Raw genomic sequence first — 57671 nt, forward strand, 5'->3', positions numbered from 1 at the left:
AATATACTCAAATTGTCCTATAGTAATTGTCCAACTTATAGAAATGGGAGTAAATTACTACCCTAGTTCCCAACCGCAACAATTTGGCTATTTTAACTATTATTTTAATATAGATATAGCTAATATGTGGGCTAATGTTGCTACTACCATAATGAATGTAAAATCTGACACTATTATCATACTAGATGATGGTAGTAAATGTACAACAAATATTCCAAAGTTACTAAGTAATAATTACAAAGTCTTTGCTGTAGAGCAAACATCATCCGGTGTTGTTAATATTACTAAAAAGAATAATACCACGTTACCTTTTATTGACGTTGCTTATTCTGCTACAAAGCAGATATTAGAACCTCCAATGATTGCTCAGGCCGTCATACAAAAACTTGATAAAATTTTGCCTTTACAATCTCATAGCCTTATTTGTGGAGTAGTAGGTCTTGGAGCTATAGGAAGGGCTGTCGCCCGGAAACTATTATCTTTAAATCATAAAGTAATAATATATGATAAATCTGACAGTAAGTATAATCTTATGAAGAAGATTAAAACTGCAAATAATATTCTATCTTTATTTCAGAAATCTGAATATATTTTTGGTTGTACAGGAGAAGATATTACTTTATCTCTTGACGTCAATAAAATACGAGGAACAAAGAATCTAATTAGTTGCTCATCACAAGATATAGAATTTCAGTCATTATTGCATATTATTCAAGATAATTCTTCTATTAATACCTCTAACGTATTGGATAATATAGAATATTCTACAGATAGTGCAACGTTCAATATTTTTAGAGGAGGATACCCTGTAAATTTGGATAATTCTGGAGAATCTGTGCCAGCCAATGATATACAACTTACTCGAGGATTATTACTTGGTGGAATCGTGCAAGCAGTATTTCATTTAGTTCAAGAGGTTAATCAAAAGCCACAACAATATATGTTACATCCTAAAATACAAAAATTAATAGTGAAAGAATTAGTATATAATCAAAAGTACAAATTTTCTAATGATTTAGTAGTTATGAATTTTTTAGATGAAGAGTGGATTAAAAATAATTCTAGCGGAGAATATGTAAGTAATGATATTATCTCACGATATTTTCTATAAACCTAAATTTCCGATTAAGAGTAAATAAAAAGTTGATGGAAATGAGGTTTAGTTTTCCCACACGCCGCATGATAATCCACTTCTATAGCATAATTTTTGCTCATATTTATCTCGAAGATGAGGAGCGAAGCCTATAGATAATAGGCGAGCGACGACGTCACCAAATTCTCCTGAATTGACTATATACTCAATTAACCTGAAGAGTTGCAGAAATGGTTAACGGTAATAGTTTGGAAATTATCGTTTATTAAGGTACGTAACCTATCTTTATAATCGGCGATGTTGCTGAAAAATTTGTTTATTGCTTCCGAAAATTGTTCAAAATTATGATAAAATTTATTATTAGTTGTAATACTGTGCATAAACTTCCATAATCTCTCAATTGGGTTAAGATTTGGACTATATGGTGGCAAAAATACTAGCTCTATTTTACTATTTACTAGGTATTCTTTAACTTTCTTGGATTTGTGGTAACTAGCATTGTCACAGATTAAATATATTCTTTCCTTGTCACTATTCTCCTCTTCCAATCTCTGTAGAAAATTAACTATCTGCTCCCCATTTATTTTGGGGTTCTCTGTCCTTACTAACTGTAAATCAGCTAGATTAATAGCACCAATCATGTGCTTTCTTCTCCAGCCACTGAATGTTGGTAAGGTCTTATCTTGCTTCTTTCTTATCCAACCGCACCTTGCCCTTGCTTGATACTGAGGATGAACACCATCCATAAAATATATGGCTTCCTTATCTCTGAGATTCCCTTTTAGTAAACTGTAGTTTAACTTAAATAATTCTTGCTTGTCAAAATCCAGCTTAGCCGGTACTATTTTCGCCTTCTTGTAAACAAAACCCAATTTGTATAGTAATTTTGTTACTCCCGTTATCGTATATGTTACCCCATATTTGTTCTAAATGTGATGCATGATATCTTTAGCATAAACATAATTATTTGCTTCTAGGTGACTCGCTAATTCTTCCCTCTCACCATCACTTAATTTGCTTGTGCTACCTCCATTGTTGGTATCAAGCTTATTGGCTTTTTGATAATCAACAATATGTTTTCTTATCGATTCGTGGCTCAAGAGTAGTACCTTAGCAATCTCTACATTACTATACCCATCGTCATACATCAAAACTGCCTTAATACGATCACGTATGCGTCCGTCTCGTTCTGTCTTATGACGTTCCTTCAACTTTTCTCTTTGTTCTTCTGTCAATACATTCTTACTCATAATCTCCTAAACTCTACAATATCTCTCCTATCTTTGCAACCCTTCATTTACGAGCAGTATACCAGCCGCTTCAAGAATGCATTTTTCTGATATTCTAGCCAGTTTTGGATTAAAATTTTTAATTTTAATCCAAAACTGAGGTTAGCAGCTCAGTACACGACATAAAGATTAACAAAAAATTAATAGCCAAGAAAAAGTGTATAATAGTAGAAAGTGCGTAGTATAAAACATATCATTAATTGAACTATCGCAACTTAATAGTTAAATATTACTCAGTTATTTTCTATTTTTGTATTATAATTATTACGTTTTGTAAGACATTAATTTTTTGTTAATCTTTATGTCGTGTACTGAGGGAATTCTTATACTATCCCCCTAAATCATCGTAAGTACTTCCTGTTATTTCTACTGTTTCTATCTGGTCATAAAATTTTGCGGTCACAGGAAAAGCCTGATACTCAGGTTTTTCATAAAAATGGAAGACTTGTCGGTGTAATATTTCTTCGCTCTTACTAAGTATACCTGAGCAATAGAGAACACTAAAATAATAAGGATTGATTGTTTCGGGCAATATTTTACTCACAGTAGACACAGTAGAAGCTCCAGGCAGTACTGTATCAATTAACGGTATTTTTTTAAGCACGTCAACAGAATCCAGCCCAATCTGAGATGTTTCAGGGCTAGGAGGGGGCAATAGGTAAGTATTTCTATGCTCCTTGATATAATTAGACCAACTTTTTGGTTTAGATTTTAGCTCTACTTCTTTTGCTAGTACTGACTCTAACATTCTAATATTAGGTGTTGCATTTTCTGAACATAACCCATGTTTAGATTCGCTGTTAATATAACACCATCCCTTTTTATGAGACGCAAGAAAATCTTTAATTGGTTCAAAATGTACAAATTCATCTTTAGATGACCCATTCTCAGTGTAACTATCAGAACTAGATCTTTCTATAGCTTGCTTTATCAATGTTTTTCCTGCTTTTTCATTTGCACTCTTCATGCTTCTTTTCATAAATAGAGCAGTACTAGATTGTTTTAGAACATGCTTAGCATGCTCAATAGTTATTATCCGCTCGGGATTCCTCTCTTCACTCTTCATAGTTCCTCGTATCAATATATCAATAGTGTCTTAGTAGTGAACATTATGTTGCTTACAGATTTAGTGATCAGGTTGATTTAATCATCAAACACCATTAGTGAGTAGTACACAAGAAGATTTTGAAAATCAACTAAAAATTCTCAGTACATGACATAAAGGTTAACAAAAAATTAATAGCCAAAAAAAGTATACGATAGTAGAAAATACGTAGTATGAAATATATCATTAATTGAACTATCGCAACTTAATAGTTAAATATTACCCAGCAATTTTCTATTTTTGTATTATAATTATTACGTTTTGCAAGACATTAATTTTTTGTTAACCTTTATGTCGTGTACTGAGGGTTAGCAGGGTTTTTTACAAAAATACAACAACGCTAACTCTGAAATGCGTTAAGTATATTTGTTCTATATCAAAATGCTTGCAAGAATCATCAATTCAATAGAGACTCTTTTGCAATAGGGATTATATGTCTTCCAATTTTGTGGTTAATATACTACTCGTAAATGAAGAGTTGATAGACGATAGAATCAAAATCAACAAGTGCTAGGAGTGTCCAAGCCGAGGAGCACAGCGTACATTAGTACGTGAGCACCGCAGGTCTTGGACAATGACAACGCAATTGTTGATTTTCATCGAGTATATAATGAAAGGTTTTTATGTCAGACAATAGAGCAACTATAGAATCCAGTAATTTAAATATATCTAATTTTGAGAGTGATAAGGAGTCTATTCATTCTGAATATAGTACGAATCAAGATGATAATATATCGGTAAGATCTGTTGATTCTGGGTACGAAAGTGATAGCCATTTAGCAGATAAAAAAGATGATATTATTAGAGTTAACACTAAAAACGAGATTGAAAATATAAATAAATTAATAGGAAGGGCATACACATATAAACTTAAATTTCTAAAACAACCAACTCCACAATTATCAAAAGAATTTATAGCTAATGGAGTACTCATTGGTACTAACGAATCATTTATGAGTGCAATGACTGGATTAGCAACAGAAAGTTTTTACTGTAATTTATCTGATAAAAAGACAGAAGAACTTCTTGATAATTTTAGTTTAAATATAGAACGTTCTAAAAGGCTTATGAACGACAATGACAAGGCAAAAGCAGATAGGCAATTTGCAAACTTAGAAGCTAGTTTAAAGGGATTTGTATTAAATGATATTAAAAGTAACAATGATGAGGATAAGATCGCTCTTGAAGCTGTTAAAAAAGTAATATTAGAGTTAAAAGGTCAAGCAATTCCTAAATCAGATTATGCCAGTACAGTAATTAACAAAACTATGGAAAGTTTACAAGCAGATACAAGACATTTTAGTACCGAGCAACTTAATATTTTTAATAAAACTATTAGCCAAGGAAATAAAACTGTTAAATTTGCTAAAGAATTCACAAAACTTAATAAGACAGAACGTACAGCTCTTTCTAATGCAGTTAATGAATCTGCTAATTCTTTTATAAAAGAATTAGTAGATAGTAGGAATAATGGGTTAAGTCCAGAGTTTGTTAATTATAGAGCAAATGAAACCAAAAGGCTTTTATTGACTCTTAGTATAAAGATACAGGATACTGGTTCTATGGAAGAACAAAAGAGTAGACAAGAGGCTTTTTGTAAACAGCTGCTACCTTATGTCCATATGCCGAGTGAATTAGCAACTGAGTTATTTGAAGAGTGGAAACCAACAGAATTACATAGCTTAATTGGCAAGGAAGCTCAGAAATTTTTTAGTGTAGATAATGCTCAAAAAAATTCTTCGTTTCTAACCTTAGATGAGAGAAAAATTACAGAAGAAAATATCAAACGATTTGCCGATTCTATTAATCCAATTATTAAAGATAAAGATGCAGAATTAGTCTCAAAACCAATCATTAAAGAATCTATTAACAGAATTCAAAATAAAACAGATATAAAGATTACAGAACAACAAAATAACAAAATCTCGGAACAATTATCTCCAACTTTAATAGAACTTGGTTCTGAGCAACTAAGAAATCATAAAGACGAGATAATATCTGACATAACAAATAAAATTGCAGCAGATAAATCTTGGTATTCTTCTGTGATTCAAAAATTACCTATTTCTACAAATAATTTACAGGATATTGCTACACACCTTACAGACAAATATAGCAATCAAACTGCACCAACCATGTCAACTTCAGTGTCCACACCACCACCTCCTCTTACTCAACATTCTAGCATAGAAACAAAACAAATACCCGAACCTAGTAGTTCTAATTTTGTGGTATCAACACCAACAGAAGCTAAGTTAGAAAATATAGAAGCACACAGATTAAATGAGTTAACTACGGATCAACTAGATAACAGAGTCTTGGTGGATAAGTTACAGAGCAATTCGATAGCTCAGATGGACAAATCTATATCTCAAGAGCTAGCTGAAGATACTGCTGGTCTGCCCAACCCAAAGGTAGAAGCAATGCCTACAAAAGCCTCCATAGTTCAGGAAACTCAAACAGATAAATTATCATCAATGAAGCCACAAAATAATCCAAGCATGTCTAGTATTATTAGTACTAATGTTAAAATAGAAATTCAACAAGTAAAAAAAACGTTAAGGCATGTAGAAACAATTAAAAGAGAACTAACAACATCTACTAAACCTACTAAACCTGCTCTTAAAGCAGTAAATAAAGGAAGGTTATGGTAAATTGGTCAATTTTGTCGTATAGAAGCTAGTATAGCACCCTTCCTGTCTATTTTTTTCGATACCAGCTTTCGCTGGGATGACATCGTAAAATTGTATTTAGATTTCGCTACCTACGCGAGACATCAAGGCTTCACCATTACTATACCTAAAACCTTTTCGGGTTAGTTATAAATTACCCTACCATGTGTAATTTGTTTGACAACCGCAAAATAATTTGATAAATATAAATAATTAAGTTAGTATTAATACCAATTCCCAAATTAAGTTAGTTACTCGGAAATACGAATGCTCTCTAGGTCCACATAGTCTAGCTGAGCTGTCAAAATTTTGTGATGCTAATTTCAATAAATTTCTTGCAGAGTTCGCTTATGTGCAAGGATTTAAGGAAGCCACGAAATCTCGACTTGCAGCACACTCAAATTCCGTTACGGATTTGAGCCTAGGCACGACGAATAAATTACCAACAAAAGTAGAATTATGCAAGAAGTCTAATCATTCGAGTAGTAGTCTAACCTTAATCTTTAAGTAACTTGACTTTCGTAGGTTTCGTGATTCTCCCAGTTTTTAAAGCAATAGACCTATTTCAAAACTAGCTATGAAAGGAATTTTTACTAAAAAATTAATCAAAAAATCGTAAGTAGTACTAGTGTACATGAGAATTCCTTCGATTGATTCTAACAACAAAATGACCTAGAAAGAATAAAGTTTCTAGAAAAGTCTGATCTTAACTAATCTAAAAAAAATAGGTATGACCCAAAATACAGTTACTAACAATAAGGAATCACCTGATATTTATTATAATAATAGTACCAAGTATGATAATCCTAATAAAGATGGTATTGTTATCATCAACCTTAAACAATTAAAACGTAAGTCACCTGAAGAATTGCAAATACAGGCAGAAAATCTTAATATTGAAAATTCTGGTGCTTTGCTAAAACAAGAGCTAGTCTTTGCTATACTCAAGAAATCTGTTGAGCAGGGTGATTTGATTTCAGGAGAAGGCGTACTTGAAATTTTACCTGATGGGTTTGGCTTCCTTAGATCTCCAGAAGTAAATTACTTAGCCGGTCCTGATGATATTTATATTTCCCCAAGTCAGATTCGTCGTTTTGGACTACGTACAGGGGACACGGTAGAAGGGCAAATTAGAGCTCCAAAACCAGGAGAACGTTATTTTGCCTTGTTAAAAGTAAACAAAGTTAATTTTGAAGACCCTTCTAAGGCCTATCATAGAGTACATTTCGATAATTTAACGCCACTTTATCCTGAAGAAAAATTATCCCTAGAGCTAGAAGATAATAGTAAGGATTTTAGTACAAGAATAATTGAATTGGTTGCTCCTATGGGTAAAGGACAACGTGCGTTGATTGTTGCTCCACCAAGAACGGGAAAAACTGTTCTATTGCAAAATATAGCTCATGCTATTACCACCAATAACCCCGAAGTATTTTTAATTGTTTTGTTAATTGATGAACGCCCAGAAGAAGTTACTGATATGCAACGTTCAGTGCGTGGTGAAGTAGTTAGCTCAACTTTTGATGAACCCGCTATTAGACACGTTCAACTTGCTGAAATGGTTATTGAGAAAGCCAAAAGGTTGGTCGAGCATAAAAGAGATGTAGTAATATTGGTTGACGCAATAACAAGACTTGCAAGAGCTTATAACACTGTTGTACCCTCGTCTGGTAAGGTTCTTACTGGGGGAGTTGATGCAAATGCCCTGCAACGTCCAAAAAGATTCTTTGGAGCGGCAAGAAATATTGAGAGTGGTGGTTCATTGACTATAATAGGAACTGCTTTAATTGAAACCGGTTCTCGTATGGACGAGGTAATCTTTGAAGAATTTAAAGGTACTGGCAATTCTGAAATAGTCCTCGATCGCAAAATAGCTGATAAGCGCGTTTACCCTGCGATTGATATTACTAAATCTGGTACACGTAAAGAGGAGCTATTGGTTGATAAAGCCATTTTAACCAAAATGTGGATTCTTCGTAGAATCATTAACCCAATGGGAACTATCGATGCAGCAGAATTTTTAATTGATAAACTTAAAAACACTAAAACTAACACAGAATTTTTTGATTCAATGAATTCATAAAATGTTTTTCAGGAGGAAGTATGGCTAAAAGAACAAAAATTGCTTTAATTGGTGGAGGAAAGATTGGCGGAACACTTGCACATTTGATAGCCTTTAAAGAACTTGCTGATATAGTTATGTTTGATTTATCTGAAGGTCCTTCGCAGGGTAAGACTTTAGATATATCACAAGCTGGGACAATTACCGGATCAGATATAATTGCCAAAGGTACTAACGATTATAAAGACATAGAAGGTTCAGATGCTATAATTGTTACAGCTGGAGTACCACGCTCACCCGGAATGAGTCGGGATGATTTAATTAATGTTAATACTACTGTTATAAAAACTGTGGCTAGCAACATTAAGCAATATGCACCGAACGCTTTTGTCATTGTTATAACCAATCCACTTGACGCTATGGTTTACGTAATGTTAAAGGAAAGTGGACTAGCTAGCAATATGGTGGTTGGTATGGCTGGGGTACTTGACTCATCAAGATTTAACTTTTTCTTAGCCAATGAATTTAATGTTTCCGTAGAAAATGTTAGTAGTTTTGTACTTGGAGGTCATGGTGACTCAATGGTTCCTTTGGTTAGATATTCGACAATTAACGGTATACCAGTTTTAGATTTAGTAGAAATGGGGTGGTCAACGAAAGAACGTATTAATGCGATAATAGATCGCACAAAAAATGGTGGTGGAGAAATTGTTTCACTACTTAAAAATGGTTCTGCCTATTATGCTCCGGCAACTTCTGCTATTGAAATGTTAGAGAGTTATCTAAAAGATAAACGTAAAATATTAAGTTGTGCTGCTTATCTTCAAGGGGAATATGGAGTAAAAGATATGTATGTCGGAGTACCAGTTATTATTGGTAAAAATGGTGTAGAAAAAATAGTGGAAATAAAATTAAATGATGAAGAACAATATCTATTTAATAAATCAGTAGATGGAGTTAGAAAATTAATTGAATCAGTTAAGTTGTAAATTTCTTATTAGATTACAGATATGCTAAGTATAATTTCACCAGCTAAGACTCAGGATTTCATCTCGGAAATACCGGATTTACCATGTACGCAGCCACATTTCCTTACTAAAATGCAGTATCTCTTACAGATATGTAAAAGTCTATCGCAAAATCAGATCAAGCAGGTAATGAATGTAAGTAGCAAACTGGCTGAGCTTAATTATCATAGATTTCAAGATTTCGATAACCATCCCCAAAAGCAAGCGATATTTGCCTATGATGGGGATGTTTATGATAATATTGATAGACGAAGTTTCTCTAAAGAGCAATGGGATTTCTTGCAGGGACACACGTTAATTATATCAGGTTTATATGGACCACTAAGAGTTTTAGATAAAATAAAACCCTATAGGCTAGAAATGTCAACAAAATTGCCAAATTTAGAAAAATTATCCAATTTTTGGCAAATTGATATTACCAATTATCTAAATCAAATATTAGCAACTCATCAAAATAAATATCTAATCAACCTAGCCTCTAATGAATATTCCTCTGCCATAAATCAAAATGATCTTAAATATCCAATAATTAATATATATTTTAAAGAAAAAAGAAATAATAAATTACAAATAATAGCTATAAACGCCAAGAAAGCTAGGGGCAGCATGCTTAACTTTATTGCAGAAAATCTTATAGACGTACCTGAAAAATTAAAACAGTTCTCTAAACAAAACTATTATTATAGTGAAACTGAGTCTTCCGATAAAGATTGGGTATTTGTTAAAAATGAATAAGTTGTAATATTACAACTACATTTAAATTTAAAGATAATAACTTGGAATTATATATTAGTGTTCTTTAAATTCTTTACTATTCTGATTATTATTTATTAGTAGTTTATAAAATAGTAGTATCTATGCAATTTAACCGTAACAGAGCAATTATTAGTTTCCTTAAAGCCAATGAAGGTCAGAAATTTACTTCTAGAGAAATAGCTGCATGGCTAGTAAAAACTTATCCTGAGGAAGTCAAGAGAAAAGCGGAGAACAGTAAATGCAAATCAATACTCAATGTAACTGATCCAGCAAAAATAGCTCAAATTATTATAGTACTCTTTAGTGGAGAAATGACTAAAGAACGTAATGAAGCTATACAAAAACAAGAACCTGGTATTAAAATAACACAAGAGTGTCCACGTAAATACTATTTTACTAAAAAAACTGATCAAGCGGAGATAGAAGAAGCTGAAAAATTGTCAAACATAAAAGAAAAAGAGGTGTATCTAAAGCTTTCAGAATTTCTTTGGGATGAGCTTAGTATTTATAACATGACTATTAATGATAAACTTTCTTCAAATCGTAGTGGTACTAATGCTAATAAATGGTTATATCCCGACCTAGTGGGAATGGAGGCTATGACGAAAGGTTGGGCAGAGCCGATCAAAGATTGCGTCAAACAATATGCGGATATAAAAGCTAAACTTTGGTCTTTTGAGGTGAAAGTAAAAATTAATCACTCCAATGTACGAGAATCTTTTTTTCAAGCACTATCAAATTCTTCATGGGCTCACTATGGATATTTAGTAGCTTTCTCTCTAGTAGAAAGCAAGGATAGTAACACTTCTCGTGAACTGGAAATTCTTTCTGCTAGGCACGGTATAGGATTTATTTTATTAAACATAAACGAATCCGAAAAAGGTCGAATACTAATTCCTGCTAAAGAAAGATTAGAGATTGATTGGAATATGGCTAATAGGCTAGTTAAAGAAAATTCGGATTTTGAACATTTTATCAAAGAAGTAACTTCTTTTTATAAAACCGGAGAAACTAAACGCTCCGACTGGAAAAATGTGAATTATTAAGGCTCTAGGCTCTGTCCAACTGATTGTGTGTGCGTCAAGATAAGGTGCATTAATCTTACGGCTGAAAGTCCTGTTATGGAAGGAGTAGCTAGCTCCACCATATAGCGAGTCTTGTGCAGCTGAAGGTAACGACACAGTAGTAAAGTGTAGACAGCGAAACATCCGAGCCGAAACCAAATCTAACAGTTAGCCTTAAGTTTTAGTTGCAAGGATTAAAAAGAAATAAGATAATATTAAATTTTATTTTTTAAGATTTGAGGTAAACAATTGGGTAGTTTGGGACTAGGAGAAGGAAGTAATAAGTTATTTTTTGAATCAGAATTTGAAAGTTTAGTTTTAAAAGATCAACGTCTTAAATCAAAAGCTTTAAAGATTTTTACAGCCCTAATGGCAAAATTTACAATCTGTATTAAGAATCTTTTTGATAATCCACAAGATCAAAGACAAGCTTATGATTTTTTTGTTAATAGCAAAGTTAACAATGATCATTTAATAGAGTCGCATTTTAGGCAAACTACTGATAGAATTAATAACAATAATGATAATTTATTGCTAGTGATACAAGACAGTACTTATCTTAACTTTACTAACCACAAAGCCAAGATTGACATTGGTATACTGCTCGTAAATGAAGGGTTGCAAAGATAGGAGAGATATTGTAGAGTTTAGGAGATTATGAGTAAGAATGTATTGACAGAAGAACAAAGAGAAAAGTTGAAGGAACGTCATAAGACAGAACGAGACGGACGCATACGTGATCGTATTAAGGCAGTTTTGATGTATGACGATGGGTATAGTAATGTAGAGATTGCTAAGGTACTACTCTTGAGCCACGAATCGATAAGAAAACATATTGTTGATTATCAAAAAGCCAATAAGCTTGATACCAACAATGGAGGTAGCACAAGCAAATTAAGTGATGGTGAGAGGGAAGAATTAGCGAGTCACCTAGAAGCAAATAATTATGTTTATGCTAAAGATATCATGCATCACATTTAGAACAAATATGGGGTAACATATACGATAACGGGAGTAACAAAATTACTATACAAATTGGGTTTTGTTTACAAGAAGGCGAAAATAGTACCGGCTAAGCTGGATTTTGACAAGCAAGAATTATTTAAGTTAAACTACAGTTTACTAAAAGGGAATCTCAGAGATAAGGAAGCCATATATTTTATGGATGGTGTTCATCCTCAGTATCAAGCAAGGGCAAGGTGCGGTTGGATAAGAAAGAAGCAAGATAAGACCTTACCAACATTCAGTGGCTGGAGAAGAAAGCACATGATTGGTGCTATTAATCTAGCTGATTTACAGTTAGTAAGGACAGAGAACCCCAAAATAAATGGGGAGCAGATAGTTAATTTTCTACAGAGATTGGAAGAGGAGAATAGTGACAAGGAAAGAATATATTTAATCTGTGACAATGCTAGTTACCACAAATCCAAGAAAGTTAAAGAATACCTAGTAAATAGTAAAATAGAGCTAGTATTTTTGCCACCATATAGTCCAAATCTTAACCCAATTGAGAGATTATGGAAGTTTATGCACAGTATTACAACTAATAATAAATTTTATCATAATTTTGAACAATTTTCGGAAGCAATAAACAAATTTTTCAGCAACATCGCCGATTATAAAGATAGGTTACGTACCTTAATAAACGATAATTTCCAAACTATTACCGTTAACCATTTCTGCAACTCTTCAGGTTAATTGAGTATACGAATGCATTTTAATCTATTATCGCTAATAATCTTATTTTTATTGGTACAAAAATAAGATTATTAGCAAATGAAATATTTAACAATCAGGCGTCAAACCGCTTTAAGCCTGATTGTTTACATTCTCATTCCAATTTCGGATTAATGAAATTAATCCGAAATTGAGGTTGCTAATATTTATTCTTCACAATTGTTTGCCTTCAGCTATAATATCATGTGTAGATATTCTAAGAGTTAATTATGTTACAAATTAGCGATAAAATTTTTTCTAATCTTAGTGGGCAGGAAAAATATGATATAATAAGTAGTAAGCAACGTGGAGATTGGGATAATACAAAAGATTTTATTATTAAAGGTAGAGAATGGATAATTGATGAAGTAAAAAAATCAGGTCTGCGAGGACGGGGTGGTGCTGGATTTTCGACTGGCACCAAATGGTCGTTCATGCCTAAAGATCATCCAAAGCCTAGTTACCTAGTGGTTAATGCTGATGAATCAGAACCTGGTACGTGCAAGGATCGTGATATTTTGAGGTATGAGCCACATAAATTAATTGAAGGTTGTTTACTCGCCGGCTTTGCTATTAACGCACATACTTGTTACATATATATTCGTGGTGAATTTTATAACGAATCCTCCAATGTACAGCGTGCTATAGATGAGGCTTATGATGCCGGTTTTATAGGCAGTAATGCTTGTGGTACAGGGTATCATCTTGACATTCATTTGCATAGAGGGGCTGGGGCGTATATTTGCGGTGAGGAAACAGCTCTGCTCGAGAGCTTAGAGGGCAACAAGGGCTTCCCTAGATTAAAGCCACCATTCCCGGCTAATTTCGGCTTATATGGTTGTCCAACAACTATTAATAATGTTGAATCAATTGCCGTTGTGCCTACTATACTTCGGCGTGGAGCTGATTGGTTTGCTGGAATCGGTAAGCCTAATAATACCGGAACAAAGATTTTCTGTATTTCTGGCCATGTAAATAAGCCATGTAATGTTGAAGAAGCCATGGGCGTACCTTTAAAGGAGTTGATTGAGAGATATGCCGGGGGTGTACGGGGTGGATGGAGTAATCTGAAAGCTATTATCCCAGGTGGTTCATCAGTACCGTTGCTACCAAAGTCATTATGTCAGGATGTTGCAATGGATTTTGATAGTTTAAGGGCAGCTGGTTCGGCACTCGGGACTGGTGGAATTATTGTTATGGATAATTCTACGGATATTATTTACGCTATTGCTAGGCTTAGTAAATTCTACATGCATGAGTCTTGCGGTCAGTGTAGCCCCTGTCGAGAAGGTACAGGCTGGATGTGGCGAGTTATGATGCGACTGGTACGCGGTCAGGCAAAAATAGATGAAATAGATCAGTTACTGGATGTTACAAAAATGATCGAAGGACGTACTATTTGTGCCCTTGGAGACGCTGCTGCTTGGCCTATTCAAGGGTTAATTCGTCATTTCCGTCATGAGATTGAAGAAAGACTAGCTAGGCAAGGGGTTTAGTTTAGATTGCTCTGTTACTGTTAGCAAATTAGTATCATATAAATGAAGAAAATAATAAGTCTAAACATAAGTAGAAAATCTCAATTTATTATTGCATTTGCTATAATGGGGTTATTATTGCTTATATCATATCGTAGTCGTTCATCTTGTATTATTTACATGTTGCCATCGGAATATTTAAATAATGGAAATTTAGCATATTTCCAATTTAATAATCATAATAAACTACAAGAATTACTTCCTAAAAATATTAGATATATTGAACAATATAATATAATTGCCAGTGGACAATTTAGTGTCAACCAATTTAAAAATGCTATTGGATCTAAAACAGATATTATTGATGTTGATTTAAGGAATGAGTATCATGGATTCAACGACCTAAACCCAGTGTCCTTTATCAGTTTACCATATGATGACGTCAACGCTAATAAATCTCAAGAGGAAATTATAGTACGGGAGCAATATCTTTTTGGTTCAATATTACCAACTTACAAGCAACTTAGTATATATGTAAATAATTTGAAGACTACGCCAACAAAGAAGGATCCGGTAATCTGTATACCTATTTCTACTAAGACTGAAGCTGATATAATGGCAAATTTGAATATTGATTATTATAGAATTACCACATTAGATCATCGAGAGCCAAATCGTGATAATTTAGATAAAATGGTAGCACTTTTTGATCAAAAATTAAAATTAAATCCAAGTCGATGGGTTTATTTACATTGCTTAGGTGGAGATGGTCGTACCACGGCAGCTACAGCTGAGCTTATGATGTTAAAACAACAAGAAGCTGGCGAGTTACAACCATTCGATGATTTGGTAACATATGTAGAATCAGTTAGTAATGGTTATAAGTTAGTACCAAGTTGTAAGCCTAGTGATCAAAATTATCGCTGTCAATGGAAGTTGGATCGTTATAATACCTTAAAAATATTCTATAATTTTGTGCGAACAAGAACTGAGAATCAAACTTTTAGTGATTGGCACAATGTAATGTTCCAAAAGAAAAAGACATTGTAATTAACTTGATTATATTAATAATTTATGTTTTAACTAATCATATTAATTAAAATAATTATTATCATGGAAGAATTAAATGCAACTGAAGCAAAACGTGAGTTTGGTGAATTACTTATCAAAGTGCAAACAGAACCTATCAGCATTAGTAGAAATGGCAAGCCTATAGCTGTAATAGTTTCTGATAAAGAGTTTCATGAATTAGAATCTTTTAAAGAACAAGTATTAAAACTTGCAATTTCTGAAGGATTAGATGACTTAGCAAAAAATAAAATACACTCTCATAAGGTTGTTTTTGATAACTTAAAAATAAAGCTTAATGGTTCAGTGTAAATTTACAAATAGTGCGAAACGTGATCTTGAAGATATTACAGATTACACACTAAAACATTGGGGAAGGCAGCAAACTATAAAATATTTAGATGAGATACATAACAAAGCTATTGCTTTAAGTCTTAATCCTAATATAGGTACTTTACGAAATGATATATATCCTACCTTATTGAGCTTCCCTACAAAAAAACATATATTAGACTTCTTTCGAAACTCTACTTCTGCTGGTGATTTGTACGTCGATGCGGTACTCGAATCCTCACGTACATTAGAGTACGCTGCGGTTCTGCGTTCCGCGTCTCCTTCAAATCCCTCAGCATAAGCGAGTTTCGAAAGAAGTCTATTGTATTATCTAAAACAAGAGTATGGTATTATCATAGTTAGAGTATTACACAAACATATGTGCTATAAGCTTCATAACTTTCCAAACCTCAATAACCTCAAATAAAATCATTCAAAAAAAAATGTCATATTTTTTACAGTATTATATATAATGCAACCTAATTTATTTTTGTTAAGTAAAAAACGTGAAAAAAAAGCTTTTTATTAAAACTTATGGATGTCAAATGAATGTATATGACTCCATCAAGATGCAGGATTTGCTAGAGCCATTCGGTTATCAGCCAATTGATTCTATGCACCAAGCTGATATGATTATTTTAAATACTTGTCATATTAGGGAAAAAGCTGCAGAGAAAATGTATTCCGAGCTTGGTCGCATCAAACAAATTAAAGATGATAGAAAGTCAAAGGGAGAAGGTAATGTAATTGTTACTGTTGCTGGATGTGTTGCACAAGCTGAAGGTGACGAAATTTTTAGAAGAGCTAGTTATGTAGATATAGTAGTAGGTCCACAATCTTACTACGATTTACCGGAGCTGATAGCAAAGATTGCTAGACATGAAAAACATGTAATTAAATTAGATTTTGTTGAAGAAGCTAAATTTGATAAGTTACCTGAACAATCTAATATACAAGGAGTAAGTAGCCTTATTTCAGTTCAGGAAGGTTGTGACAAATTTTGTACTTTCTGTGTTGTCCCTTATACTCGGGGTGCAGAATTCTCAAGAAATCTAGAACAAATATACAGAGAAATCATAAAATCCGTTTCAAACGGAGCAAAAGAAGTAATCTTGCTAGGTCAGAATGTTAATGCTTATCATGGAAAAACTATTGAAGGCAAAGAATGTAGTTTAGCAGATATAATCAGCTACATAGCAGAAATAGCAAATCTTGAGCGTATTAGATACGTTACTTCTCATCCTATTGATATGACAGAAGATTTAATTCTGTTACATGGGTCGGAACCAAAATTGATGCCGTTTTTACACTTGCCAGTACAGTCAGGTTCTAACAAAATTTTAAAATCAATGAATCGTAAACATAACAGAGATTATTATTTTGATATTATTAATCGTTTAAGAAATGCGAGAAGAGATATAGTCTTTTCATCTGACTTTATTGTAGGATTCCCCGGAGAAACGGATGAAGACTTTGCTGACACTTTAGATTTAGTAAAGAAGGTTGGTTATGGTCAGTGTTATTCTTTTAAATATAGTCCAAGACCTGGTACACCTGCTGCGGTTAAAGAGCAAGTGCCTGAACATATCAAATCTAGGCGTTTAGCAATTTTACAGCAAGAAATATCTCGCCAACAATTATTGTTTAATGAAAGTTGTATTGGCAAAATAATGCCAGTATTGTTTGATCGTGACGGTAAATTGGACAATCAACTGATAGGAAAAACATGTTATATGCAGTCGGTGCATGTAATAAACCCTGCAAAAGATTTGTTTGGTCAGATTATCGATGTAAAAATTACCGAGGCTGGGGCAAGTAGTTTGAGCGGAGAAATGGTGCTGTGACCTGATAATCAGGTTTTTATTGAGTTATATAATTCAGGACAGTTTAAAAGTCATGAAAAGAAGCTGAGAAGATGTCATTCCCGCGTAGGCGGGAATCTATAATATCTAATAGCCTTTGCAGGTTATTTTTTTGGATTCCCGCCGTTGCTAAGAATGACATAAACTGCCATGAATTGTAGTCTTCAGAAGAAAACTTGGTTATCGAGTATTACGTTAGACAAAAAGCTGGTAGCAGAAATATTATCTAAGATAAAACTTTTACTTGAATAAATGTGAGAAATACTTTGTCAAAAATGCTCAAATTTTTTTATATATTTTTTAAATTATTTATAATATCAGGCATAATAGCTCTTAGTGCTTGTATATATTTGTTGTATCATTACTCTAAAGATCTACCTGACTATTCTCAACTTGCCGATTATCATCCACCATCGGTAACAAGAGTTTATGCACAAAATGGAAAATTAATGGAGGAATATGCTTTGGAACGTAGAGTTTTTGTACCTATTAGTAGTGTACCACGTTCTCTTATAGAAGCGTTTATTTCAGCAGAAGATAAGAATTTTTTTGAACATCCAGGAGTTGATGTTATAAGTATAATCAGAGCAGCCATATTCAATATCTCTAATATTTTGCATCATCGTAGAGTAGAAGGAGGGTCAACTATTACTCAACAAGTAGTTAAGAATTTTTTATTAACCTCTGAAGTATCAATAGAACGTAAGATCAAAGAAGCAATTTTATCCTATAGGGTCTCAAAAACCTTTACTAAAGATCAAATTTTGGAGTTATATCTTAATCAAACATTTTTTGGTAGGGGAGCTTATGGAGTTGCCATGGCTGCTCAGAATTATTTTAATAAGTCTATTGAAGATTTAACTGTTGCCGAATCAGCTTTTATCGCTGGTTTACCAAAAGCACCATCAAATTTTAATCCGGAGAGAAATTATGCTAGGGTGAAAGATCGTAGAGATTATGTTATTATGAGAATGTTGGAAGATGGTTATATAACGCAAGAGACAGCAAAAGAAGCAGTAGATACCCCTATTACTTTGCAAAAGCGGGATCGTAACGAAACCGTTACAGCCGGTTATTATGCTGAGCAAGTACGGGAAGAAGTCATTAGTAAAATTGGCAGTAAAGAATATTTCTATACTGGAGGGTTAACGGTTATTACTTCACTTGATGCTGGTTATCAGCAAGCTGCAGAAAATGCTCTTAGGCAAGGCATAAGAGCATATGATAGGAAGCATGGTTTTAGAGGAGTCATAACTAATATTGATCTAAATAACTGGCAAGATAATTTAAATAAAGTAGCAAAACCTCCAGCTATTTTAGAATATCAATTAGCTGTTGTGTTAAATGTTTCGGATAATCAAGCAGAAATTGGTCTTTGTGACTTGAGTAAGTCAAAAATAGTTTTATCAGAAATGAAGTGGGCAAGAAATGATCTTAAATCAGTAAAAACTCTTTTACAAAAGGGTGATGTTATAGTAGTCGAAAAAGTAAATGCTAATTACGGATTAAGGCAAATTCCTACCGTTAATGGTGCGATTATAGTGATGAATCCTACAACAGGTCAGGTACTTGCCAGCGTTGGTGGATATGATTTCACAGTTAGTAAATTTGATCGTGCTACTCAGGCGTTGCGACAACCAGGATCACTCAGTAAAACTTTTGTTTATCTTGCTGCTTTAGAAAACGCAATCCAGCCAAATAGAATTTTTGAAGATGGTCCAGTAGAGATTCCGCAAGGTCCTAGCATGCCAGTTTGGCGACCAAAAAATTATAAAGGAAATTTTCTAGGTTCAATTACTATGCGTATAGGGCTTGAGAAATCACGAAACCTTGTTACTGTTAGGGTAGCACAAGCTATAGGACTAAGCAAAGTTGCTGAGATAATCAAGCGATTTGGTATTAATAATGAGCCGAAGAGATTTTATTCTATGGTGCTTGGTTCGCTCGAAACTACACTAGAAAAAATGACCAATGCTTATGCAATAATTGCTAATTCAGGAAAAAAAGTTACGCCACATTTCGTAGAGCTAATCAAAGATCGTAATGGTAAAATAATTTATCGTAGAGACAATAGGGAATGTAAAAATTGTAATGTATCTGACTCCCAGCTTACTGATAACTTATCACTCCCTATCCTACCTCAACCCAACTATCGGATGATTACCGATGAAGCAAGTGATTATCAGATTATCTCATTTCTTACTGGAGCAGTTGAAAGAGGTACGGCAACCGCTGCAAAAAAACTTGGTAAGGTCATAGCTGGCAAAAGTGGTACTACCAACGATAGTATGGATACTTGGTTTATTGGTTTTACTCCAAAAATAGTTGTCGGAACATATATTGGTTATGATACGCCAAAAACACTAGGAAAAACTGCAACAGGCTCAAGTGTTGCCTTACCTATATTTATTGATTTTATGGAGAAGGCTTATTCTGATATTCCATCACTGGCATTTAAAGTACCAGAATCAATTAAATTGTTACCAATAGATCCAACAACTGGTAAAGTTACTTCTTCTAGTAGTATTATGGAAGCATTCAAAATTCATGATATACCAGTATTAGATTATCAGAACCAAGGTCAAGATAATGATGCTTTCCATAATATTCCTCCCGAAAAAGATACTTCTCAGGAGATATATTAAGCTCGAGTATTGATGTAATATACTGCTCGTAAATGAAGAGTTGGTAGACGAAGATCAAAATCAACAAGTGCTAGGAGTGTCCAAGCCGAGGAGCGTAGCGTACATTAGTACGTGAGCACCGCAGGTCTTGGACAACGACAACGCAATTGTTGATTTTCATCGAGTATATTAAGCTCAAATATCATGAAAAGCTAATAGTTCAGGTTCATTTTTAAGATTTTTAATCTTTTCCGGTAAGCCTAAATAAGCGGCTATAGCTAAAAATAGCCCTAAATATTGTTTAGGGTTTACTAACATTACTAGATCTTCATAAATTCTTAAAGGGGGTACAGAAGAAAATTGCTTATATAATTCTACAATCTCAAAAGAAGGGTTATTTGCGAAGGCAGCTTTTAATATTTCAATGTTTTTATTATTCCAGCTAGAAGAATTTAGAGGTAGATAGAGATTTAATGCGGAGATATGTGAAGGTATAAGTTTAATAGCTGATTCTAAATAATGGATAGCATCTTTTGTCTCATTAGCTTCTAGCATATTTTTGGCAGCGTCAACATAATAATCAGCTATTTTGTTCTTTATAGACTCTAGTTTTTGTGCGTCAACTCTGTTAAGTTTGGATACCACAAAGATAAATTTTGTCCACAGAGAAAGTTTAGCATAACAATCAAGTAAAATTTCTAAAGTTTCACTATCAAATTCATTTAGGTTAAATGATCTAACAGCATAATTCTCAGCTGTTTCATACATATTATTTTGATAAAATATTTGTGCAAGTCTTTTGGTAACAAAGGCACTATAATGTTTAGATTGCTCTAATTCCTGAAAATATTTTATTCTTATTGAAGTATCTAATTCTGCTTCTGCTAAAAGTAAAGTATGAAATACCTTGTTTTCTTTAGTTAAACGATGAGCTATTTTTTGACTAGTTGCTACTGACTTTGATTTTTCACCAGCAATATACTCTGCCATAGCCTTCATCAGTAGGTAATTATCAGTAGTAGCTCTTTTGGAAAAGAAAATATCTTTTAAATTAGCAGGTAGGTCAATAATTAGAAATATTATTTTTAAAAAAATAGCACTAAAAAGCGTAAATAATATATATAAAATAATGAAAGTAAAAAAGGAGGTTTCTATATAATAATCATATAAATTTAAGGTTAATGTTGAGTCAAGCTGATTTAAGACAGAAAAACCTAAATATAATAACAAAAATGTAATACAAATTATTAATAATCTTATCATTATTTTACTCTACAAATTCTTGTTGTAATTCTTCTGAATAAAAGAAATTAATAAAAAAATCTAGATTGCCTATTATTCTCAACTTTAGTTTTTCTTTATCTTTGGTAAAACTAGATTTTCTTTCAATCTTAATAAATTTCTCGATCCAACAATTTGCTTTTGGAAAGATCTTGATTAAACCTAAACTGTTATTAAGTAAATAATTTTCATTATAATTATGTAGGTCTAGCAAAGTATTTTTTATTTTTGTAGGTAACTCTATAGTTTCAATTTGACGAATTTGCTGTGTATAATCTTTATCTTGTAAAAAATTCATCACTAAAAGATTAACGCTAAGTAAATAAATGCTATAATTAAGGGGGGTCTTAGATGGTTCGGGTTGGTGGTTTAATGAGACTTCTGCTTGTTTTGGGCTATTATCTTCTTGAATTACATCATGTTCTGACATAGAGTCTGTTTTAGAAATAGTTGTATTATTGGGTAATTCAGAATCGACCTTTTTATTATTGAAAAAAGTCATGTAACCTATTGATATGGCAAATAACACAATTAGAATAATTGTGAGAATAATAGGATTATTACTACGAACTTTTATTATATTAGTTTCTGATTTTTGCATTATAAATTAATAACTCTAACATTTGTTGCGGCTGTCCATTATCACAATAAACCACATTTTTGGCAAAATATCTAATAATATTTGCCACTTTTTCACTTATAGTAATTACTAAACTATTATCTAGTAGTTTTAGCAAATTATTTTTTATTAATAATTCAATGAAAGTCTTAGTGCTGTTCTGTGAATATAGTAAAATAAAATTGATGCCCTTTTCAATCTCTGCTATTTGGTATAGCTGGGTCGCGTATTTTACCCGATAAATAATGTGTCTTTTTATTTTTTGGGGCAAATCTTGAGTAATTTCATTTGACGATAAATATATGGTTTGCTCATATATTTCTTGAGGGATGTTTTCTAGTAGGTCTTGAATATTTGTAGCAACATATCGTACTACAAAATTTTTTTGTTCTAGAATTAACTTTGATGAATTGCCGACTATCCATAAATTCTTTTGTTCTAGCTCTTGATGTCCAGCAAGGATTCTAGCAGCAAATTTACTGGTGACAATTATATTAACATAATTATGCAAAATAGTGCTATTTAATGGCAAAGCTTGATATTCCACTAAAGGAGAACAGATATATTTAAAACTACAATTTTTCTCCAATTCTCTAATGATTTCATTATTATCTTCTAAACTTCTAGTTAATAGCACCGATTTCATAGAGCTAGCTTATGGCATAATTCTTGATAATCTATGGCAAGTGGTTTAGGACCAATAATAGATAAAGTAGGTTTTGTAACAAATATTTTGTTAGCAATATTTATTATATCTTGTTTTGTTATATTCATAATATATTCAATAGTTTGTTCAGTAGGTATATATTTGCCAAAAACAGCAAAATTCTTACCAATTTCTTCTGATTTATAAGAAGATTCTTCTTGAGCTATATAGATACTAGTTTTTAGTTGTACTTTAGCCCTATCAATTTCTGAGTCTTTGATGTCTGTAGAAATTTTTTTTATTTCATTAACTAATTGTTCTGCAAGGAATGGTAGTTTATCGTGATTAGTGGAGGCATATATGCCAAAAATCCCACTATCATAGTAGGAGTTATTATAGCTACCAATTGAATAAGCCAGTCCAAGTTTTTCCCTGATTTGTTGAAATAATCTCGATGACATACCACTGCCAAGTGTTAGTGAAAGAACTTGCGTATGATATAATTGTTGTATGTTAAAATACGGCACACTTTCGAAACCTAGAACTAGGGTAGTTTGCTCAAGGTCTTTGGTGATAAAGCTATGTCCCCCTGTATATCTAACTTTCTCAAAATGACTATTTTGTTTATTTTTTAATGAACAAAATAATTTTTTGGCAAATTCTACAACTTGCTCATGGGAAATATTTCCTGCTACTGATAAGTAAATATTTTCGGCATTATAATGTTTGTCAACGTAATTACTAAAATGTTCTCTATCAAATTTAGCCAAACTGTCGTGAGTTCCTAGAATTGATCTGCCAAGTGCTTGATTCTCATAAGCACTACTATAAAATTTTTCGTGGATAAGTTCATCAGGGTTATCTTGAACATGAGCAATTTCTTGTAGAATCACCTGATATTCTTTGGCTATTTCTTCCTTTGAAAAAACTGAATTTTGTATGATATCCGCCAGTATTTCTAAAGCTTTATAGCAGTTTTCATTCAATATTTTTGAATAATAAACAGTTTGTTCATGCGAGGTATATGCATTAAAATGTCCTCCTATAGAGTCAAATTCTTCAGCAATTTGTTTAGCAGACCTAGTTGTTGTGCCTTTAAATGCCATATGTTCAAGAAAATGGGATATGCCTATTTCTGAAGATTGTTCATAGCGACTACCTACATTGACAATGACATTAATAGCTACAGAATTTACATTAGACATATTATAGGTAAGAATAGTTAGACCATTTTTAAGTTTGCTTGAGTTAAAAGTCATTTTATCACTTATTTAGATTCCAATGACCTTAAAATAACTCTTTACAACTAGTTATGCAAGGAGTCATTTCCTATCAAAACAAAGTATACTCGGTGAACTTCAAGAATTAAGGTCGTCGTGTCTAAAGCACAACTCTTGAAATCATAGAAGTATATATGACCTTAATTTAATATTATAACTATTTATTTGAGCTGCTGATAACCATTGATTATACTTAACTTCTTTTTTATGCCAGTATATTCAAGTGCAATATGGTAATTATCAACTTCAGTAATTCTAATGCATTCATCTATATCATAGATATTGTCAGTATGTAACATTTCTGTACCCTTAGACACTTCTCTTCTTGCTTGTTCAATGGCTTGGCTTCTCGATTGTGCAACAACAAAAGTGATAAAATGATTTTCTCCAAATAAGTTTTTCTTATAAGAACCAAGGTTAACAAAATATAAATGATTGGTACTAGATTGAGGTTTTATTTCCGTAATTTTAACATCAAAACCGTTAAGACTAGCTAGTATGAACCAAGAATCAACATGTAAAGATGTTTTTATACCACACCATTTGCTTTTAATTTTTTGAGAAATTTCAATATCAGATTTCCCGACTGCAAATACAACATCATGCATTTCTATATTGCAACCTTCAACTTTTCCTCCTAAATAGAAAACACATAACATAGGTGAGTCAAATACAAATTTTTGCAAATAAGGCATATAAAGCTCTTTTAATTTTTGGCTAATTCAATGATATATTTTTAATAGTTATTAGTTAGTTGTTAATATCATTATAGACATGACACTAACAAGGGGTCTATTATTTTTTACATAAATTTCATATATTTGGTATAATAACCTCAAACAACTAAAGATATTTCTGTGTCCCAAAAAATCAATTTCGCTAAAATGCATGGATTAGGTAACGATTTTGTGATTATCAACCAGCGTGATTTACCTAAAAATTGTGATTTGCAACAATTATCTCTAAAGATTGCCAATCGCCATACTGGTATTGGTTGTGATCAGTTTATTATTTATGATAAAAAACCAAATTACTATGAGATGATTATATATAACCAAGATGGATCAAGTGCCAAATTATGTGGTAATGCTTCAAGATGTCTTGCCAAGTTGGTATATCTTGATTTAGGTATAAAGGAAATCACTTTGAAGGTATATGGAAAAGAATTATCTTGTAAGATACTGAATGAGCACGAGATTGAAGTAGATAGTGGGATAGTTAGTTTCGAGGAAGATTGGATGCCTTCATCCGAAAAAATTTGGCCGGTTGTAGAGCGTTATATGATCGACATCAAGGAAGTTATCTGTGCCGATATTGGTAATCCACATTTTGTTATTTTTAGTGATCTCGCTATTGAAGATAAAGAAATAATAGGAGAGAAATTACAGGAAAAAGAATTATTTGCTGATGGTGTTAACGTTAATTTTGCTTCAATCAAGGATAATAAAATTTATTTATCGGTTTGGGAAAGAGGTACAGGCTTAACTCTTGCTTGTGGTAGTGGAGCATGTGCTAGTTTTGCTTCTGCGGTCAAGCTAGGATTTATTAGCTCTCCTTGTCAAGTAGTATTTCAATTGGGTAGTCTACAAATGTCAAAGCAAGGTGAGAATATAATAATGACTGGTCCTGCTACTTTAGTTTCACGAGGGGAGTTTTTTTATGACTAAATCACAAGAAGTTGTAACTTTTGGCTGCAGATTAAATATTTATGAAAGTGAAGTGATCAAAAATAATCTAGCTCTTTCTGGTCTTGAGAATGTCATAGTATTTAATACTTGTGCGGTCACTAAGGAAGCTGAAAAACAATCACGTCAAGCAATTCGTAAGGCTAAAAGAAATAATCCTGATGTAAGAATTATTGTTACTGGTTGTGCTGCTCAGAATAACCCAGCTATTTTTGCTAATATGGTTGAGGTTGATAAAGTACTTGGTAATGAAGAAAAATTGATAGCTGCCCATTATCAATTTACCGAAGAAAAAGTGGTGGTAAATGATATAATGTCGGTTACTGAAACTGCTAATCATATGGTGAGTAGTTTTGATGGTAGGTCTCGTGCCTTCATTCAGGTGCAAAATGGTTGTAATCATCGTTGTACATTCTGTATGATACCTTATGGTAGAGGTAATAGTAGGTCAGTACCGATGGGTGTTATAGTACGACAGTTAAGGGCATTAGTAGAAAATGGTTACAATGAAGTAGTATTTACAGGTGTTGATGTGACGGCTTATGGACCAGATTTGCCAGGAGCTCCAACTTTTGCTCAGATGATTAGACGAATTATTGGCTTGGTTCCAGAACTAAAGAGGCTTAGATTATCTTCAATTGATGTAGCTGAGATCGATGACGATTTGTTCGATCTTATGGCTTATATACCAAAGATTATGCCGCATTTTCATATTAGTTTACAAGCTGGTGATGATATGATACTTAAGCGTATGAAACGTCGCCATAATCGTCAAAATATTATTGATTTTTGTCATAAGTTGCGTAATTTAAGACCAAATGTATCATTTGGTGCAGACATTATAGCTGGTTTTCCGACGGAAACTGATGCAATGTTTGATAATACAAAAAGACTGATCTCTGAGGCAGATTTACAATATTTACACGTTTTCCCATATTCTGAACGTGATGAAACTCCGGCTGCAAGAATGCCGCAAATAGCAAAATCGATTAGAAAAGTAAGAGCAGAAATTCTAAGAACTGCCGGGGAACAACAATTACAAAAATTTTTCCAAAGGAATATAGGGCAGGAAGTAGAGCTACTTGTAGAACAAAATAACATAGCTCATACAGAAAATTTTATTCCGGTAAAGCTTGAAGGTAATTTTGATGTAGGACAAATTGTTAAGGCTCGGCTAGTTGCTATAGAAGATAATCATATGATTTCAAAAATTTTGGTATGAAAAAATTTAAAAATATTGCTGTTTATGGTGGCGGTAGTTGGGGAACTGCACTAGCCTGTCAGGTGGCAAGGTGCTATGATGCTGCTCCCATATTTTTACGTGATAATAATATTGTTGAAGAAATAAAAAATAGTAAAACCAATAGCAAATATTTGGGTAGTGATGTTACATTACCAAGTAATATAGTGCCTTGTAGTGAGTTGGCAGCTATTTTAGATCAAGAAGTAATAATTATTGCTGTACCATCTTTTGCTTTTCATGATACTCTGAATATATTAAAAGATACTGGGATATCTAAGGATGTGGCGTTATTAGTTGCAACTAAGGGCTTTTCTAGAGATCCTACAGAACTACTATCCGATAAAGTAAAAAAGATATTACCAAATAATCCGTTGGCGTTTATCGCTGGACCTAACCTAGCTAAAGAAGTTGCCCAAAATTTATTAAGTTCGGTAACTATTGCTTCTGTAGACATTGACCTTGCAAGAAGATTGGCAATTAGTTTAATATCACAACAATTTAAGGTTACTATAACTGACTATGTGGTAGCAATGCAAGTGGCATCTGCTGTTAAAAATATTGTAGCGATAAAAAGTGGGTGGTATGAGGCAAAAGGTTATGGACAGAATGCTAAAGCAGGTCTGATAACGGGGGGGCTTCAAGAAATAAAAATTTTATCTGAGGCCATTGACGGAGAATTAGAGGATAGCTCTATTTTATATGCTCCAGGTGTATTAGGGGATTTGGTGCTAACTTGTTACTCTAAAGAATCACGAAATAGTAGATTTGGTTATGAATTAGGGAAGCATTCAGATGTTAATAAATTTTTAAATGAAAATTTATACTTAGTGGAGGGTCGAGAATCTGCTAAACTGGTATTGGATCTCATAAGAAAATATGATCTAACATTACCGATTATTTCATCAGTAATTAAAGAACTGAAATTAGTATGAAGTTTTTTGGCAATTTATCACAAATATTTGGTAAAATAATATTATTAGAATTATGTTTGTTATTATTAATTTTTCCGTTAGAAAATTTTAGAATTAATGGAGAATCTATTATTTTCCCAGCTTTTGAAGTTAGTTTACTCTACTATTTTTCCACATTCTATCATATTGGTTTTTGGCTAATATTTTTAGCAGGAATAATTTTTGACCAGTTATATTCCATGCCAATTGGTACAAATTCTTTGGTTCTGATAATTGCTCACATAATTTTAGAATTCACAGGAAAATTTTTTGTACTTAGAAGTTATTTAACAAATTTTATCGTCTTTTGTTTCTATTATTTCTTTATATTACATTTTAGATATTTGCTAATTTTAAGCAAAGGCTTATCTTCGGAGGGGTATTTTATGATGTTAATGCAGTATCTAACTACTATATTCTCATATAATTTGCTACGAATTCCACTTGATAAAGCATTAGAATATTTTAGAAAACATGCTAAATAGTAAAATATTATATAGCCAGTTAATATCAAGAAGGGCTTTTCTCATAGGTTCAGGAAAACTGACATTGCTTTCGTTATTGGCTGGAAGAATGTTTTTTATGGAGTTGCTTGAAAATGATAAATATCGTACTTTATCTGATAAAAATCGTATAAGTTTTATTCTAATTCCACCTTTTAGAGGGCAAATTTATGATATCAACGGTAACATTATGGCTACAAACCAAACTTGTTTTAGGTTGTTACTTGACATACATAATGGCAATGATTACAAAAACGAATTAGCTCTAGTTGCCAATATCCTAGAATTATCCGAAGAAGAACAAAATTACATTAAGCAAAAAATAAAAAAAGCCAATAAACATATTCCTTTGGTTATACTAGATAATCTTAGCTGGCAACAAATGTCACTTATTGAAGAACAAAAGTTAAATTTAAGTTCTATTTTTGTAGATGCTAGTTATGCAAGATTTTACCATTTTTCAGAAGCGACTTGTCATGTGATAGGGTACACTGGACAGATTAATGAGCAAGAAAAACAAGATTTACAAATTAACAATTTAGGGGATTTTAATATTGGAAAATTTGGTGTAGAAAAATATTATGAAGACAAGTTACGTGGGAAATTTGGTTATAAGCAGATAGAAGTAAATGCTTTGGGCAAACAAGTAAGAGAAATCACCAATATTCAAAGCCAGCAAGGTGAGGACTTACATCTAAATATTGACGTGGAACTACAACAAAGAGTGCAGCCATACTTAAATAAACAAGGTTGCTCTGCAATAGTTATCGATACCACTAATGGTAATGTGCTAGTGCTGGCTATGTCACCAGTATTTGAGGCTAATAATTTTATAAAATTATCCCAAGATTACTGGCAAAGTTTAGTCAATGATCCCTATAAGCCGTTGATTAATAAGACCATACAAAGTACTTACCCACCTGGATCTATTTTTAAAATTATTACAATTTTAGCTGGATTAGAGAATGGCATTAAACCGACTAAAACTGTTAATTGTACTGGGGCTTCAGTATTAGGTAATAATAGCGCTAGGTGCTGGAATCGTCATGGCCATGGTATCGTTGATATGTATAATGCTATCAAATATTCTTGTAATTCTTATATGTATGAAATAGCTCGCTTAATAGGTCATAAGAGAATATTAGATATGGCAAGAAATTTTGGTTTTGGTACAAAAACTGGCATTGATTTAACCGGAGAAGCATCAGGTTTTGTTCCTTCAGAAGAGTGGAAAATGAAAAAATTTAACTCTAAATGGACGATTGGTGATACTCTTAATTTATCGATAGGGCAGGGGTTCTTATCAGCTACTCCAATCCAGTTAGCTAGATTTGTAACGGCAATTGCCAATAATGGGAAATTGTATAATCCTAAAATTGCTAAAGATATATCAGTAAAAGATGGGTCAGTATTTGATCAGGTTAATATAAATCAACAATATCTAGATATTTTAAAAGAAGGCATGTATAGAGCAGTTAATACGCAAGGTGGGACTGCCTATTATAGTAGAATTTTGACAGAAGGGCATCAATTAGCTGGTAAAACAGGTACGGCACAAGTGCAATCAAAGGCTAATATCAATGATGATTTAAATAGAGAGTCAATTGCTTGGGAAAGGCGTAACCACGCTATATTCGCTGGGTTTGCTCCTTACCTACAACCTCGTTACTCTATTTTAGTTTTTGTAGATCATGGTGGAGGCGGGGGTAGGGCAGCAGCCCCTATAGCTAGTAAGATTATGGCTATGGTACTTGATAAATATAGCTAACCCGTTAAGGTTCTAGATAGCCCCTCCGTCATTGCACATAGGCGTCAACTTAAGAGCGTAATGATTGAACATGTATAAACAAATTAAACACAGCCGTCATAGCAAGGCTCGTTAGATGCCGTGGCGATCTAGATAAACAGCGAAGCTGTTTTTTAGAGTAACGCTTCGCGTATCTTAGATTGCCGCGTCGCCGCTTGCAGCGGCTTCTCGCAATGACGGTTTTTTGGCTAAAACCTTTCCAGTTTAGCTATAATATCAAGAACTTACTCGGGAGTTATATAATTGAATATTTTTTACTATTCGTACTTAGTGCTAGCGATTTTATAGTATATATTAGATTTATATAAAAACTTAGAAACTTGCAATATGACAGACCCAATTTTTAAACAATTTGTAATTATTTTACCTGAGATAATGCTGACCTTACTAGCTTTGTTTTCTCAGACATATGCCGTGTTATTTAGTACAAAAACTAAAGCCATTAGCAATACTCAGATATTACTATCAGCAATATTACTTATTGTTGCTTTTCAACAGTTGCAGTACCTTGCTTTACAAGGTTCAGATAATGATATAATAGCTTTTCATAATTCTTTTGTCGTTAATCATTTTACTGTTGCTTTTAAATTCTTTGTTTTATTATTTTCAATAATGACTATGATAATTTATCATGCATATTGTAAAATTACTGGGGAGGAGTTTAAAACAGAATTTATAACCTTAGTGCTGCTTTCTACTGTTGGTGTTTTTATTACTATATCAGCCCGTAATTTTTTACTTTTATTTGTTGCTATGGAGTTACAGGCACTGGTAGCCTATGTATTAGCTGGCTTTAATCTGAATAATATTAAAGCATCAGAAGGAGCGTTAAAATATTTTATCCTTGGGTCTTTGATTAGCTGCCTAACGTTATTTGGTATTTCCTTTATTTATGGATTTGGCGGTAGTTTAGATTATAGTAATATTTTTGAGAAATTGAATCATTCACCACAGCCAAATATTGGTTTAATAGTGGGCTTAGTGCTTTTTTTAAGTGGTATCTTATTTAAATTATCAGCTGCTCCTTTGCATAGTTGGACGCTAGATGTATATGAAGGGTCTCCCATTCCTTCAATTACCTATTTCTCTGCTGCCACAAAAATTGGTAATGTGGTGGTATTATTAAATATAATGACTATGGTAATTGGGGATTATAAGCAAATTTCAGTTGATCTAATAAAAATCACTGCGATTTTGTCTATGCTTATTGGGGCAGCTGGTGCTATTAGACAAACCTCCCTCAAAAGGCTAATGGGTTACAGCACTATTCTAAATATTGGCTATGTGTTAATGGCTATTTCTTTTCATACTCCTTACGGTGATAGAGTAGCCTTACTATATATGGTTATTTATGCTGCTTCTGTCACTGGCTTTTTTGCTTGCCTAATTAATCTGCTAGGTAAAAAATCAGATACGGCAACTTTTGATGATATTAAAGGTCTTGCTTCTACCCGTAAGGCGTTAGCTGCTGGGATTGCGATTATCATGTTCTCTATGATAGGCATTCCACCACTGGCAGGATTTCTTGCGAAATACAGCGTTTTCTATCAGGCTATTATAGAGAAACAATTTACTCTAGCATTTATAGCTATTGGCACAAGTGTTGTAGCGGCTTATTATTACCTGAAAATAGTTAAGTTTATGTATTTTTTTGAGGCGGATAAAAGTTTGAAACGAGTTTTAGTACCAACACCTAAGAGCTTAAAATTTATATGCTATTTGATTATTGGAGTTTTATTGCTACTGTGTGTTTTTATCCAGCCATTTGCTGATACTATGGATGGTTTATAGCTATGTCGTGGCAGGAAAAATATAATCTACTAATTTTTGATGAGATAGATAGTACCAGTTCTGAAGCTATTAGGATGGCTAAGGATTGTCCTGATAAAAATTATGTAATATTGGCAAAAAATCAGACAAAATCGCGTGGAAGAAATAGTAGAATTTGGCATTCTAGTCTAGGGAATTTGCATGTTAGTATATTATTAAATCATAAGATTAATCTTAGCTATATTCCGCAATTATCTTTTGTTATGGCTATTGTTGTTTATAAAACTATCAATTCTTTGACCACTAGATCAGAAAATTCTATTAAATTAAAATGGCCCAATGATGTTTTGATAAATGACAAGAAAGTATCGGGTGTATTGCTTGAGTCTATTAGTATAAATGATAATAATTATCTCATTATAGGTGTTGGCATAAACGTTAAGAGAAGTCCTTTAAATATTGATCAATTGGCAACCAATTTATCCGATGAGAGTATAGAAGTAAAAGATCTAGAATATTTATTAGAGCTTCTCATGATTAACTTTGAAAAATATTTTAATAGATGGAAACAAGAAGGGTTTAGTAAAATAAGACAATATTGGCTTAAAAGAGCTTATAAGTTAGGTAAGATGGTTACTGTAAATGATGGAAACACAAAAATTTCAGGAATTTTTAAAGACATAGATGAGAATGGGAGCATAAGGATTCAGCTTGCTTCAGGGCAGGTTTGTTGCATTAATTATGCTACGGAAATAATTTATTAACCCCTAATTCGCGTTGATAGACGAAGATTAAAATTATGAAGTGCTAGGAGTCGAAGGGTCGAGGTGCTAGGCGTACATTTAGTACGTGGCTACCTACGATCCCTGAAGACGACAACGCAATTCTTGATTTTAATCGAGTATATTAACTGATATTTTTTTGATAAAACTCTATAGCCTTGTTTAAATCCTCTATTGTATCAACAGAGATAGGAATATTGTTAACATAACATACCCCTATGGACATGTTATTTTGTAATGCTCTTAGTTGTTCAAGTTTTTCGCTTAATTCTAAAGTTGAAACAGGTAAGTTTATGAATTTAGTTAATGCTTCTTTGCGAAACCCATACATTCCTACATGATATAGAAATTCTTCTGCACCGTGTGGAATGAGATTACGAGAAAAATACAAAGCCTTATCATTATGGTCAGTAATAACTTTGACATTACTATGACCATTTACGGCATCTATACCAACTTTTACTACTGGGGTCATAATATCATGGCTACTGGACTTTAGGCTTTCAATAACTTTGATAATTGATTCCGGTTCAACAAAAGGCATATCACCCTGTACATTCAGGATATAATTAATATGGTGATTGTTAGGGATTAGCTGAAATGCTTCGTATACACGTTCGGTACCAGTTTGACATTCTTGGTTTGTCATAATAAATTGTCCACCGCAATCAGTAACTTTTTTAGCTATAGTTTCTGAATCAGTTGCCACATAAATATTTTTTAGTTTGGTTAAATATACTTGCCTAAGAACACGCTCAATTATTGAGGTTCCTCCTACAAGTTGTAGAGGCTTTTTGGGAAGTCTTACTGAATCAAGTCTTGAAGGGATAATAATTGCAACATCAGAATGCATAAGTTACCATATGACTATATTTACTAAAATTTAAGTGTTGACAACACAAAATAATTGTTGACAACATAACCTTTTTAAACGATAAAGTAAAGCTTATTATATATGGCTCTTAAGCATGGACTCCCGCTTTTTGCTAGGAATAACATTGAGAGCGTATTTAGGGCTCGTAGCTCAGCTGGTAGAGCACTTGACTTTTAATCAGGTTGTCCCGGGTTCGAATCCCGGCGAGCCCACCACTTTAGGGTACTTAAAACCATAAACATATTCGCGTATGTTGGGTTTATAATCCCAAGTGAAGCCAGCTAAAAAAGTATATCTGATGCATGACACTGCTAACACTTGAAATGTTAAGGGTATTAATGGGTTTGTAGCTCAGCTGGTTAGAGCACACGCCTGATAAGCGTGAGGTCGGAAGTTCAAGTCTTCTCAAACCCACCATTCGTAAGTATTCTTTATGAATCTTGAGAATATAATTCCACAATTAAGCCGTAATAAGTTAGCTATTTACTGGCTTGGAAATGGTATATTTTCGCTTGCTCTTGCTGGGGTGTATTCAATAATATTGGTAATGCTCCGCACTCCAATGTTAATTAACTTATTTTCAAATACAGAAATTTTCCGTTCAGCTTTGGTTATTCATGTTAATTTATCAATCCTAGTTTGGTTGATGTCAGTTACAGCATGTGTTTGGAGCTATAATTTAGAGTCGACTACTTTCAGCATAGCATGTGTAATAATAGCATTTATTTCTACTGCACTAATAGCTTTATCACCATTTTGTGGTCAAAATTTTCCTGTAATGAACAATTACATACCAATGTTGGAGAATATAATATTTATTCTCGGAATTAGTTTGTTTGGTGTATCTGTATTGTTATTTGCCTTATATACATTATGGAACTGTTGCAAAATATCTTATTTTAAATCTTATTTTAACTCCCTCATTAATTTTACTATCCTTTCTACCGTAATAATGTGGGTGTTAGTATGGGTATGTTTTATTTGGTCTTATTGCCAATTACAAGAAATTATTAAACTTGTACCAGTCGATATAGAATTTTACTATGAATTGCTTTTTTGGAGTGGTGGGCATTTATTACAATTTATTTACACGCAAATTTTGATATTAGTAATGACAGTGTTATTCCATGCTTGGATAGGTAAGGAATTAAGATTTAAAAAACTGTACCTTGCACTATTATATTTAAATTTTATTATAAGTATTGCAGCTATTAGTGGACACTTATTATATGATATTATAGATGCTGAATTCAAAGAATATTACACTAAACAAATGAAATATGGAGGAGGAATAGCACCGGTTTTGTCTTTGATAGTAATGTTTTATGAGTTAGTTACAGTTAATCCGACTAACATTACTCCGTCATTGCGAGGAGATACTTTAGTAGCGACGAAGCAATCTAGAACATTGATTAGAAATGGATTGCTTCGTCGTGCTTATGCACTTCTCGCAATGACGGACACCAGTTTACTATGGATAAATACTAATAGTCGGGTTAATTATATAAAGACAACCATAATTTGCTCCAGTATATTATTTCTGTCCGGGGGATTTATTGGTATATTAATTATAGGTATGAATGTTACTATTCCTGCACACTATCACGGTTCAATTGTTGGGATTAGTGTAGCTTTTATGGGTTTCTGCTTTCTTCTATGTGACGATAAACAGCAGAAGAACTCATATTTCACAACAGCAATTATAACGATAACTATAGGGCAGATGTTACATATTATAGCTCTGCTCTTTGCTGGTGGGTATGGAGTGCTACGAAAAACACCTTGGGTAGAAATGCCGGTTACCAATAAGTTGCTGATGGGCATCATGGGTGGTGGAGGCGGGATTGCTATTGTTGGTGGCTTGATGTTTGTTATTATTTGTGGTAGAAGGATGTTATTTAAATAATTAGTATAATAAAAATAATGGACTTGCAAAAACCTACTGTAGAAGAAGCCAAAGAGGCAGTTAAAACTTTATTACGATTTATTGGTGAAGATCCAAATAGGGAAGGACTACTAAAAACTCCTGATAGAGTAATAAAAACTTACCAAGAAGTGTTTTCTGGGTATGATAGAGATGTGGAAGAAATATTAACGACTAAATTTTACGATACTTGTAACTTTCAGGATTTCATAGTGCTAAAAGACATACATTTTAATTCATTTTGTGAACATCATATGTTACCGATAACTGGTACGGTAAATATAGCTTATATACCTGATAATTGTATAATAGGTATCAGTAAGCTCGCTAGGATAGTTGATGTTTTTGCTAGGAGACTACAGATTCAAGAAAAGATGACTGTACAAATTGCTGAAACATTACAGAAATATATTAAGCCCCTAGGTGTTGCGGTTAAGATTTCTGCATTACATAGCTGTATGACCCTTAGAGGAGTTATGCAAAATGATAGTATTATGAATACTATGCATTATACAGGTATATATATAGAGCAGCAGAAATATCGCCACGAATTCCTAAATATTATTTCCAAAAAATAATCCAAGGTAAACTTTATGTTACTATCAAAATATTTTTTACCTGTGCTGAAGGAAGAACCAGTGGAGGCACAAGTAGTTTCTCATCGGTTGATGCTTAGAAGCGGTATGATAAGACAGCAATCTGCTGGGATTTATAGCTGGTTGCCGATAGGCTTAAAAGCCCTTAAAAATGTTGAAAATATCGTTCGACTTAATATGAACAAGGTAGGGGCTATTGAAATATTAATGCCTTGTATTCAACCAGCATCTTTATGGGTGGAATCTGGAAGATTTGAGAATTATGGCAAAGAAATGCTAAAATTCCAAGATCGCCATGATAATACGTTATTGTTTGGGCCTACTAATGAAGACATGGTTACTGATATTTTTAGAAATAATATTCAGTCCTATAAGGATTTGCCAAAAAACTTATATCATATTCAATGGAAATTTAGGGATGAAATTAGACCTCGCTTTGGGGTTATGCGTGGTAGAGAATTCTTAATGAAAGATGCATATACTTTTGATATAGATCAAATAAGTGCTGTAAAAACCTATAATCAGATGTATCTAGCCTATATGCAAACGTTTCGTGATATGGGTTTAACTGTAATCCCAGTACTTGCTGATAATGGTCCAATTGGTGGCAATTTAAGCCACGAGTTCCATATTCTTGCTGATAATGGTGAGAGTACAATTTTTTATGATAAAAAATTCCTATCTTTAACAGATCAGGAAAGTTTAGATATTGAAAAATTACAAACCTTATATGCGGCAGCAGAAGAAAAACATGACCCTGATAAATGCCTGTTATCAGAACATGATCTTGCCAGTAGTAAGGGTATTGAAGTTGGGCATATTTTTTATATTGGCACAAAATATGCCAAAGCCATGAATGCTTTAGTAAATAGTAATAATGGTAATCTTGTGCCAGTGGAAATGAGTTCTTACGGTATTGGTATTTCAAGACTTCTAGCCGCCATAATCGAATCAAGTCACGATGATAAAGGGATTATATGGCCTACAAATATTGCTCCTTTTCTAGTATCACTAATAAATTTGAACATACTTGATAGCAAATGCAATGAACTATCACAAAATCTATATGATAAACTTGTGGCAAATAAAATAGAAGTATTATACGATGATACTAGTGAACGAGCTGGTAGCAAATTTGCCACTCATGATCTTATAGGATCACCATACCAAATAATCATTGGTCCTAAAAAAGCTGAAAATAATGTGGCTGAACTGAAAAGTCGTAAAACTGGGAAAATAGAAGATTTGTTTATAGATGCAATTTGTGATAAAATAATATACTCAAATGATTTGAAGAATTGGATTTGAAAATGAATGGTGAGAAGGCGTAGCGTACATATAATATAGTTACGCATGCGAATCCATGATATTTTCAAAAAACAATTCTTTAAAGCAGAAGAGTAGATATCCTGATTAAAAATAGGAATTAGTTATGGATAAAATTTTTTAAAAAATAATGAGTATCAGTATTAGTGGGCTAAAAAAATCTGCTATACTAATAAATTATTATTAATTTAATAAGGTACAATATGACAGTCCAAAATTCATCCAATAATCTAATGAATTTTACAAAAGAACATCAGGTTAAAGATTTTACTCTAGAACAATATACATTCCGTTTTACAAACAAATTTGAATCCTATGTTATTTATTGGTATGGTATTCCAGTAGGGAATGCAAAAAATGGCTTATGTGGTGGTATGTCTTTAGCATCAATCTTATACTATAAGTATAAAATTGTAACACCTAAAAACAACATTACTCCAAGTATAAAAACTGATCCTCAACTATTTACCTTTATAAAAAATTGCCAGGTGGCTAGTCTCACCGTAAAAGCTTTGTTTAATTATTTTAGATTTATGTTTACTGCCAAAAGTACTGATGCAAAAGAATTAAGTAATCAGTATCCTATTATTATGCAAACAATTGATACAGATACTCCTGTCTTAGTTGGATTAATTAGAGCAAAAGCAAGTTTTTTTAATCCTAAAACATGGTTAAATATAATTCAACATCATCAAGTAGTAGCATATAAATATATATTACAAGAAAAAACGATAACTTTTCATATATATGACCCAGATAGTCCTGGATCTGATATGACAATTACCATAGATAGAGATAACTTAGACATCACAGCTATTGGTTGGCTTAACCCAATTTACACCTTATTTGCGATTAGTTTTAATTATAATAAAAAACCGCCTGTTGTATAATAGTCTTCAAAATTATACAGAGCATTGAGTTTATGTTTTATGTCACAAATACTAGTAAAGCGTTGGTTGGTGGTATGCTGCTGCATGGTAATATTTATGATTTTTTTAGGAGGTCTCACTAGGCTTACTGATGCTGGTTTATCAATTGTTGAATGGAAACCGGTTTCAGGTGTCGTTCCCCCGCTGGGTAATGCTGACTGGCAGGATGAGTTTGCTAAATATCAACAATCTGTCGAATATAAGCAAAAAAATACTAATATGACTCTTTCAGAGTTTAAATTTATTTTTTGGCTTGAATTTATTCACCGTTTTGCTGGCAGAGTAGCAGGTTTGTTGTATCTAGTACCATTACTGTATTTTTTTGTACGTGGACGGATTGATACAAGGTTACTGCCTGTATATTTGGCGATATTGTTATTATTTGCAGTCCAAGGATTTATGGGATGGTATATGGTGAAAAGTGGTCTAATTTTGCAGCCATATGTAAGTCATTTCCGTTTAGCTTGTCATTTGGTTATTGCAGTTATTATCTATAATTTACTGTTCTATCAGTTGATGAAAAATAGCTTTGATATTTTACTAGTTGAACGGACAATAAGTTTAAATTTAGCAAAATTCTTTTGTATATTAACTATTATTATAGTTTATATACAGATTTTTCTAGGTGGTCTAGTTGCAGGTCTTGATGCAGGGCTTGTATATAATAGCTTTCCGTTAATGGGGAATAGTTTTATACCTCAAGAAATAGCTTTTAAACTATTGAGTAGAGATAGTTTAAGTGATGCTGTTTTTGTTCAGTTTATCCATAGAATTGGAGCGTATATTGTTTGTACTAGTGTTGGTTTGTTGGTGTTGAGTCTAATAAAAACCAAGCATCCTAAATTAAACAAAGTTGCTTATTATATTGTTGGTGTACTGATATTACAAATGTTAGCTGGCATAATTACCATTTTATATTCAGTACCTATGTTAATGGTCTTAGTGCATCAGATTTTTGCTATTATACTATTATCATGTATATTATGGGGGTATTTTTTGTTAAAGAGTGCATAGACCTATTACATAATTCTACTTTTGCTAATAATACCATTTCCGAAAACTAATCATCACGTCGTCGTACTTCATGATCTCCGCTCCTCACGTACTAGTATGTACGCTCCGGTGCTCGACACTCGTACTCCTAGTGCTAATTTAGTTTTGGGAAATGGTATAACTTGGGGTTCAACCTAGCATTTGCTAATAAAATAATTGATTTTATACGGCAATGACGTATTATATAGTGATGGAATATATTGAATCCCCTTTATTTAGTAAGTTATTAAGGTCCTATTTTACTGATGATCAATATGCTGCATTTCAATGGGAATTATCTCTACATCCAAAAGCAGGCGATTTGATACCTAGAAGTGGAGGACTTAGAAAGATACGATGGTCTACTAAAGATAGTGGTAAACGAAGTGGAGTTAGGATTATTTATTATTATAAAATGGAAGAAGAGCAAATATGGTTATTAACCATTTATGCAAAAAATGAAACTGAAAACATATCAATTGGTATTTTAAGAAAAATTAAGGAAGAATTAGAATTATGAAAGCAAAAAAAAGGGATATAGGAGCAGAACTTTTATCAGCTATCAAAGATATAAAAAAAGGAAAAGGTACAATAAAGACAATAAAAAGTAATAATGAGATAATAAATATTAGGAAACAATTATGTTATTCACAAAAAGAATTCTCAGAATTAATGTGCATTAATTTAAGAACATTACAGGAATGGGAACAAGGAAGACGTAAACCCCGTGGTTCAGCTATATCTTTATTAAGAATAGTACAAAAACATCCTGAAATTTTTCTTGATTTAAACTAAGGAGAAGGGAGTGTACTCGTTTAACCATACGCCTCAATTATGTTCGTAAAGCTAATAAATAAAAGGTTATTAAATAGTAGGGTATTAGCCAGTTACCTAAATCGCCCTGATTAAATAGCGTATTAATGTTCTCATTATGGCAATATTAAATGTAGATATAGAACTGCCTTGTAGGTTGGATCGTTACTTGAAGAAATTATATCCTAGCCTTACCCAAGGGATGGTTGAGCGTGCCTTAAGGTTTAAACAGATAATGGTTAATTCTTGTAAGGTAGCGGCAAATTTGCGAATAAATGCCGGTGATCAAATTTTTATAGAGGATAGTTTAAATTTAGAACCTCAAAAAGCTTCTGATAGGGTTTTTTCGAGTTCGGTAGTTATACTAGCCGGTAAGTTAATGAAGGATTACCTAGTTTATCAGGATGAGTGGCTTATAGCAATTAATAAGCCAGTAGGTCTTGCAACCCAAGGTGGTAGCAAAATAAGCCTATCTATAGATGATGCACTACAATATTTAAATAGCCAAGGGACAGATTTTAAACTAGTACATAGGTTAGATAAAGATACTTCAGGTATATTACTAATCGCGAAAAATTATGCGAGTAGTATAAAATTAATGAAAGGCTTTAAGGAAAAGAATATTCAGAAAACCTATATTGCCGTAGTTTTAGGTAACCTTCCGCAACATGAAGGAGAAATTAGTGGTATGATAGGGAAGAATAGGGGAGGGGTGTATGAGACTGTGCAAAATGATGAGGAACATGGCAAATTAGCCGTAACTCGCTATAAGGTGCTTAAGAATTTAAATATAGCTAACCCGACTAATATTACTCCCAATTCACAGACGTCATTGCGAGAAGCTACTTTAGTAGCGACGAAGCAATCTAGGAAAGTGATTAGAAATGGATTGCTTCGTCGACTTATGTCTCCTCGCAATGACGCCAGTTTATTATGGCTAAATGCTAATCGGGTTAGCTGTAATGGTTTGACCAATAAGGATTTAACGCTGGTTGAGTTCACTCCTCTTACTGGCAGAATGCATCAACTTCGATTTCATGCGAAAATGCTGGGTTGTCCCATAATAGGTGATACAAAATATGGCACTCAAGAAGCAATAGCTTTATCCAAGGAAATGCTACTACATGCCAAAAGAATAATCTTACCGGAGAAAATATTTGGTAAAGAAATAATAATTAATATAGATTTACCTGGATATTTTTACCCACATCTCTTTATTTCCGCTTGAGCTGCAGCAATCCTTGCGATAGGAATACGGTATGGTGAACATGATATATAATGCAAACCAATTTTATGAAAAAACTCTATAGAATCAGGATTGCCCGCATGTTCTCCACATACGCCAAGTTTTAATGTAGGGTTGTTTTTTAGCCCACGTTGTATAGCAATTTCTATTAACTCACCAACCCCTTCCTCATCCAATTTACTAAAAGGATCAAATGCAAAGATTTTTTTTTCCAAATAGTCTGGAAAAAATGACGCTACATCATCTCTAGAAATGCCGTAAGTTGTTTGGGTTAAATCGTTGGTACCAAAGCTAAAGTAATCTACCTGCTTGGCAATTTCTCCAGCTTTTAAAGCAGCTCTTGGTAGCTCGATCATAGTACCAAGAGTAAAATCAAACTTATATTGGTTAGTATTCTCCATGTCAATGATCACATCTTGTATATGTATCTTTAAAGCTTTTAGCTCATTAACATCACTGATTAAAGGAATCATTAACTCTAGAACAATATTTATATTTTCTTCAATTTGCAATTCTCTGATAGCAGTAAAAATTGCCATTATTTGCATTTGATAAATCTCAGGATAAGAAATACCTAGGCGACATCCTCTATGTCCAAGCATGGGGTTCACTTCATATAATGCATGCAAACGTTGTTCCACAACAGATAAAGGTAGATTCATAATATCTGCTAAGTTTCTTTTATCAATCTCTGTTGTTGGCAAAAATTCATGTAAAGGAGGGTCAAGCAGTCTTATATTTACGGCTTTACCATGCATAATTCGAAATAATGCCTTAAAATCTCGAATTTGCAAGGGCAATAATTTATTTATCGCATGTTTTCTCCGTTCTATATCAGGAGCAATTATCATTTCTCGTACTAATGGAATTTTATCAGGGTCAAAAAACATATGTTCTGTTCTGCATAGTCCAATTCCACATGCTCCAAATTTCATGGAAACACCAGCGTCTAAAATAGTTTCAGCATTGGCTCTAACTTTTAAAGTAGCAAATTCATCTGCCCAATCTAGAATTGTTTGAAATTCCTTAGTAAAACTAGGCTGAATAAGTGGGACTTCCCCTAAAAAGATTTTTCCTGTTCCACCATCTACAGTTATTAAGTCACCATAATTAATAATAGTTTCCCCTATTTTAAAGAGCTGTTTTTTTTCATCTATTACCACATCACTTGCCCCGCAAACACATGGTTTTCCTAATCCTCTAGCGACTACAGCCGCATGTGATGTCATCCCACCTCTAGCTGTAAGAATACCGGCTGAAACATACATACCATTTATATCTTCAGGACTAGTATCATGGCGTACCAAAATCACTTTATGGTGATGCGACATTTTTTCTGCATCATATGGAGAAAAAACTACTATACCAGTAGCAGCCCCAGGAGATGCTGGTAGTCCCTTAGCAATGGGGCTTAGAGTATTGCTATAATCAATAGCCGTGTGCAAAAGCTGAGTTAGCGATTCCGGATCTACACGCATTATTGCTTGTTGTTTAGTAATCAGTCCTTCTTGTACCATATCCGTGGCAATTTTAATACTGGCTAAAGCTGTTCTTTTAGCAGTACGTGTTTGCAAGATATAGAATTTACCGTCTTCCACGGTGAATTCTATATCTTGTATATCTAAGTAATGTAGTTCTAACTTCTTACAAATTCCCTGTAATTGATCAAATATTTGTGGCATAACTGTTTGCATTGAGCAGTCAAGATTATGATCGTTTGACATAATAGGGCTTGGGGTTCTTGTCCCTGACACTACATCTTCACCTTGGGCGTTTACTAGATATTCGCCAAAAAGCTTATTTTCACCAGTTGCAGGGCAACGTGAAAATACTACACCTGTTGCAGAATTATTGTTTTGATTACCAAAAACCATTGACTGTACATTAATCGCTGTACCCCAATCATTGGGTATATTATGTAGCTTTCTATAAGTTATTGCTCTATCACTTGTCCAAGATTTTAATACGGCTTTTATTGATTCTTCTAGTTGTGTATATGGATCAAAAAACGATTCACCACAATGATTAAAGATTATCTTTTTAAATTCTTCAACTATTATTCTTAGGAAATCCCCAGTAATTTCATTTTCTTGATAAATATTACATTTGCTCTTATGCATTTCAAATGCATTCTTAAATAATCCGTTTGAAACGGATAATACTGTTGATCCGTACATTTCTAAGAATCTTCGGTAGCTGTCAAGAGCAAAAATTTCATTTCCAGTACTGGATAGTGCATTGCAAACTTGATCATTATACCCAAGATTAAGTATAGTATCCATCATGCCGGGCATAGAAGCTCTTGAGCCTGAACGGACGGATAGTAGTAGTGGATTTTTATGATTTCCAAAAATCTTACCAGTAGTATTTTCTAAATTTTTAACAGCTACCGCTAAGTCCTTATTAAAATTTTCAGGCAAATTGTAATTATTTTTATAAAAATAATTACAAAGTTCTGTGGTAATAGTAAAACCATCAGGAATAGGTAAATTTAAGTTAGACATCTCAGCAAGACCAGCTCCTTTACTACCAAGTATGTCTTTCATTTGGGCATTGCCTTCCCCGTCGTTAGTACCAAAATAATAGATCCATTTGTTCATAAATACCGAAACAATTTCTAATATATACTCAAATGATTTGGAGAATTGGATTTGAAAATGAATGGTGAGCAAGCGGAACGTACATAATAGTATAGTTACGCATGCGAATCCATGATATTTTCAAAAAACAATTTTTCAAAGCAGATAGAGTATAGCTATTATATAATATGGCTAGATAAGCTGCAATGTTTAAATGCCCTGTACTAGAAGATATCTCATCACTCAAGTCTCCCAAGTCTCTTGATTTCTAGTTGATCAAATTTTGTACCACTCAATAAGAATTCATTAAAATCAAGTTTCTGTTTTTTAGCTTTTGATAATCCTGCCTACTTATAAATACTGGTATATTCAGGAATTTTTATTAATTTCTTTTTAGCATAATACTTTATTAATTTTCCATTAATTAGTTCAATGATTATTTCCGCTACAGCTTCTTGATTTTCTTGTGAAATATGAATTTTCTTGAATTTATCATTATTACGTAGCCCAGCTTTATATGCTATACTATCCTTTTTTAAGTTGCTAACTATCTTCTGAAAATTTGTAATATCAAACCCATAATCATTTATAGCAATTTTTTTATAATGTAATTTTGAGTTATTTAAGAAATTACTTAAATCAAAATTACCATATTTTACAAATTTATTAACTGTACGTTTCAAGTTATTTTTGGTAATATTGTTAATATATTGCATCATAATTGAGGTAGTGAATTTCTCTTTTTTATTATGAGTATGATTTGCCACTATTGTTTTTATAAGATTATCTAAACTAAACTGAGTATTAGTTAGATTTTGTATTTTTATATCTAGTACAGATGCTATTATATAGCCTCTGTCATATGCTAACTCGCTAGCTAGAGCATTATCCCAATATAATTTTGATATAGTTTCATTATCAAATAATAAGTAAGGAGAGGTATAATATTTTTGTAAAATCTTGTTATAGTTTTCTAAATATTCTTCAAATGTTACAATTCCATTAGTTAAATTAATCTTGTCAGTAAAATATTGTGTAAATCCTTCTGTAAACCACTTATATAGTGTTTCCTCTTTTTCCTTTATCAGAGTATTGCCTATCCACTTATGCAAATTTTCATGTGCCAGTAGGTGCTTAATATTAAAATCATTTACATTAAACTTCTCAGGTAATAGATACAGAACAGTATTACCACCAATTAAAGTACCATAGAAACTATTATGTTTTCTATGGTTATTTATGAATACAAACAAATTATCATTATTCTTTGTTTCAAAGAATCTCTCTTGAGCATTTATTATTTCATACAAAAGTTTTGTTAAGCTTTCCTGTGATTTGGTATCTATACTAAAAAATATTATGTTGTTACCCTTATAATTTACATTTTGTAAGATACTATGGTTTCCAGATATAGCAAATCCCTTTGAAATTAAGCTATCTGCAGTAAGATTAAGCTTTTGTATTTTATTAGCAGCAATATTGCCAAAATTAGTAAATACATCATTATGACTAGCAAATTTAATATCTACATCTATACTTTCGCCATTTGTATATAATTTGGGGCATATTAAGGCAAACTTATATAAAAAATAAAATCCTTGGTCGATTATGTAAGTATAGTAGTTTGATCCAAGTTTTGCTTGAGTATTCAATATATCATACCATACAACAATCTTTTGATTGGGTTTATGCGTTATTTTATTAGTATTTTTTATAAAAACACCATTTTCTACATGAATATTTTTTATTTGATTAGACAAATCATGTCCCCAAACTTGATGAGGAATATATAATTCTGTTTGATTTGAATTAGGAGAAGTAAATTCCAACTTAATTCTAAGCTTCTTATCCTTAGGAAAATGATAAACCTCATATGATAAGCTACCAAAAGCTTTGCTAATAAAAAAAACAAAGATGCATATTGCAAGTATCTTTAAGTTTACGTTTAATATATAGTTAGCCTATCATTTCTATTTTATCATAACATTCTATATATACAATATATATTTTGATATACAAAGTGCTTTTTTGTAAGAAAAATAGTGTTTTTTTCATAGGATAGGATTATTCTAAGATTTAAATTACTCTTATGCTAACAATATTCGTAAATAACCGAACAAATGACGTTTCACCTTAATAATTGCTGGCTTAATATTTATAAACCTAAAGGCATAAGCTCAGCAAAGCTTGTTTCTATCATTAAGAAAAACCTTTTAGGGGCTAAAGTTGGTCATTGTGGGACTTTGGATGTTGAAGCTGAAGGTGTATTACCTTTGGCAATTGGTGAAGCAACAAAATTAGTGCGAGTTCTAGTAGATGCAAAGAAAACTTACATTTTCACGGTGCAGTTTGGTAGGCAAACTGATACAGCAGATGCTGCAGGTAAAATAATAAAGGTTACTGATAATATTCCCACTTCAATTGATTGCCATAATATATGTAAAAAATTCATAGGTACAATAAAACAACGTCCTCCTGCCTTTTCTGCTATAAAAGTTAACGGTATTAGATCTTATAAATTAGCACGAGAAGATTTGGCAGTAGAATTAACTCCTCGAAATATTGAAATATATAATTTAGAATGTCTTAATTTCAACCACCAAAATAATCAAGCTAGCTATAAGGTTGAATGCTCTAAAGGGACTTATGTAAGGACTCTAGCAGAAGATATTGCTTTATCCTTGCAAAGTTTAGGATTTGTGGTAGAATTACAGCGTACTAAAGTTGGAATATTTACAGCATGCAATGCTATTAAATTAACAGAACTTGATATACAAAAGCAAGAAATGCAACAGTTTCTTGCAGAAAAAGCTATAAAGATTGAAGCAGTACTGGACGACATCCTGGTGCTTGATGCTACTATTGACCAAGCTAAGAAAATCATTCATGGTCAGAAATGCTATTTTGATTATCCTGAAAATATTGAATTAATTTGGATTCGATATCATGGCTCTCTCTTAGCAATTGGTAGCTTGAGTGAAAATTGCTTTAATTCTTTTCGAGTATTTAACCTAACATCAGTTCGATATAAGAATTATTAATTCTTATATCGATACTTGCTTTGTTATAAGGAAAAATGCACTCTTGAAGCGGCTGACGCAAGTGCATTTTAACTTTTTTCATCATTCAATATGTGATTTTAATAATTAAAATCACATATTGAATGGAGTGTTATATTTTAACAATCAGGTGGGCAGCCGCTTCAAACCTGATTGTTTCTATATATAATACTGAATTCGATGTAACTTGTTACATCGAATTCAGGTTAACCTAATAAAAATAAACATGGAGATTAATGATGTCGATTACAGCACAGCGTAAGCAGCAATTAATTACAGAATATGCTACTAAAGAAAACGATACTGGTTCTAGTGAAGTGCAATGTGCAATTCTAACCGAAAGAATCAATAACTTAACAGGGCATTTTAAAACTAATCACAAAGATTTTTCTTCGAGAAGAGGATTATTGATGTTAGTTGGTCGTAGGCGTCGATTGTTGGATTATATCAAGAAGCAAAGTCTAAGCAGATATTTGTCGTTGATTAATAAACTAGGAATAAGAAAGTAAAATAAAGCCCGGTTAAAAAATCAAAAATTTTAGCCGGGTTTTTTGTTCATTAAATAAGGAATAAGAATGTTTGAAGAAATAACTAAAACGATAGAATTAGGTGGGAAACTACTAGAATTAACTACTGGTAAAATTGCTCGTCAAGCTGATGGAGCAGTTATGGTAAAAATGGGAGGAAGTGTCTTATTATGTACTGCAGTGAGTAGCAAAGAAGCAAAAGAAGGGATAGGATTCTTTCCTCTTACTGTACACTATAAAGAAATGGCATTTGCTGCTGGTAAAATACCTGGAGGATTTTTTAAAAGAGAAGGTAAAGGGTCAGAAAAAGAAGTATTAGTCTCACGCTTGATCGACAGACCGATTAGGCCATTATTCCACCCAGCCTTTCTTAATGAAACGCAAGTAATCTGTACTGTTCTTTCATACGATCCTGAATGTAATACGGATATATTGGCAATTATCGGAGCATCGGCTGCATTGGCTTTGTCTAGCGCCCCCTATCAAGATATAGTAGCAGCTAGCAGAGTTGGCTTGATAAATGATCAATTCATATTAAACCCTTCATTTAGCCAATTAAAGACTAGTAAATTAGACTTAGTAGTGGCAGGCACTAAGACGTCAGTTATGATGGTTGAATCTGAAGCCGATCTATTGTCCGAAGAAAAAATGTTGGAAGCTATTGAGTTTGGTCACAAGGCATTACAGCCTGTAATTGAATTGATTAATGATTTAGTAAAAAGTGCTGGGAAACCTAAATTACAGCTTGCCGATTTATTCCCTACTAGCTTAAAGGAACAAATTAGAGGTATCGCATCAGAAGATATTCAGCATGCTTTTTCTATCAAATCAAAACAAGAAAGGGTCTTAGCGGTAAAGCATGTTTCTGATATAATTAAGCGACATTTTGCCGAAGATATTGCTAATAATAATCTTACTAATTCTCAGATTGAGTTCGCTCTTAAAGAAGTAGAATCAGAAATATTACGGCAAAACGTATTAAAGAGCAATATTCGTATCGATGGTAGAAAACCGGAAGATATAAGAAACATAGCTTGTGAAGTGGCTTTGTTGCCAAAAACACATGGTTCAAGCTTGTTTACTAGAGGGGAAACACAAAGTTTAGTAGTTGCAACACTAGGTACTGGTCAAGATGAACAAATTGTTGATAGTTTAGACGAGGAATATAAAGAGCGTTTTATGCTTAACTATATTTTCCCTCCTTATTCAGTAGGCGAAGCAACCCCAGTAAGAGCTCCTGGACGTAGAGAAATAGGGCATGGTAAACTAGCATGGAGAGCCATTAACCGCATGCTGCCAACTAAAGAACAATTCCCTTATTCTATTAGAGTAGTGTCAGAAATTACCTCCTGTAATGGTTCGTCATCTATGGCTACTATTTGTGGTAGTTCAATGGCTCTAATGGATGCTGGAGTACCCATCACAACTCCTATAGCAGGTATTGCTATGGGTTTGATAAAAGAAGGTGATAAGTTTGTAGTATTATCCGATATTATGGGGGATGAAGATCATCTTGGAGATATGGATTTTAAAGTAGCTGGTGGTAAACACGGCATAACCGCATTACAAATGGATATAAAAATATCTGGAGTAACGTTTGAAATAATGAAGCATGTTTTAGTTCAAGCAAAGCTTGGTCTTGTTCATATTTTACAAGAAATGGATAAGACTATTAATAAAACCAATAACCATATTAGCCAGTATGCACCTTGTATTCAAAGTTTTAAAATTGATAAAGATAAAATTAGAGACGTCATAGGACCGGGTGGCAAAGTAATACGCGAAATTTGTGATATGACATCGGCTAAAATTGACATAAGCGACGATGGCAATGTAACTGTTTCGACTATAGGCAAAGAGAAGCTAGATATGGCTGTCGAAAAAATTAAGTCAATTGCTTTTGACCCTGAAATTGGTGGCATATTCAATGGAACTGTTGTTAAAATATTAGACTCTGGAGCGTTTATCAATTATTTAGGTAATCGTGATGGATTCATACATATTAGTGAGATTTCAAAAGAACGTATTGAATCTGTATCTAGTGTTTTAAAACATGGAGATATAGTAAAAGTTAAACTTATTGGTTTTGACAATAAAGGCAAAGCAAAATTAACCATAAAAAATATCGATGCTAAAGTTACTCAGGACGTTATAACTAATCAAAAATCTGAGTCTTATAAAGATAACAGCGATAATAATGGTAATAAACGCGAATCTGCAAAGAAATGGCAAAATAACAAAACAGCCTCCTCTAATGAAGATGAAGTTGTAACTGAGCGTAAGTATTTTAATTAAAACCAAACTAACTCAACTAGCCTCTGTGATATTTATAGAGGCTAGTTGTTTTGTGTGGTTTATTACAAAAATTTGCAGAGATCAACTTTCCGAGTACTGATCTAACACATCTCCAAGTATCATTGAGTCATTTTCGTCCCATATACCACCAAGAGCCTCTTTATTTTCTTTGGTATTATTATGCCACAAGTTTTCCCACAAACTCTTTTGATTTGGATCATTTACAATATCCTGTCCTCGATAATGCAGTTTCATCGATAACATAGCAGAAATAGTTTGATCATCTAGCTTTCCTAGATTCGTACCTTCATTATTTAGTACTTTATATCCTAACTCCTCAAGTTGCTTTTGTATATCTTCAATTGTATCTTTATCTTGCTTACTCTTGTCTTTATAAGAAACTACTACCTCCGGATTTTCTTTCCTTTCCTTAAAGCAATATACACCAAAATTATGAGAGAACCCTTCTTCTTTTGCCTTGGCGAATGTTTGCCATGGAAAATACGGTCCAGGTCCTATTTTTCTTCCAGGAGTCCAATCACTATGACCCAATAACATTTTTGAATCAGAATGTGTATGAGTTGTTAACCATTCTTGCAACTGCATCCCAGCCTTTATCTGTGGCTCGGGATAAGCTTCTAATCCAGTATTTACATAATTAATTCCTACCGAAAAACTATTCATATCATTCTTTAAAATGTTCTCCGGTAAGTGAGGATTCCACTTACTTTGATAGTGTAACCCACCAGGTCCTGCATGGTAAGCCCTACAGGTCACAGGCACAAATTTAAATATTGCCCCATCTTTATCTATAAGAAAATGAGTAGAGGTTCCATTTTTCTCATAAGCATTAAAAGCTGCCTCAACAGTTGGTGATACTGTGTAATTATGAACAGTATAGGGAATAGACTGATCTTTTTTAAATGTTGCATCTGGTATTTCTGGATTTCTTACATTATTACGTAAATTGTAATTATTACATTTCCCTTCTTCAGGAGATTGTTCTGGGTACTGAGTATCCTGATTCTCACGTAGATATCTAAGATTGAATGTTAATTTTTCTTTCATGATATACCTATTTTTAATGATTTTGATACTATTAAACTGCCATGATTAAATAGTACTATTTAATTCTATCCAAGACATTAATATTTGTCTAGATTAAATTTATTGCTTCACAAAGCTTGTTCAAATAATATTTGCTTTTCGGTATTGATTACCTGTTCTATCTTGCTTGTCAATTCTCGAACATCAGATTGTTCTATTTCCTCTACAGGAATAACATTAATAATCTTTACTTGGATTACCCCTGGTTTCTTAATCCAAAAACCTTTTGGCCAGTATACCCCTGCGTTGTGAGCCATCATCACGATCGGTACTTTTGCTAGTGATGCTAATTTTACTGCACTAGGTTTAAATTTAGCATTTTGTTCTGGTCTAAATCTAGTAGATTCAGGAAAAATAACCAACCATAAACCATCTTTTATCTTTTCCTGTCCTTCTCTTAAAATTTGACTAACCGAGATATTAACATTACGGTCTACGGCAATTGGCTTAACCATTTGCAGACCCCAACCGAATAAGGGGATATTAAATAACTCTTTTTTTAATACCCAAGAATGTTCAGGTATAATTAATTGTATAAATACTTGTTCCCAACATGATTGGTGATTAGACAATACTAAAGAAGGAACAGAAGGTAATTTATCTAGACCAGAAACTTGGTATTTTAAACCACAAAAGATTCTAGCCAACCAAATAAATACATAGGAAAAAATAACTCCAATCCTATAACGTATATAATAGTTGACATTAAAAAATGTTACGGGTATGTAACATATAAGGAAGAATGTAATGGTAAATATAGCAAGTAATGCATAAAATGTTAATACTCTTAAACGCCAAAACATGGTTGGTTAATCTTAGTTGTTGATAATTAACGGGTATACTCTTCTGCTTTGAAGAATTGTTTTTTGAAAATATCATGGATTCGCATGCTCACGTACTATATGTACGCTCCGCTTGCTCACCATTCATTTTCAAATCCAATTCTTCAAATCATTTGAGTATACAATAGCATAAAATTACGTCTACATATAGATATAATTAGTAATTATTTGGGGAAATTAAATGAAAAAAACAGCTCTATCTGGAGTTCAAGTGACAGGGGCTTTGCATTTAGGAAACTATCTTGGTTCAATATCTAATTGGCTTAAGATTCAAGATGAGTACAATTGCTTATTCTTTTTAGCTGATTTGCATTCTATTACTATAGATCGCTTACCTCTTGAGCTAAACTCATCCATATTGCAAACTGTTGCTATGTATATAGCAACAGGACTTTTGCCGGAGAAAACCACTATATTTGCACAAAGTATGGTGAAGGAACATACTGAACTTGCTTGGATATTAAATTGCGTTACCCCACTTGGTTGGCTTAAACGCATGACTCAGTTTAAAGACAAAGCTGGAAAAGACCAAGAAAGTGCTGGTTTAGGATTATTGTCTTATCCAGTATTAATGGCAGCTGATATATTATTATATAATGCTGATTGCGTCCCTGTTGGCGATGATCAAAAACAGCATTTAGAACTTACCAGAGATATTGCAGCTATTATCAATAGAAAGTTTAATCAAGAAGTTCTAAAATTACCTGAACCATTAATTCAAGGGTCATCAAGAATAATGAGTTTAAAAGATGGTCGTAAAAAAATGAGTAAATCTGATTCATCTGATTTATCTCGTGTTAATTTAAATGATAGCCGGGATCAAATTTACCAAAAAATTAAAAAAGCTAAAACAGATCATTTAGCTGAAATCAGTTATGATCGTCAAAATAGACCAGAAATCAGCAATTTAATTGACATTTATTGCAGTTTATCTGGTATTAATGTTGAGACAATAGTTGAACAATACCAAAATACTGGTTTTGCTAAATTTAAGGATGATCTAGCTGATATTATCATCACAACTCTGACTCCCATTAATATTCAATATATAGAGCTAATGAAAAACCAAGATTATCTAGTAACTACACTACATGAAGGAGCGGATAAAGCTAGAATTATTGCTTCTAAAACTCTTACTGAAATCAAAAAATTATTTGGTTTTGTTGTGTAAAAACCAATTTACCCCACAATTGTTGAAAGTTAAAAAATCGTCTATTAGCGAGAAGACCGTAGGTCGACGAAGCAATTGTATGACAAGCTTCATGGATTGGCCACGCTCACGTACGTTCGCTCGCTAATAGACGCTTTAAGCCTTACAACAGTACTTCGCTAATAGACGATTTTTTAACTTTCAACAGTTATGGGGTAACATTGAAGGCGTAAGGGCAACATCTTTTTTACCATGTAAACTAAAGTAAAAATCCTAAAAATTAATAGCCCTCTTATCTACAGCTAGAGCCGCCTCTTTTATAGCTTCGCTTAGGGTAGGATGGGCATGGCAAGTTCTCGCTATATCTTCTGAAGAAGCACCAAATTCCATAAATGCTACAAGTTCTGCAATCATAGTTCCAGCACAAGGTCCTATTATATGTGCTCCAAGTACTTTATCAGTTATGCTATCAGCTAATATCTTCACCATCCCATCAGTAGAACCTGTGCTTCTCGCCCGACTATTTGCCAAAAATGGAAATTTACCAACTTTGTAATCAATCTTGGCTTCTTTTAGTTGTTCTTCAGTTAAACCAACACTTGCTACTTCCGGCCAAGTATAAATTACACTTGGAATAAGATTATAATTAACATGACCAGCTAGACCCGCCATAATTTCGACGGCAGCGACAGCTTCTTCTTCTGCTTTATGAGCAAGCATAGGTCCTGCAATTACATCACCAACGGCATAAATATTGGGGATTATTGTTTGGAATTGGCTATTCACCGTAATTCTGTTTTGTTTGTCCGTTTGAATTGCTAATTTATCTAGACCTAAATTTGTTGTATAAGCTTTTCTGCCGACAGCTAATAAAACTATATCAGTAGTAATTTGCTCTACTAAGGAAGCAGATGTTTGTTGTATATTTAAAGTAACTTTTCCTGCTTTTTTTTCAGCAGATAGTACTTTGCTATTCAGTCGCAATTCAATGGATTGTTTTTGTAGGATTTTAGTAAATTGATTAATAATTTCTTTATCTAAAGCTGGGACAATGCTATCAGCATATTCAATAACCGTTACTTTAGAACCAAGCCTATTCCATACCGAACCAAGCTCTAAACCTATATAACCACCGCCAATTACTACCATAGTTTCTGGAACTTTAGGAAGGTTCAAAGCTCCCGTTGATGAAACTATATATTCCTCATCTACAACAATATTGGGTATTTCAATAATATCAGAGCCAGTAGCAATTAAAATATTCTTAGCCGAAATCGACTCAACTGTTTTACCGTTAGTAATTTCCACAAGATTGGCTGAAATAAACTTGGCACTTCCACTAAATTTAGTAATTTTATTTTTTACAAACAAACTTTCTATACCCTTGCATAAGTCTGACACTACTTGACTTTTTTTAGTCATCATTTTTTGTAAATCAAGTTTGGTTGAGGTCATAATACCAATATCAGCACAATGTTTTGATACCTCATTAAATTTTTCAGAAAAATTTAGTAATAGTTTTGAAGGAATACATCCAACATTTAGGCAAGTACCACCAAGCGTTGCCCTTTTTTCTATGCATGCAACTTTCATACCCAGCTGTGCTGCTCTTATTGCCCCTGTATAACCAGCTGGACCACTACCAATTACTATTAAATCAAATTCTTGCATATATTTTCCCTTACTTATAATAATTAATGGTATTATAAACCATAAATATACGAACACTAATAGCTAATTTGAATTTAATTTAATTATTTTTTGATTATTTTACTCACCTTACGCATGGCATTTAAAAGCCATAGGGAGAATAGAGTCATTGCGAGGAGACACTTTGGTGGCGAGGAAGCAATCCAATAAATTAGTATCAATTCCGATCATATCCACTCTTAATGGCTTCATTCATATCTTCGATACTTAATGGTGTTTTTGGTTTGGGTAGTATTCCTTTTAAATTTTTAACTGGCTTATTAATTGGCACTACTATAAAAGAGTCATCTTGCATAATGAACTATAATTTACTACCAGAAGATAAGTGTAGCTTGTTTCTAATATATGATGGGATAGTAACTTGTCCCTTACTTGTAATTGTTGAACAGTGTGCTTTCATAAGATACCATAATTATGTATATTAGTTGTGATTATTATAACCTCAATTTCGGATTAATTTCATTAATCCGAAATTGGAATGAGAAAGTAAACAATCAGGCTTAAAGCGGTTTGACGCCTGATTGTTAAATATTTCATTTGCTAATAATCTTATTTTAAAATAAGATTATTAGCGATAATAGATTAAAATGCATTTGTAGAAGCGCTTCAAGAATGCATTTTTCTGATATTATAGCCAGTTTTGGATTAAAATTAAAAATTTTAATCCAAAACTGAGGTTTATAATAATGTAAGGAGAAAGTAAGAGCAAGCTATAAATACTTATTTTTCCTACTGTTTTAAATTACGAGTTATTTTTATACTATTCTTACTCGGAGAGGCAATGAAGCTGATTATATTAATTTGTTCGGTAAAAGTGTTAGTATCATTGCTTAGAATAGAAAGCATTTGCTTCGATATTATGTTATGAGAGTTTTTTAATAATGCTCCAGATTCTCCAATATTCTTTAGTTCTCTAATGAAATCTAAAGGGCTTTTATAGCTCAGCTGAATATTTTCATAATCAACGATAATTTCTGTGAATCCTGCCTGTCCTAGTAAAGGTGTTACGTGATCAAAATGGATGAAAGGGGAAACATGTTGGAAGTGAGGGCGACTTAATGCTATTTCAGCTTCAATGAATTTCATTCGTAGTTCTTTTAGGCTGTTACCACCGATAAAATTACCAATAAATAGGCCATTTGGCTTTAAAATACGTTTTATCTGTAACAGAAAATTTTGTACATCATTGATCCAGTGTAGACCTAAGGAAAAAGTTATTAGGTCAAAACTAGCTGCCTTAAATGGTAAGTTTTCTTCATCAATTAGTAATTTGGGAGTATGGTCAAACGATTGTAACATAACATTTGATGCACTAGCCGCTACAATTATAGCATAGTTATAGTTCTGCACTAATAGTTTAGTTAGTATACCAGTACGACATTCTAAATCTAAAATATCAGGAAATTCTTTATCAATAATATTTAGACGCTCAATAATATCGAATGCTGCATATTTAAAAAACGCACACTCAGCGATATTATCCACCACTTTGTCACGATTAGATTTTAACTTCTCACGATCAAATATAATTGTTACCTCTAGCTAGCTCTTGGTAATACTACCATAATATTACTCTTATATTTCCTAATATTACTTTCAAATGAAGCTCTCTGTTTATTCCTCAAAAGCATGTTTGTTGGCAGAGTAGGTGTATTATTATAATAATTGTACCCACTATACATGTTAATAGAGTTTTTATACAAATCCATATTGTTAGCAATTTTGATAACATCTTGTTTATATCTATAGCCAAACTCATGGGTGGCTGAATGGTAATGAGCAATTGCTTTGTGCCAACTACCTAACTGATCATATTTAGCTTTTAGGAATTTAGCAGCATAGGCGACATTTTTCTTAGGATCGAAAGCTTGATTTAAAGAGTTAAATGCATTTAAATGATGTTTTAAGTTGATTTGCATACATCCTACATCAATATTTTCTTTGCCTTGAATAATTTGTTTTTTTACAAATGATATTGCCTCTTTTTTAGTATTAAAATAATAGCCTTTACCTTCAATATTGACAGTCCAAGGCCAAACTACTTTAATTTTATATTCAGTATGTTTTTTGCCCGATTCTTTTAAAGCTATCGAGTGTAACGTATTAGGAGGAATTTTATGTATCTTTTCAAAGTAAGGAAACATCCTTGAGCATTTATGTGATTCAGCAATTTCTACGTCTATATTAGCATATGCTACATTAACATATAAATATAACGGAAAAAGAAACAATAAATATATGGCTAATATTAGACCTCTTTCGAAACTCGCTTGTGCTGAGGAATTTGAAGGAGTCACGGAACGTAGAACCGCAGCGTACTTAAGCGTACGTGAGGATTTGAGTACCGGAACGACGTACAAATTACCAGCAGAAGTAGAGTTTCGAAAGAGGTCTATTGACCTAATGGACATAATTATTATCATCTTACTTTATCTCTTGTAGCATATTAAAAATTTTCCTACAAGGCAAGTTATGTCTCGTTATCCTATAATTTTGTCACATAAATATTTTGTTAATAGAAAAATATGTTTATTTTCATTGACTTTATTTGCATAGAGCTTTAAAAGGTTTAGTTCGACTTCCATTACATATCTATGTTAAATAGATAGTGTTAGTCTTTAGGTAATTTTTTGTATAAAATAATGTTACCATTCAAAAGTATTTTTACTAAAATTCAGGAAATCATTTGGCCTATAGAAAGAGAGGAATTGAAACTTTTTTTGCCTATGGCATTAATGATGCTGTGTATTCTTTTTAATTTTGGAACACTTAGATCCGTTAAAGACGGATTGGTCATACCATCAATAGGAGCAGAAGTCATTAGTTTTCTAAAACTTTGGTTTGTTCTTCCTTCCTCTATATTATTTACTATAATATATGTAAAACTTAGTAATCACGTACGTTTTGAATATATTTTTTATATAGTAATTTCGAGTTTTTTGCTTTTTT

General features: G+C 32.8%; 54 protein-coding genes and 2 tRNA genes (2 of these 56 running past the window's edge). 38 read left to right on the forward strand and 18 right to left on the reverse strand.

Annotated features, from left to right (window positions below; genetic code table 11):
* Positions 1-1111, forward strand: the 3' portion of a protein-coding gene (locus AAGD53_RS02000; protein WP_341763083.1) for an NAD(P)-dependent oxidoreductase. Its footprint begins 191 nt before the window's first position; only the last 1111 of its 1302 coding nucleotides appear in the window; the start codon falls outside the window, past its left edge; the stop codon is at positions 1109-1111.
* Between the two features lie 191 nt (positions 1112-1302).
* Here AAGD53_RS02000 and AAGD53_RS02005 read toward each other — a convergent pair whose 3' ends face one another.
* The 3 genes from AAGD53_RS02005 to AAGD53_RS02015 all read right to left on the reverse strand — a co-directional run bounded on the left by AAGD53_RS02005 (position 1303) and on the right by AAGD53_RS02015 (position 3448).
* The gene (locus AAGD53_RS02005; protein WP_341763084.1) at positions 1303-1965 is read right to left on the reverse strand and encodes an IS630 family transposase; all 663 of its coding nucleotides are present in this window, start codon (positions 1963-1965) and stop codon (positions 1303-1305) included.
* A gap of 54 nt (positions 1966-2019) precedes the next feature.
* Positions 2020-2343 carry a helix-turn-helix domain-containing protein gene (locus AAGD53_RS02010; protein WP_341756103.1) on the reverse strand — a complete coding sequence of 108 codons (324 nt, stop codon included), beginning with the start codon at positions 2341-2343 and terminating at the stop codon, positions 2020-2022.
* A 367-nt stretch (positions 2344-2710) separates the two neighbouring features.
* Entirely contained in the window at positions 2711-3448 is a 738-nt protein-coding gene (locus AAGD53_RS02015; protein WP_341763085.1) for a hypothetical protein, read from the reverse strand.
* A gap of 662 nt (positions 3449-4110) precedes the next feature.
* Between AAGD53_RS02015 and AAGD53_RS02020 the strand changes: the two genes are divergently transcribed.
* From AAGD53_RS02020 to AAGD53_RS02085, 14 genes are all read left to right on the forward strand, one after another.
* Entirely contained in the window at positions 4111-6141 is a 2031-nt protein-coding gene (locus AAGD53_RS02020) for a hypothetical protein (protein ID WP_341763086.1), read from the forward strand.
* Between the two features lie 748 nt (positions 6142-6889).
* The gene (gene rho, locus AAGD53_RS02025) at positions 6890-8242 is read left to right on the forward strand and encodes a transcription termination factor Rho (RefSeq protein ID WP_341763087.1); all 1353 of its coding nucleotides are present in this window, start codon (positions 6890-6892) and stop codon (positions 8240-8242) included.
* Positions 8243-8262: 20 nt separating this feature from the next.
* Positions 8263-9210 carry a malate dehydrogenase gene (gene mdh / locus AAGD53_RS02030; protein ID WP_341762044.1) on the forward strand — a complete coding sequence of 316 codons (948 nt, stop codon included), beginning with the start codon at positions 8263-8265 and terminating at the stop codon, positions 9208-9210.
* A 21-nt stretch (positions 9211-9231) separates the two neighbouring features.
* Entirely contained in the window at positions 9232-9984 is a 753-nt protein-coding gene (locus AAGD53_RS02035) for a YaaA family protein (RefSeq protein WP_341763088.1), read from the forward strand.
* Positions 9985-10106: 122 nt separating this feature from the next.
* Positions 10107-11051 carry a hypothetical protein gene (locus AAGD53_RS02040; RefSeq protein WP_341763089.1) on the forward strand — a complete coding sequence of 315 codons (945 nt, stop codon included), beginning with the start codon at positions 10107-10109 and terminating at the stop codon, positions 11049-11051.
* A 267-nt stretch (positions 11052-11318) separates the two neighbouring features.
* Complete coding sequence (locus tag AAGD53_RS02045) at positions 11319-11699, forward strand: transposase DNA-binding-containing protein (protein ID WP_341763090.1); 381 nt, start codon at positions 11319-11321, stop codon at positions 11697-11699.
* 27 nt (positions 11700-11726) lie between these two features.
* On the forward strand, positions 11727-12050 hold the full coding sequence (locus tag AAGD53_RS02050; protein ID WP_341756103.1) for a helix-turn-helix domain-containing protein: 324 nt from the start codon (positions 11727-11729) through the stop codon (positions 12048-12050).
* Between the two features lie 54 nt (positions 12051-12104).
* Positions 12105-12767, forward strand: coding sequence for an IS630 family transposase (locus tag AAGD53_RS02055; RefSeq protein WP_341763084.1), 663 nt, complete (start codon positions 12105-12107; stop codon positions 12765-12767).
* Positions 12768-13015: 248 nt separating this feature from the next.
* A complete protein-coding gene (nuoF, locus tag AAGD53_RS02060) occupies positions 13016-14281 on the forward strand; it encodes an NADH-quinone oxidoreductase subunit NuoF (protein ID WP_341763091.1) in 1266 nt (421 codons plus the stop codon).
* A gap of 42 nt (positions 14282-14323) precedes the next feature.
* Positions 14324-15310, forward strand: coding sequence for a hypothetical protein (locus tag AAGD53_RS02065; protein ID WP_341763092.1), 987 nt, complete (start codon positions 14324-14326; stop codon positions 15308-15310).
* Positions 15311-15373: 63 nt separating this feature from the next.
* A complete protein-coding gene (locus AAGD53_RS02070) occupies positions 15374-15640 on the forward strand; it encodes a type II toxin-antitoxin system Phd/YefM family antitoxin (RefSeq protein ID WP_341762049.1) in 267 nt (88 codons plus the stop codon).
* Positions 15627-15962 (forward strand): type II toxin-antitoxin system RelE/ParE family toxin, encoded by a 336-nt coding sequence (locus tag AAGD53_RS07715; RefSeq protein ID WP_410521110.1) that lies wholly within the window; start codon positions 15627-15629, stop codon positions 15960-15962. The genes AAGD53_RS02070 and AAGD53_RS07715 overlap by 14 nt, the downstream gene beginning before the upstream one ends.
* A 205-nt stretch (positions 15963-16167) precedes the next feature.
* A complete protein-coding gene (miaB, locus tag AAGD53_RS02080; RefSeq protein WP_341763093.1) occupies positions 16168-17505 on the forward strand; it encodes a tRNA (N6-isopentenyl adenosine(37)-C2)-methylthiotransferase MiaB in 1338 nt (445 codons plus the stop codon).
* Between the two features lie 293 nt (positions 17506-17798).
* Positions 17799-20168 carry a penicillin-binding protein 1A gene (locus AAGD53_RS02085; protein ID WP_341763094.1) on the forward strand — a complete coding sequence of 790 codons (2370 nt, stop codon included), beginning with the start codon at positions 17799-17801 and terminating at the stop codon, positions 20166-20168.
* Between the two features lie 174 nt (positions 20169-20342).
* Here AAGD53_RS02085 and AAGD53_RS02090 read toward each other — a convergent pair whose 3' ends face one another.
* From AAGD53_RS02090 to AAGD53_RS02110, 5 genes are all read right to left on the reverse strand, one after another.
* Complete coding sequence (locus AAGD53_RS02090; RefSeq protein WP_341762053.1) at positions 20343-21410, reverse strand: tetratricopeptide repeat protein; 1068 nt, start codon at positions 21408-21410, stop codon at positions 20343-20345.
* A 4-nt stretch (positions 21411-21414) separates the two neighbouring features.
* A complete protein-coding gene (locus AAGD53_RS02095) occupies positions 21415-22029 on the reverse strand; it encodes a hypothetical protein (RefSeq protein ID WP_341763095.1) in 615 nt (204 codons plus the stop codon).
* A complete protein-coding gene (locus AAGD53_RS02100; RefSeq protein ID WP_341763096.1) occupies positions 22010-22693 on the reverse strand; it encodes a uroporphyrinogen-III synthase in 684 nt (227 codons plus the stop codon). The genes AAGD53_RS02095 and AAGD53_RS02100 overlap by 20 nt, the downstream gene beginning before the upstream one ends.
* Complete coding sequence (locus tag AAGD53_RS02105) at positions 22690-23952, reverse strand: pitrilysin family protein (protein WP_341763097.1); 1263 nt, start codon at positions 23950-23952, stop codon at positions 22690-22692. The genes AAGD53_RS02100 and AAGD53_RS02105 overlap by 4 nt, the downstream gene beginning before the upstream one ends.
* A gap of 182 nt (positions 23953-24134) precedes the next feature.
* Positions 24135-24668 (reverse strand): DUF1543 domain-containing protein, encoded by a 534-nt coding sequence (locus tag AAGD53_RS02110; RefSeq protein WP_341763098.1) that lies wholly within the window; start codon positions 24666-24668, stop codon positions 24135-24137.
* Positions 24669-24830: 162 nt separating this feature from the next.
* On the opposite strand from AAGD53_RS02110, the gene dapF reads away from it, so the two are divergent.
* From dapF to AAGD53_RS02145, 7 genes are all read left to right on the forward strand, one after another.
* The gene (gene dapF / locus AAGD53_RS02115) at positions 24831-25640 is read left to right on the forward strand and encodes a diaminopimelate epimerase (protein WP_341763099.1); all 810 of its coding nucleotides are present in this window, start codon (positions 24831-24833) and stop codon (positions 25638-25640) included.
* Positions 25633-26880 (forward strand): tRNA (N(6)-L-threonylcarbamoyladenosine(37)-C(2))-methylthiotransferase MtaB, encoded by a 1248-nt coding sequence (gene mtaB, locus AAGD53_RS02120; RefSeq protein ID WP_341763100.1) that lies wholly within the window; start codon positions 25633-25635, stop codon positions 26878-26880. The genes dapF and mtaB overlap by 8 nt, the downstream gene beginning before the upstream one ends.
* The gene (locus tag AAGD53_RS02125) at positions 26877-27833 is read left to right on the forward strand and encodes an NAD(P)H-dependent glycerol-3-phosphate dehydrogenase (protein WP_341762061.1); all 957 of its coding nucleotides are present in this window, start codon (positions 26877-26879) and stop codon (positions 27831-27833) included. The genes mtaB and AAGD53_RS02125 overlap by 4 nt, the downstream gene beginning before the upstream one ends.
* Complete coding sequence (locus AAGD53_RS02130) at positions 27830-28336, forward strand: hypothetical protein (RefSeq protein ID WP_341763101.1); 507 nt, start codon at positions 27830-27832, stop codon at positions 28334-28336. Before AAGD53_RS02125 ends, AAGD53_RS02130 begins: the two co-directional genes overlap by 4 nt.
* Complete coding sequence (gene mrdA, locus AAGD53_RS02135) at positions 28326-30122, forward strand: penicillin-binding protein 2 (protein ID WP_341763102.1); 1797 nt, start codon at positions 28326-28328, stop codon at positions 30120-30122. The genes AAGD53_RS02130 and mrdA overlap by 11 nt, the downstream gene beginning before the upstream one ends.
* 366 nt (positions 30123-30488) lie before the next feature.
* The gene (gene nuoN, locus AAGD53_RS02140) at positions 30489-31952 is read left to right on the forward strand and encodes an NADH-quinone oxidoreductase subunit NuoN (RefSeq protein ID WP_410521111.1); all 1464 of its coding nucleotides are present in this window, start codon (positions 30489-30491) and stop codon (positions 31950-31952) included.
* Between the two features lie 2 nt (positions 31953-31954).
* Complete coding sequence (locus AAGD53_RS02145) at positions 31955-32695, forward strand: biotin--[acetyl-CoA-carboxylase] ligase (protein ID WP_341762065.1); 741 nt, start codon at positions 31955-31957, stop codon at positions 32693-32695.
* A gap of 142 nt (positions 32696-32837) precedes the next feature.
* Here AAGD53_RS02145 and AAGD53_RS02150 read toward each other — a convergent pair whose 3' ends face one another.
* Positions 32838-33566 carry a 3-deoxy-manno-octulosonate cytidylyltransferase gene (locus AAGD53_RS02150; protein ID WP_341762066.1) on the reverse strand — a complete coding sequence of 243 codons (729 nt, stop codon included), beginning with the start codon at positions 33564-33566 and terminating at the stop codon, positions 32838-32840.
* Positions 33567-33726: 160 nt separating this feature from the next.
* Between AAGD53_RS02150 and AAGD53_RS02155 the strand changes: the two genes are divergently transcribed.
* The 10 genes from AAGD53_RS02155 (at position 33727) to AAGD53_RS02200 (ending at position 41435) form a co-directional block, all read left to right on the forward strand.
* Positions 33727-33802, forward strand: a tRNA-Lys gene (locus AAGD53_RS02155).
* A 125-nt stretch (positions 33803-33927) separates the two neighbouring features.
* A tRNA-Ile gene (locus AAGD53_RS02160) sits at positions 33928-34004 on the forward strand.
* A 16-nt stretch (positions 34005-34020) separates the two neighbouring features.
* A complete protein-coding gene (locus AAGD53_RS02165; protein ID WP_341763103.1) occupies positions 34021-35493 on the forward strand; it encodes a hypothetical protein in 1473 nt (490 codons plus the stop codon).
* Positions 35494-35516: 23 nt separating this feature from the next.
* Positions 35517-36089 carry a GTP cyclohydrolase I FolE gene (folE, locus tag AAGD53_RS02170; protein ID WP_341762203.1) on the forward strand — a complete coding sequence of 191 codons (573 nt, stop codon included), beginning with the start codon at positions 35517-35519 and terminating at the stop codon, positions 36087-36089.
* Positions 36090-36104: 15 nt separating this feature from the next.
* Complete coding sequence (gene proS / locus AAGD53_RS02175) at positions 36105-37415, forward strand: proline--tRNA ligase (RefSeq protein WP_341763104.1); 1311 nt, start codon at positions 36105-36107, stop codon at positions 37413-37415.
* 221 nt (positions 37416-37636) lie between these two features.
* Complete coding sequence (locus tag AAGD53_RS02180) at positions 37637-38323, forward strand: hypothetical protein (protein ID WP_341763105.1); 687 nt, start codon at positions 37637-37639, stop codon at positions 38321-38323.
* A 39-nt stretch (positions 38324-38362) separates the two neighbouring features.
* Entirely contained in the window at positions 38363-39376 is a 1014-nt protein-coding gene (locus AAGD53_RS02185; protein WP_341763106.1) for a COX15/CtaA family protein, read from the forward strand.
* Between the two features lie 229 nt (positions 39377-39605).
* Positions 39606-39914: a transcriptional regulator gene (locus tag AAGD53_RS02190; protein ID WP_341763107.1), complete on the forward strand. Its 309-nt coding sequence runs from the start codon at positions 39606-39608 to the stop codon at positions 39912-39914.
* A complete protein-coding gene (locus tag AAGD53_RS02195; RefSeq protein WP_341755153.1) occupies positions 39911-40189 on the forward strand; it encodes a helix-turn-helix domain-containing protein in 279 nt (92 codons plus the stop codon). The genes AAGD53_RS02190 and AAGD53_RS02195 overlap by 4 nt, the downstream gene beginning before the upstream one ends.
* 136 nt (positions 40190-40325) lie before the next feature.
* Positions 40326-41435, forward strand: a complete 1110-nt coding sequence (locus AAGD53_RS02200; RefSeq protein WP_341763108.1) for an RluA family pseudouridine synthase — start codon at positions 40326-40328, stop codon at positions 41433-41435.
* Here AAGD53_RS02200 and ppdK read toward each other — a convergent pair.
* A complete protein-coding gene (ppdK, locus tag AAGD53_RS02205) occupies positions 41408-44053 on the reverse strand; it encodes a pyruvate, phosphate dikinase (protein WP_341763109.1) in 2646 nt (881 codons plus the stop codon). The genes AAGD53_RS02200 and ppdK overlap by 28 nt on opposite strands.
* Positions 44054-44379: 326 nt before the next feature.
* Positions 44380-45861, reverse strand: a complete 1482-nt coding sequence (locus tag AAGD53_RS02210; RefSeq protein ID WP_341763110.1) for a hypothetical protein — start codon at positions 45859-45861, stop codon at positions 44380-44382.
* A gap of 291 nt (positions 45862-46152) precedes the next feature.
* Here AAGD53_RS02210 and truB point away from each other — a divergent pair, with 291 nt between their 5' ends.
* The 3 genes from truB (at position 46153) to pnp (ending at position 49913) form a co-directional block, all read left to right on the forward strand.
* Positions 46153-47073, forward strand: coding sequence for a tRNA pseudouridine(55) synthase TruB (gene truB, locus AAGD53_RS02215; RefSeq protein WP_341763111.1), 921 nt, complete (start codon positions 46153-46155; stop codon positions 47071-47073).
* Between the two features lie 257 nt (positions 47074-47330).
* The gene (gene rpsO / locus AAGD53_RS02220; protein WP_341758004.1) at positions 47331-47600 is read left to right on the forward strand and encodes a 30S ribosomal protein S15; all 270 of its coding nucleotides are present in this window, start codon (positions 47331-47333) and stop codon (positions 47598-47600) included.
* 66 nt (positions 47601-47666) lie between these two features.
* Complete coding sequence (gene pnp / locus AAGD53_RS02225; protein WP_341763112.1) at positions 47667-49913, forward strand: polyribonucleotide nucleotidyltransferase; 2247 nt, start codon at positions 47667-47669, stop codon at positions 49911-49913.
* Between the two features lie 81 nt (positions 49914-49994).
* On the opposite strand, the gene AAGD53_RS02230 is transcribed toward pnp, so the two are convergent.
* Together AAGD53_RS02230 and AAGD53_RS02235 are read right to left on the reverse strand one after the other, a co-directional pair.
* The gene (locus tag AAGD53_RS02230) at positions 49995-50981 is read right to left on the reverse strand and encodes an N-acetylmuramoyl-L-alanine amidase (RefSeq protein ID WP_341763113.1); all 987 of its coding nucleotides are present in this window, start codon (positions 50979-50981) and stop codon (positions 49995-49997) included.
* 107 nt (positions 50982-51088) lie between these two features.
* Complete coding sequence (locus AAGD53_RS02235; protein ID WP_341763114.1) at positions 51089-51823, reverse strand: lysophospholipid acyltransferase family protein; 735 nt, start codon at positions 51821-51823, stop codon at positions 51089-51091.
* 220 nt (positions 51824-52043) lie between these two features.
* Between AAGD53_RS02235 and trpS the strand changes: the two genes are divergently transcribed.
* A complete protein-coding gene (trpS, locus tag AAGD53_RS02240) occupies positions 52044-53033 on the forward strand; it encodes a tryptophan--tRNA ligase (RefSeq protein ID WP_341763115.1) in 990 nt (329 codons plus the stop codon).
* A gap of 252 nt (positions 53034-53285) precedes the next feature.
* Here trpS and lpdA read toward each other — a convergent pair whose 3' ends face one another.
* The 5 genes from lpdA to AAGD53_RS02265 form a co-directional block, all read right to left on the reverse strand.
* Positions 53286-54683 (reverse strand): dihydrolipoyl dehydrogenase, encoded by a 1398-nt coding sequence (lpdA, locus tag AAGD53_RS02245; RefSeq protein ID WP_341763116.1) that lies wholly within the window; start codon positions 54681-54683, stop codon positions 53286-53288.
* A 196-nt stretch (positions 54684-54879) separates the two neighbouring features.
* On the reverse strand, positions 54880-55017 hold the full coding sequence (locus AAGD53_RS02250; RefSeq protein ID WP_341763117.1) for a hypothetical protein: 138 nt from the start codon (positions 55015-55017) through the stop codon (positions 54880-54882).
* A 6-nt stretch (positions 55018-55023) separates the two neighbouring features.
* Positions 55024-55122 carry an AbrB/MazE/SpoVT family DNA-binding domain-containing protein gene (locus AAGD53_RS02255; RefSeq protein ID WP_341763118.1) on the reverse strand — a complete coding sequence of 33 codons (99 nt, stop codon included), beginning with the start codon at positions 55120-55122 and terminating at the stop codon, positions 55024-55026.
* Between the two features lie 329 nt (positions 55123-55451).
* Complete coding sequence (locus tag AAGD53_RS02260) at positions 55452-56141, reverse strand: methyltransferase domain-containing protein (RefSeq protein ID WP_341763387.1); 690 nt, start codon at positions 56139-56141, stop codon at positions 55452-55454.
* Positions 56142-56260: 119 nt separating this feature from the next.
* The gene (locus AAGD53_RS02265) at positions 56261-57019 is read right to left on the reverse strand and encodes a lytic transglycosylase domain-containing protein (RefSeq protein ID WP_410521112.1); all 759 of its coding nucleotides are present in this window, start codon (positions 57017-57019) and stop codon (positions 56261-56263) included.
* Here AAGD53_RS02265 and AAGD53_RS02270 point away from each other — a divergent pair.
* Both AAGD53_RS02270 and AAGD53_RS02275 read left to right on the forward strand, forming a co-directional pair.
* On the forward strand, positions 56961-57164 hold the full coding sequence (locus tag AAGD53_RS02270) for a palindromic element RPE1 domain-containing protein (RefSeq protein WP_375332913.1): 204 nt from the start codon (positions 56961-56963) through the stop codon (positions 57162-57164). The two genes, AAGD53_RS02265 and AAGD53_RS02270, sit on opposite strands and share 59 nt — an antisense overlap.
* 200 nt (positions 57165-57364) lie before the next feature.
* Positions 57365-57671, forward strand: partial view of an Npt1/Npt2 family nucleotide transporter gene (locus tag AAGD53_RS02275; protein WP_341763120.1) — the beginning only. 1196 nt of this gene lie beyond the right edge of the window; only the first 307 of its 1503 coding nucleotides appear in the window; it begins with the start codon at positions 57365-57367; its stop codon lies off the right edge, out of view.

The organism is Candidatus Tisiphia endosymbiont of Melanophora roralis, assembly GCF_964026575.1.
Classification (GTDB): domain Bacteria; phylum Pseudomonadota; class Alphaproteobacteria; order Rickettsiales; family Rickettsiaceae; genus Tisiphia.

Coding starts and splice junctions, on each gene's coding strand:
- AAGD53_RS02065 (WP_341763092.1), top strand. CDS start 14,324: ATGAAGAAAATAATAAGTCTAAACATAAGTAGAAAATCTCAATTTATT.
- ppdK (WP_341763109.1), bottom strand. CDS start 44,053: ATGAACAAATGGATCTATTATTTTGGTACTAACGACGGGGAAGGCAAT.
- mdh (WP_341762044.1), top strand. CDS start 8,263: ATGGCTAAAAGAACAAAAATTGCTTTAATTGGTGGAGGAAAGATTGGC.
- rpsO (WP_341758004.1), top strand. CDS start 47,331: ATGTCGATTACAGCACAGCGTAAGCAGCAATTAATTACAGAATATGCT.
- AAGD53_RS02035 (WP_341763088.1), top strand. CDS start 9,232: ATGCTAAGTATAATTTCACCAGCTAAGACTCAGGATTTCATCTCGGAA.
- AAGD53_RS02180 (WP_341763105.1), top strand. CDS start 37,637: ATGACAGTCCAAAATTCATCCAATAATCTAATGAATTTTACAAAAGAA.
- AAGD53_RS02190 (WP_341763107.1), top strand. CDS start 39,606: ATGGAATATATTGAATCCCCTTTATTTAGTAAGTTATTAAGGTCCTAT.
- AAGD53_RS02100 (WP_341763096.1), bottom strand. CDS start 22,693: ATGAAATCGGTGCTATTAACTAGAAGTTTAGAAGATAATAATGAAATC.
- AAGD53_RS02010 (WP_341756103.1), bottom strand. CDS start 2,343: ATGAGTAAGAATGTATTGACAGAAGAACAAAGAGAAAAGTTGAAGGAA.
- AAGD53_RS02105 (WP_341763097.1), bottom strand. CDS start 23,952: ATGACTTTTAACTCAAGCAAACTTAAAAATGGTCTAACTATTCTTACC.
- nuoF (WP_341763091.1), top strand. CDS start 13,016: ATGTTACAAATTAGCGATAAAATTTTTTCTAATCTTAGTGGGCAGGAA.
- mrdA (WP_341763102.1), top strand. CDS start 28,326: ATGCTAAATAGTAAAATATTATATAGCCAGTTAATATCAAGAAGGGCT.
- AAGD53_RS02085 (WP_341763094.1), top strand. CDS start 17,799: ATGCTCAAATTTTTTTATATATTTTTTAAATTATTTATAATATCAGGC.
- nuoN (WP_410521111.1), top strand. CDS start 30,489: ATGACAGACCCAATTTTTAAACAATTTGTAATTATTTTACCTGAGATA.
- AAGD53_RS02095 (WP_341763095.1), bottom strand. CDS start 22,029: ATGCAAAAATCAGAAACTAATATAATAAAAGTTCGTAGTAATAATCCT.
- AAGD53_RS07715 (WP_410521110.1), top strand. CDS start 15,627: ATGGTTCAGTGTAAATTTACAAATAGTGCGAAACGTGATCTTGAAGAT.
- AAGD53_RS02020 (WP_341763086.1), top strand. CDS start 4,111: ATGTCAGACAATAGAGCAACTATAGAATCCAGTAATTTAAATATATCT.
- AAGD53_RS02230 (WP_341763113.1), bottom strand. CDS start 50,981: ATGAAAGAAAAATTAACATTCAATCTTAGATATCTACGTGAGAATCAG.
- truB (WP_341763111.1), top strand. CDS start 46,153: ATGACGTTTCACCTTAATAATTGCTGGCTTAATATTTATAAACCTAAA.
- AAGD53_RS02090 (WP_341762053.1), bottom strand. CDS start 21,410: ATGATAAGATTATTAATAATTTGTATTACATTTTTGTTATTATATTTA.
- trpS (WP_341763115.1), top strand. CDS start 52,044: ATGAAAAAAACAGCTCTATCTGGAGTTCAAGTGACAGGGGCTTTGCAT.
- AAGD53_RS02015 (WP_341763085.1), bottom strand. CDS start 3,448: ATGAAGAGTGAAGAGAGGAATCCCGAGCGGATAATAACTATTGAGCAT.
- AAGD53_RS02050 (WP_341756103.1), top strand. CDS start 11,727: ATGAGTAAGAATGTATTGACAGAAGAACAAAGAGAAAAGTTGAAGGAA.
- AAGD53_RS02130 (WP_341763101.1), top strand. CDS start 27,830: ATGAAGTTTTTTGGCAATTTATCACAAATATTTGGTAAAATAATATTA.
- AAGD53_RS02255 (WP_341763118.1), bottom strand. CDS start 55,122: ATGAAAGCACACTGTTCAACAATTACAAGTAAGGGACAAGTTACTATC.
- lpdA (WP_341763116.1), bottom strand. CDS start 54,683: ATGCAAGAATTTGATTTAATAGTAATTGGTAGTGGTCCAGCTGGTTAT.
- pnp (WP_341763112.1), top strand. CDS start 47,667: ATGTTTGAAGAAATAACTAAAACGATAGAATTAGGTGGGAAACTACTA.
- AAGD53_RS02185 (WP_341763106.1), top strand. CDS start 38,363: ATGTCACAAATACTAGTAAAGCGTTGGTTGGTGGTATGCTGCTGCATG.
- proS (WP_341763104.1), top strand. CDS start 36,105: ATGTTACTATCAAAATATTTTTTACCTGTGCTGAAGGAAGAACCAGTG.
- AAGD53_RS02235 (WP_341763114.1), bottom strand. CDS start 51,823: ATGTTTTGGCGTTTAAGAGTATTAACATTTTATGCATTACTTGCTATA.
- AAGD53_RS02200 (WP_341763108.1), top strand. CDS start 40,326: ATGGCAATATTAAATGTAGATATAGAACTGCCTTGTAGGTTGGATCGT.
- AAGD53_RS02110 (WP_341763098.1), bottom strand. CDS start 24,668: ATGCCTTATTTGCAAAAATTTGTATTTGACTCACCTATGTTATGTGTT.
- AAGD53_RS02145 (WP_341762065.1), top strand. CDS start 31,955: ATGTCGTGGCAGGAAAAATATAATCTACTAATTTTTGATGAGATAGAT.
- AAGD53_RS02270 (WP_375332913.1), top strand. CDS start 56,961: ATGGCTAATATTAGACCTCTTTCGAAACTCGCTTGTGCTGAGGAATTT.
- AAGD53_RS02125 (WP_341762061.1), top strand. CDS start 26,877: ATGAAAAAATTTAAAAATATTGCTGTTTATGGTGGCGGTAGTTGGGGA.
- rho (WP_341763087.1), top strand. CDS start 6,890: ATGACCCAAAATACAGTTACTAACAATAAGGAATCACCTGATATTTAT.
- AAGD53_RS02165 (WP_341763103.1), top strand. CDS start 34,021: ATGAATCTTGAGAATATAATTCCACAATTAAGCCGTAATAAGTTAGCT.
- AAGD53_RS02150 (WP_341762066.1), bottom strand. CDS start 33,566: ATGCATTCTGATGTTGCAATTATTATCCCTTCAAGACTTGATTCAGTA.
- AAGD53_RS02250 (WP_341763117.1), bottom strand. CDS start 55,017: ATGCAAGATGACTCTTTTATAGTAGTGCCAATTAATAAGCCAGTTAAA.
- mtaB (WP_341763100.1), top strand. CDS start 25,633: ATGACTAAATCACAAGAAGTTGTAACTTTTGGCTGCAGATTAAATATT.
- AAGD53_RS02070 (WP_341762049.1), top strand. CDS start 15,374: ATGGAAGAATTAAATGCAACTGAAGCAAAACGTGAGTTTGGTGAATTA.
- AAGD53_RS02040 (WP_341763089.1), top strand. CDS start 10,107: ATGCAATTTAACCGTAACAGAGCAATTATTAGTTTCCTTAAAGCCAAT.
- AAGD53_RS02195 (WP_341755153.1), top strand. CDS start 39,911: ATGAAAGCAAAAAAAAGGGATATAGGAGCAGAACTTTTATCAGCTATC.